This is a genomic window from Daejeonella sp. (genome assembly GCF_037719425.1).
Classification (GTDB): domain Bacteria; phylum Bacteroidota; class Bacteroidia; order Sphingobacteriales; family Sphingobacteriaceae; genus Daejeonella.
The window spans coordinates 1-50,866 of the sequence record NZ_JBBJNI010000007.1 but is presented as its reverse complement, the minus strand read 5'-3'; the positions used below and the strand labels follow the sequence as shown (position 1 = coordinate 50,866).

Below are 50,866 nucleotides of genomic sequence, written 5' to 3'. Positions count from 1 at the left end.
CGCCTGTTCTGGCTCCTGACGGCAAAAGCATTGCAGCAGTACGGATAGATCTTACTAATAGATCTGAGATTATTGAAATCGATCCGGAGTGCGGCAAAGAGTTAAGAGTTTTTCCTAACCCCAATAACTACACCCTGCAAACTCCTTCTTATAGTAATGACGGGACAAAGATAATTTGCGTTGCTGTCAATAAAGCAGGGGCAGCGCTCATAGAATTTAATAAAATAGACGGCTCCGGAAAACTGGTGCTTGATTTTCAGCGGCAGCAATTGTCCAGACCGGTATATGCCGGCGAACGAATTCTATTCCGGGCGCATTACAATGGCATTAATAACATTTACTCCCTTCGGCCGGGAAGAGGCGTAACCCAACTGACTTCCACTCCCTATGGTGCGTCTAATCCATCGTATGACGAAGCAAACAATTCAGTTTTATTCAATATTTTTCAGAATAAGGGTTATGATATAGCTTCCTTATCGCTGACTAATAATCCTGGATTGCCTGTGTCACAAATCAGGAATTCATTCATTGATTATGCAAAACCACTCGTTTTACAGGAATCTGATTCCACCATTCTGGATAACATCCCCCGAAAGGAGTATCCCGTTAAACCGTATAGTGAATTCCGTAACCTGTTTTACTTTCATAGCCTTGCTGCAATTGCTGAAGATAATGACTTCAATAGCGATCTGAACATCGGGCTAAAAATAAAGTCTAACAATCAACTGAATACTCTCGACTTCTACACCGGTTATCAATTTAATTCCGGCCTGAAGAAAAGCGAATACCTTGCAGGGTTCACTTACAAGCGCTTTTATCCCCTACTTGATGTAAGATATATCAATCGTGCGAGGCTCGCCTATGCATCACAGACACAGGGGGGCACCACTACCCGCATCCCTGTTAACTGGAGGGAGAACTTTCTGGAAATGGAAATTAGAATTCCTTTCGTCGCCAATCGTTTGAACAAAACATATACGATGGGGATTAGCGGACTTAGCAGTTACACTTCCAGGTATCAGATAAGCAACCGGCCGGCTCGCTTTGCGGATAAAATACAATTCCCATTACAATATAAGTTTTATTTCAACCACAATACGCAGCGCAGCCTGAGAGACCTGGCGCCGAAGTGGGGACAGAATGTGAGCTTGTCTTATCAGTCTTTACCTTTCGACAAAAATCTCAGCGGCGACATTTTGCGGCTTCAAACTTCATTCTTCGCTCCCGGGCTTCTGACTAACCATTCCTTACAAACAAGCTTTAATTACCAGAACACTAGCGGCATATATCGTTTTAATGTTGATATCCCAAGAGTAAGTGGCTATGCACATTTAAAATCGCGCCCTGTTAGAAACACACTCCTTTTTGACTATCGGCTGCCGTTATTATATCCCGATACAGAAATAGCGACACTTGCGTATGTTAAACGAGTTCGGGGCGGACTGTTCGCAGATTTTCAAAATATCGGCAAAGGAAATCAATTCAGTCCGACGACATACGGGCTGGAACTTAGTGCAGATATGAACCTGCTCCGGTTCTATTTACCAGACTTTGTATTCAGCGGAAAACTGATATTTGTGAATGAACCCGGGCCGAGGTCGCCTGTTTTTGAGTTTGGGTTTAACTATAACTTATGATTTGAACTGCTTTTTTTTAGGGAAAAATAGCATGCCGAGTGGTAGCGAGACGTGACGGCATTTAAAAACTGTAAAATATTCGAGCAAACCCCGCCGCAGCGCCTGCTGCTTTTAAAGTTATTACTTAGGCTTTGCCTATGCTGCCCGCACCAGCCCTGCCTACCGGCAGGCAGGCAATGTGGAATGATGGTTAACGAAGATTCAGAGGTTGGGCTTAAGAAACGAACATATGGGTGTTTGTGTAGAGAGGCTTGCCTGTGGCATGCTATATTCGGCAATAGTAGTTAAACATTTATCTCCCTTCCCCTTGAAGTAATTTTCCATTTTCCTGCCAATTTCCCCGCTTTCGACAACATTTGCATGGTTGTACATAGCAACAGTAGGGCAGATATGGACCGGTAAAGCATATAGGACATCTCCCATTTTGTATTGGTGGCCTGGCCCCGCGTCTATTACCATGTGTTCCTCGCTGTGGCTATAAGGCTTCAATTTTGGATCATTCAAAAAGACTACCCTATTTTGCAGTTCATTTTCCTAAGATACATTACGGTCTAATTGTGATCCCTGTTTCACGATTGACAAAATACTGATAAAAAATATAATATATAAATATACCTTTCGGTATATTTATATATATTTGAATATGAATCAGGCAGAATCAAAAGCTGAGCGCACCAGACAGTTTATTGTAGAGAAGACTGCACCTGTTTTTAATGCAAAAGGTTATGCAGGTACTTCGTTGAGCGATCTTACATACGTGACTGGATTAACCAAAGGCAGCATTTACGGCAACTTTGAAAATAAAGATGAAGTGGCGCTGGCAGCTTTTGATTTTAATTTTGCCAGAGTTAAAGAGTATATGAAAGGCAAAATAATGAGATCTGAACACGCCGTTGACCGATTGCTTACTTATCCCGAGGTGTATAGAGACTTCCTCACGATCCCATTTCTAAAACCCGGTTGCCCTATTTTAAATACCGCAACTGAAGCTGACGATACACACCCCTTATTAAGAGAAAAGGCAGTTGCTGCCCTCGCCTTTTGGAAGAAATCCCTGGAGAATCAACTGACAAGGGGAATTGAGCGCACAGAAATAAAAGCTGATGTTGACCCGGCACAAATTGCAGTAATTATCATGTCGCTGATCGAAGGCGCAATCATGCAGGCAAAAGTGACAGGGAAATCTATCGAATTAAATATAGCGATGGATTTCCTGGAAAAGGTCATTAAAGATATAAGAGCTTAAAATTTTTTAACACATAATATACCAATTGGTATATTATACTTACATGTCAATTATGTTAGAGCAAAAAAAAATATTAGAAAGTACGATGAAAGTTAGGTTTCATGATTGCGATCCATTTAACCATTTAAACAACTCACGTTATATCGATTATCTGGTTACCGCCCGCGGCGACCAGCTTATAGATAACTACGGTTTTGATATTTACAAGCTTGCATCTGAGTCAGGGATCGGTTGGGTAACAGGTCAGACTCAGATCTCCTACATGATGCCGGCCTTTTTAATGGAAGAAGTTAAAATACAGACGCAGCTGATCAGGTTTTCAAAACGCACATTGCTGCTGGAAGCTTTTATGTGGGATCTGGATAAAAAGTGTTTGAAGGCGGCCATGTGGACAAGTTTTGTTCATTATAATCTTAAAACCCAAAGGAGCTACCAGCACTCCGAGGATCTGATGGATTTTTTTGGTCAGATCGTTAACCCCCTAGCTGAGGAGGTAAACTTCGACGAACGGGTAAAAACCCTGAAACGTGGAATAAAAAACTAAGAACATGGAAAATTATTACCTCCCAGGTGCGATAAAGCAATTTGAATATTACAAATTATTAGGAGACAAAACCTTTGACCAGATTCCGGACGACAAACTGTTTTGGCAATGTAATACGGACGGAAACAGTGTTGCAACCATTGTAAAGCACTTGTGTGGAAATATGCTGAGCCGCTGGACAGATTTCTTAATCACTGATGGAGAAAAAAGCTGGCGTAACCGCGATGCTGAGTTCGAAAACGATCTGGCTAACAGAGATGAAATAATGCAGAAATGGAATCACGGATGGAATGTCTTCCTTACAACTTTAAGAAGCCTAACGGAGGATGACCTGCAGAAAATTATCTATATCCGGAATGAGGGGCATACAGTTTTGGAAGCCATCAACAGGCAATTAGCGCATTATCCCTATCATGTAGGCCAAATTGTTTTTATTGGAAAGATGTTTGCCGAAAACTGGGAGTCGCTTTCCATCCCAAAAGGTACTTCAAAACAGTTCAATGAGGCTAAATTTTCTGAACCTAAAGAAAATCCGCCTTTCAGAGATGAATTGCTGAATCGCTCAAATAAAGATGCCATTTGAGATAGAAGACAATTAATACCATTTACAGTGAAAGAAGATCTCAATTACATGCTGGCTCAAGCTATCAAATCGATAGAATACCGCTTTATCAAATCAACCATTTCCTCAAAAGAGGGTTTCGGAGAATTTAAGATTAGCCCGCAAACCCGTACTCCGGTCGAAATAATGAATCATATGTTCGATTTGGCCAGAAAAACGAAGACCATGGTTACGGAAGGCCACTTCAACGTTCCCGCCGTAGAAATAAGTGGTTTTAGCGAAGAAAGGGAGCGGCTGCTCAACGAAATCAAGGTACTGACACTCGTGATCAGTGAATCGGAAATTGATTTAGATATCGCTAAAAAACTCCTGCAGGGCCCTGTGATGGATATGGCTACACATACTGGACAAATCGCTATGCTAAACGGTATCCATGGAAATAAAATTCCGGGAGAAAGCTTTTATGATGTGGAAATGTAATATCTCGACAATGAAAGGACTGGAGACAATTTATATAATAGGTGCCGGTGCCATCGGGAAAGCCCTGGCAGTTTTTCTAACACATCAGGGGAAAGACGTGATCCTGCTTCGGGGAAGTACGGATTATATACCTGCCTATCTTGAAGATATAACAATTGAATTGAGCGGCAAACGCTCTATAAGAGAAACAATCCGCGTAAGTTCAATAAGCAATTTCGGGGTTCTAACGGGCCTGGTAGTACTGACAAGCAAATCTTTTGGAAACATCCGCCTAGCCGCGCTACTCAAAGAAAAAGTTCCTGTATCTCCGATAGTTATTTTGCAGAACGGGCTTGAACAGCCTTTTGTTGATCAGGGCTTCTTACAGATCTATCGATGTGTGCTTTTCGCGACAAGCCAGCCGGGCTCTAAAGATTCTTTCAGATTCAAACCTGTATCTGCCTCTCCTATCGGAATAATTAAAGGCGACGCAACGGCACTGAATGATATAGTTCAGAAATTGAATACTACCCGTTTTGAATTTAGAACAGAGTTCAATATTCAGCCTCTGATCTGGACAAAGGCAATTCTGAACAGCATTTTCAATTCGGTTTGCCCGCTTCTTGAAACAGATAATGGGATATTTCATCGGGAACCTGCGGCGCTTAATATCGCCAAACGAGTAATTGCCGAGTGTCTGCCTATAGCTGAGTGCAGGGGCATTTTCTTAAATGCTACCGCAGTACTAAATACTCTTTTACAGATAAGCAAGTCATCAGACGGACAGCTCATATCTACTTATCAGGATATCAGACATAAAAAGCGAACTGAAATAGAAACACTCAATTTTGCTATTACCAGAACTGCAAAAGAGTTTGACAAATACGATGGTATTAAAGAAACAAGGCTGCTGGGAGAGTTAGTTTATTTAAAGGCACAATTGGCGCTCAATGGAACCTCCAAACGCGTTGTTTAATAAAATCTTCTAGTAAAGTCTTTTGCAGCATTGCACCTGCGTTCCCGGGCTGGCAGGCTGGTAACCCCATTTTTAAAAGATCAGAACTATGTCCGGCAACTGGTACAACATCTTAAAAGCGACGATATTCCCGAATGAACTGACTTAAGGATTGTTGTGTTTCTGCATTGAGCTTGCGATGGTGTTAAGATCGGCTCATCCCGATATTCTTCGACAACTCTTCCACACCGAATTGTTCGTTGGTCAGGTTGTTCTCACTTCCTGCCTGAGCTTGTCCAGAAAAACAGTACTGCCTTTGGTAGAAGGGTTCATGCATCGTTGATGAACAGTGAAGATGGTAAAATTAATCGAAAAACTGTTGAAAGTGACAGAAAGACACTAAATGACCAACAAGTAAACCTGGGATAAAAAGACATTGATTATTGGCTTAATGGAATTAGAGGAGATCGTATTTGCCGGGATTTAAAAGGCTGATTTACTAAGGGGTTTAATATAAAAAAGCAGTCTGATTAGACGGCTCTTCTGTGAATTACTTTATTTGAATCTCCCGGGCGACCGTTTTCGCCTCTTCCCTCTTACTAATATCGACTTTCAGAACGCCATTTTCATAAGCGGCCTCAATACGGTCATAGTCAGCGGTCTCAGGCAGGTTGAATGACCTGACGAATGAATTATAGCTGAACTCACGCTTTGCATAACGTTTCTCGGTTTGTGCATTTTCTTTTGATACTTCTGAAGATATAGTCAGCACGTTATCTTCCACGTGAAGTTTAAAATTCTCCTTTTGAAGGCCTGGCGCGGCCATCTCAATGTGGAATGTCTCAGCACTTTCACCAAAATTCACCGGAGGCACATAGCTTATACGGTTGTTAAAAAAAGTGTCATTAAAAATTGAGTCGAACACTTCATTATAGCCTGGCAATAATGAGTTAGTTCCTTTCTGAGTATTGAATTTAACTTGGGTCTAATTGTCTATTTTATTTTTGTATTAATTATTTGAGTTTTGTATTACACCGCCGGCAAGGCTGCGCTCGTATTGGTTTTCCATGCATTACTGAAAGCAAATTCATCCTCGCGTCAAGAATCTCACCACACATTTAGCAGTTAGTTATGCTCGTTAGTATCAGGAAGGTGATGAATTAATATAGCTGATTACGGGTATATTTATTCATTTTAATTTTTTTATCTTAGAATGCTTAATGCTAACCATTTATGATGAAACCCACTACTCTCTTTGTCCTAAATTTCCTTTTTCCACTATTCCGCATTACATGCACAAACGAAGTACGGAACCGGGGATGGACTTCGATGATAACGCCTATCCAGGCATCCAGATACGGAACATATCAATTAATATTAAACCAAATAGACTAAAGATGAAAGAACAGTTATTACTAAACGCTCAATTAAAAAAAACCTAGAAGTGGTGCAACACTCCTAAGTGTAAACAGCCCTGATGCTTACTTCAACCCGGTAACATGGGCTTTGTGTCTCATTTTTAAACTGGAACAAATCAATTTTATGAAATTATTATTACCCAAACCTATAACATGGGGTCAAATCATGAAGATAACTTTTAGTCAGATATTTATATTGTTATTCCTGACCAGCATGTCTTTTTCAAATTCGTTAAAGGGGCAGCAGATTTTGGATAAGACGGCAACGGTAAATTTACAAAGCTATCCGGTTTCAGGTCTGGTTACGGACAAAAGCGGAGAATCTTTGCCCGGGGTTTCCGTAACAGAAAAGGGAACATCAAATGGAGCTATAACGGATGTAAACGGAAAATTTCGATTGTCAGTAAAAGATGAGAATGCCATCATCGTATTTTCCTACATAGGATACAAAATCAAGGAGGTTCCGGTTGATAGCCGTGGTGAGGTTAATGTGATATTGGAAGTAAACTCCGAGAACTTAGATGAAGTAGTTGTTATGGGTTATGGTACGCAAAGAAAGAGCAATTTAACCGGAGCAGTTACTACTATTAATGCGAAGGCGCTTGCAAACAGACCAATAACCAACGCGTCGCAAGCTTTACAAGGCGCATCAGGAGTGTATGTCAATCAAACTAGTGGCCGTCCCGGAGCTGATGGTGCAACGCTTCGTGTCAGAGGGATAGGTACGTTGAATGATAATAATCCGCTGATATTGGTAGATGGGGTGGAATATCCTCTTGGGTCAGTAAATCCTGCAGATATAGAAAGTATATCAGTACTTAAAGATGCAGCTTCATCCGCTATCTATGGTAGCAGAGCTGCAAATGGAGTAATTCTGGTCACCACAAAAAAAGGTATAAAAGGGAAGTCCCAGGTTGACTATAGTTATTATACAGGGGTTCAGAGTATCACATTCAAGCCTGATGTAGTTTCTAATGCTATAGATTACATGACAGGAAAAAACAGGGCGCTTGCAAATGAAGGGAAGCCTGCAGAATACACAACTGCCTTATTGGATGAATATCGTAATGGAACAGATCCATATATCTACTCAAATACAAATTGGTTTGACGTAATGTTTGAAAATGCACCTATACAGGAACATAGTCTACGTTTTTCTGGAGGGAGTGATAAAACCTTGTTTTCTATTTCCGGAGGCTATCTTGATCAGGATGGCATTTTAATTAATACCGGAGCTAAAAGATACACACTAACCTCAAATGTGAGTTCGGAGATTAATAAACGAATTAAAGTAGGTGCAACAATAGCTGGTAATATGTGGAACATAACCGAAAGTTCATACACATCCAACGATGCAAATGGCGAGGGGGGAATTATGGGATTACTATATCGGGGTCTGCCAATGCAGGTTCCTTATGCACAGGATGGAAGTTATGCAGATCAATGGTTCAGGGTTCCCGGACATAATGTTTTCCGCAATACCCTGGCTTTATCTTATGAAGGGTATAAAAGAGATGCAACATTTCGAGGGCTTGGTAATGTATTTGCAGAGATCACGCTTCCGTTTAATCTGACTTACAGAGTAACCGGCGGTGTTAATACAGGATTTAACCTCAGAAAATACGCTCGTCCTCAGATAATGCTGACAAATCCTAAGACCGGTGTAGTAACAGCCATGGGTAATATACCTTCAAGAGGTGTACAGGAAGAAAGTATCAGTGAGTTAAATCTAACCAATTTTCATACATTAAACTGGAGTAAGAAATTTGGAGCCCATCAGTTGAATTCATTGGGTGGCTTTAGTATCGAAACTTTTGATGATAAAAATTTTTCTGCCTCAGTACAGGGTTATCTTGATAATAGTTTAACAGAAATTGATGCAGGGAGTACCACCCCGGTAGTAGGTGGAAAATCATCGCGTGCAAGTTTGATGTCTTATTTCGGACGTGTGAATTATAGCTTCTCTGATAAATATTTAGCTGAAGCAAATTTCAGATATGATGGCTCTTCTAAATTCGCAGAGGGCAACCAATGGGGGTTTTTCCCTTCGTTTTCTGCAGGTTGGATCATAAGTGAGGAAGAATTTTTAAAAAATAATAAGTTTGTAACAAATCTGAAAATACGTGCATCATGGGGCCAGCTTGGCAATCAGAAAATTGCTTCATTTGCATTTGTCGATCCGATTGCTTTTTATCCATACAGTTTCGGAACAACCGTAGTGAGTGGAGCTGCTGCAAGTGGGCTTGGGAACCGGGATATTACCTGGGAGACAACCTCCATGGCTAATATTGGGTTAGATGCTGGATTCTTTAATAACAGACTTACAGCTGAATTTGAATATTTCGACAAAAAGACTTCAGATATATTATTACAAATTCCGGTACCCGGACAAGTCGGGAATCTACCGGGACCATTTAAGAATATAGGAGTAGTTTCAAATAAAGGAATTGAACTTACTCTGGGATATCGTGATAAATCCAGAGGAGTTTCATATAACGTAGCTGCAAATGTTACTTATGTAAAAAATAAAGTAGAAGGCCTGAATGTGGCGCCGATAAATGGTACCGGCAGAGAATTTGGAACCATTATTTTACAAGGGCTTCCAATCAGATCTTTTTATGGCTTACAGGCGGAAGGGTTGTTCCAGAGTGACTCAGAAGTTGCCAGCCATGCATTTCAAAGTGCGAGCACAAAAGCAGGAGACATTAAGTATAAGGATGTAGATGGCAATAAAAAAATTGATAACGCAGACCGTGTTGTAATTGGGAACGGTAATCCTGCATATAATTGCAGTCTTGTTTTAGGAGCAGGGTTTAAGGGCTTTGAACTCAGCGCTATAATGCAGGGCTCTTTAAATGTAGATACTTATAATCGGGGGAACCTGTCTCAGCCCTTTAGAAATGGTGCTGGAGTAACAAAAGAATGGTTAACAGATTCCTGGACACCCGAAAATCCCGGAGCAAGCTTACCAAGACTCACCACTTCAACAGGATTTCCACAAAACTTTTTAACCTCAAGTTATTGGGTTCAGGACGCATCATACCTCCGTTTAAAAAATGTTCAGTTAAGCTATACAATTCCTCAAAAATGGGTGCAACTTATGAATGTATTTGTAAACGCCCAAAATTACATGACCATATCTAAGTTCAAATTGGGTGATCCGGAACGAAATACTACCCGGACTGATTTAATAGAATATCCAAATAATAAAATGGTTACTGCAGGTTTAAATGTAGCCTTCTAATTAAAATTATCATGAAAAAATATTTTCTAATAAGTGGATTATTCGTTGCTTTATTAACAAGCTGCAAGGATGATGTACTTAATATCGATCCAAGAGATAAATACGTGGAAGACAGATTCTTCCAAAGTAAAGAACAAGCAGAAGCCGCAGTTAATGGAATTTATACAGCTTTACGACATACTGGTGTTTACGGTGGCGTAGCTCCTTTATACACGAGGGAAACATGGTCTCCAAACGCTTATGCTTACAATGGAGAGCAAAACCTCGTAATACAGGGGAACCACGATGCAAATACTGGGCTTTTTAATAATGCCTGGAATGGAGTATATCTTGGAATTGGGCGGGCAAACAATCTTTTGGCTCGTATTGATCCAATTCCAATGGATGATAACTTAAAAAAGCGTTTTAAAGCAGAAGCGAAATTTTTAAGAGCAGTATTCTACATGCCATTATGGAATTATTTTGGAGGCGCCCCATTAATATTAGCCACTCCGGATTATACCACACAGTCTAACCTGCCAAGAAATACACCATCTGAGTTATTAGTGCAAATATTAAAGGACCTTGATGAAGCTATTACCGACCTTCCTGTAAGTTACTCCGGAACTGATAAGGGCAGGGCAACAAAGGGCGCAGCACTAGCTTTTAAAGCGAGGGTTTTGTTGTATGCAGGAAGATATGCTGAAGCAGCCGTCGCCGCTAAAGCTGTTATTGATTCTAAGATATATTCATTATTTCCAGATTATCGTGGATTATTTTATCTGGAGAATGAGGGTAATGTTGAAGTTATCTTTGATATTCAATATAAATATCCAGAATCAGGGCACGATATGGATATATCCTTAGATCAATTTAATACAGTAGCACCAACACCTGATCTTGTAAACGATTATTACATGAAAGATGATGGATTACCAATATCAATTTCTACGCTTTACAAGCCAGCTCAACCTTACAGTGGCCGCGATCCAAGGCTAGCTGCCACAGTTATTCTTCCGGGAAGTACATATAAGGGAAAACCTGTAACTGCAACACAATATCCCCGGACGGGTTATGGGCAGAAAAAATATTCAATTTATAAGGATACAGAAGTTCCAGTTCAAACTTTAGCTGCTGGCCTGTCTGAGTTAAATTATATTCTGTTACGTTATGCTGATATTTTATTAATGTATGCTGAAGCTCAAAATGAGATCGTAGGGCCAGACCCATCTGTATACGATGCAATTAAACAAGTTCGTGGACGCACCAGCGTACAGATGCCAGTTCTGCCAGCAAATCTGAGTCAAGCGAAGATGAGAGAAGAAATCCGGCATGAAAGAAGGATAGAACTGGCAGGTGAAGGGTTATATTATGATGACATTCGTCGCTGGAAAACAGCGGGCCAGGTATTAAATGTAGATGCCGTCAATATAAAAGGGGAAAGAATTGATACCAGAAGGTTCGATGTTAATCGTGATTATTTATGGCCTGTTCCCTCAATAGCAATTCAGGAAAACCCAGCTTTAACACAAAATCCGAAATATGGTAAATAGTAATGAATTGGTTATTGCCATTATTAAAGAATCTTGTACCATTACTCTTACAGCCTACATCGTTGAATTAATTTATTATTGTTTTCCAGAAAATCCCGGGGGCGCTGACTAATCCCACTGCCAGTCCTATACTGAATAGGCAATGGGAAGGGCCGGGAATTACTTACCAGTCTGCTTTTTGTTGCCAGCTGCCTGTTACCAGATACCAGTCTGAACGGAAATAACGCGCCCCTCTCCGCCCAGCCACTCTCAATTCTCCACTCTCAACCATTGCTGTCCGGTAAACTTTCCATACAAGGCCAAGTATATTATTGAACACCCATCCAGGGTATTTTTTTCCGACTTTTGGTTTCGCACGCCCCCCTCATCCGGATAAAGGAGCTCGATTTGCCAGCGTCTTTTATAGATTTCAGCTACTTTGTAAGAATCCCAGATTCGGTTATTGGTGATAAAAGCAAACTCACGTTTCCTATCCTGATCGTCATACCGTACCATTCGGGCATCAACCTGCTGGATGACATTATTCTTAAAGCCCATTTTTATATACTGGTCTTTTCTTATTCCAAGAGCTTTTTGCTGTTCCGTAACATCCTGTTCACTTGTCACCTGATAATTGCTGTCGGCCCGCAGCCGTGTAACCCAATCTACCCCGCCTAAAGCCCATTCATGAAGCTTTTTGTAGCTGTTATACCCCCTGTCCATCACTACGATAGACCCTTTGGGAAGGTGCAGATGCTTTAGAAAACTGACATCCGCGCTGGCTGAAGAGGTAAAGCGAATCAAAAAAGGTACATCTTCATGGGCACGGACAGCCGTGTGAACTTTTATACCGCCTTTCTTTCTGCCGTTTAGTCCACGGATACCTGCTCCTTTTAATACCTCTTGAAAGAGACTGATTGTGGTCGAATCAATAATAACCAGGTCTCTGGACAGCTTATCTTGCCGGCTGTCCGGTAAAAATCCCCGGTATCAACCTCTCTAAGTGACGTGCAGTGCTGATAACAGGCATAAAGCATGGTGATCAGATGGTGATAGGTGTCAAATTTCTTACAATAGCGGTCGCTCTGGTGATTCAATGCCGACAGCGAAATAACAGATCGCGGAATTAATTTTATGAGCTGAGAAAAGATCGGCTGTCCGGTAAAAAAAGTACTTTTGTTCATGGTGCTTTAAGTGTGGTAACTCAAAGCTAACCAGATCATGGGAGGAATTCGTTCCTCCCTGTTTTTTTATAATATTTTTACCGGACACTAGTGACTCTCAATTCTCCACTAATTAAACCCTCCATTAATTAAACTCCATAAAACGCCCTGTTCTTCAACTCAAGCCCGGGGAGTTTCACCGGCGCTTCAAATATCCCGTATACCGAGGCTCCGCTTCCGCTCAGCGAAGCATAAATAGCGCCCGAGCCATATAACGATTCTTTTATAAGACCGATCTCAGGATATTGTCTGATAATGCCGGGCTCGAAATCGTTTGTAATAGAGTCCTTCCACGTAGTAATATCACTCTTTATTAAATCCTTCAAGCTTTTAACTGGCGGCGATGGAACTATATCTTTAAAGGCAGCGGACGTGGGCACGTGTATATCAGGCATCACAAGTACAATGAAAAACTTGCTCAGATCTAATTGAAGATTTTCAAATCTGTCTCCTTTTTCAAAAGCAAAAACCGGTTCATTTTGGATAAAGAAAGCACAATCAGCGCCCAGCTGCGACGCATACTCTTCCATCCGTTCACGGCTCAGGCCAAGTCCGAATTTGTCATTCATCAGGCTTATAAAAAATGAAGCATCTGAAGATCCTCCCCCTAATCCGGCACCAATGGGAATGTTTTTATGCAGATGGATCTTAACCTGAGGCAATTTCATATCGCGTGACAAAAGCCCGAATGCCTTTACGCAAATATTGTCCTCCGGCCTGCCGGGTACCGCTAATCCGCTTGAGCTAAAGGAAAGCTCACGCGCCTCCACAATTTCCAGCACATCTTTAATCATAACCGGATAAAATACCGTCTCCAGATCATGATAGCCATCATCTCTTCTTTTGACAATATTTAAACCTATGTTTATTTTAGCATTAGGAAACGCTATCATATTCTGCACATCCGCATTAGTTTTGAACAATAATAGGATGCCAAAAATACATTTATTTTATTTGCAACGGGAAGCATATGAGGGACCAAGCTTAGCCTGGCATGCTTCATTTTTTTTAACGCAGAGGGCGCAAAGTTCACGCAATGGGCGCAGAGCTTCAATAACGTATAATTAAGGATTTAGCAAAGATCCGTCATGTTACTTTGCGACCTTTGCGAAAATCTTTGCGACCTTGGCGGTTAAGGCGCTGAGGGTACGTAATAAGATATTATAACACTGACAACGCCAGAATATGAAACAATATCTCAATTTAATGCAGCACGTACTCGATCAGGGTACTCAAAAACACGACCGTACAGGCACTGGCACCATCAGCGTCTTCGGATACCAGATGCGATTTGACCTGCAGAAAGGGTTTCCGTTGGTTACGACTAAAAAGGTTCATTTGAGGTCCATTATACATGAGCTTATCTGGTTCCTGCAGGGCGAAACAAACATTAAATACCTTAAGGATAATGGTGTAAGTATTTGGGATGAGTGGGCTGATGAAAACGGCGAACTGGGTCCCGTCTACGGTTCACAATGGCGCTCATGGCCAAAACAGGATGGCGGGCATATTGATCAGATCAGCGGGATTATAAAGCAGATCAAATCAAATCCGGACTCAAGGAGAATAATTGTATCAGCCTGGAATGTGGCGGAAATAGAGAACATGGCTCTTCCGCCTTGCCATAGTTTTTTTCAGTTCTACGTGGCTGATGGAAAACTAAGCTGTCAGCTTTATCAACGGAGCGCAGATATCTTTCTCGGAGTGCCGTTCAATATTGCCTCTTATGCACTCCTTACGATGATGGTAGCCCAGGTTTGTGATCTGCAGCCAGGAGATTTTGTTCATACGCTTGGCGACGCACATTTATATAACAATCACCTGGAACAAACCAGGCTTCAGTTAAGCCGCGATCCCCGCCCTCTTCCTGTTATGAAGTTAAACCCGCAGGTAAAGGATATTTTCGGCTTTAAATTCGAAGACTTTACTCTGGAGAATTACGATCCTCATCCGCATATTAAAGGAGCTGTTGCTATATGACGATTAGCCTTATTGTTGCTACCGATGAAAAAAATGGTATTGGAAAGAATAACCAGCTGCCCTGGCATCTTCCTGCCGACCTGAAGCACTTTAAAACGCTGACGACTGGCCACCCCATCATTATGGGTAGAAAGACATTTGAGTCTATCGGAAAAGCCCTGCCCAATCGCAGGAATATAGTGATAAGCCGCCAGGCCAGCTATGTTGCTGAAGGTGCAGATGTGGTTTCTTCCCTGCAGGATGCATTTGACCTTTGCGATGATGAAATCGAGGCTTTTGTGATCGGCGGCGCGCAGATCTTTGAACAATCATTATCTCAGGCAGACGTCCTGTATCTCACTGTTATACATCACGAATTCGACGCAGATACTTTCTTCCCGCAAATAGATCCAACCAACTGGATTAAGGCTGAAAGCAGCACACATGAGCCCGACGAAAAGAATATTTATTCTTATACATTTATCAAATATATCAGGGCCTGAAATAATACGGAGATTTCTGCTTTAAAGAATTTTTAAAAACAAAAATTTAATTAGCTTTGCCGTCTTAACCAAAACAGGCTTAACTCAATATTAGTATACAATTAAAATAAAATGCAAGGTAAAGGACTAGTTAAATTCGCCGCAATAGCATTAACGCTTGCGTGTTTATATTCACTCTCATTTACGTGGATAGCGAATAAAGTTGAAAAGGATGCGCAAGAATTTGCTAAAGGCAATCCGGCAAGAGAAAAAGCATACCTCGATTCTGTGGCTTCAGTACCTGTTTTCAGCAGCCTGAGTTATATTACGTATCAATACGCAAAACAGCGTGAGATTCCTCTGGGATTGGATCTAAAGGGTGGGATGAACGTTACCATGGAAATCGCTTTAAGCGATATGGTACGTAATCTTGCAAACAAAAATCCAGATGCAAACTTCAACGCGGCAATAAAGAATGCGGAAGCTGCTGTTGCATCAGGAGACAATGATTTCATTGCTGTTTTTGGAAGGGAATATGAAAAACTTGTTCCAAATAGCAAACTGGCTCCTCTTTTCGCAACGAAGGAAAATTCAGGTATGATTAAGATCGATGCCAGCAATCAGGAAGTGATTAATTTCCTTAAGAAATCTGCTGACGGCGCAATTGACCTTTCTTTTAATATTCTTCGTACCCGAATCGATAAATTCGGGGTTACCTCGCCTACTATTCAAAAACAACAGGGTACAAACAGGATTCTTATCGAACTTCCGGGAGTTACTGATCCGGATCGGGTTCGTAAATTACTACAAGGATCTGCTAAATTGGAGTTCTGGGAGACTTATGATAACACCGAAGTCTTTGCACTTCTTCAGAATGTGAACGGCATCTTAGTATCAACAAGTAAAGCTACTGACACTACCAAAGCAACATCGGCAGCACCGGATACTGCAAAAAGTAAGCTTTCTGCTTTGGGCAAAAAAGGCACAACAGGTAAAATCGATAGTGCTGCTGCGCTAAACAAAATTCAGGCGGAACAGACTAAACTAAACCCACTGTTCTCTATATTAAATCCAGCTACTTTCCAGGGCGAGAACGGACAACCAAACCTTCGTCCGGGACCCGTTGTTGGATATGCTGCATTAAAAGATACTGCCAAAGTAAATGCGTATCTGTCTTCACCTCAGGTAAAATCCGTTATACCTTCAAACATGAAACTATACTGGGGAGTCAAGCCAATTTCCCCAGAGAGCAAAGTATTCGAGTTATATGCTTTAAAAACAAGCAATATTGCTGGCGGACCAGCATTAGAAGGTGATGTAATCTCAGACGCACGTTCTGATTATGATCAGCGTGGTAATGCTGAGGTTGTAATGGTGATGAACACTGAGGGTGCACGTTCATGGAGAACTTTAACCGCAAATGCCTCGGCTAATGCCAATAATAAGAAAAGCGTAGCTATCGTTCTCGACAACCTGGTGTATTCAGCTCCAACTGTACAGGGTGAGATTCCAAACGGAATATCTTCAATCAGCGGAAACTTTAAAATTGAAGACACTCAGGATCTTGCAAACGTTCTAAAAGCCGGCAGATTACCTGCACCCGCTAGAATAGTTAGTGATTATGTAGTTGGACCTTCATTAGGTGCCGCTTCTATTTCTGCGGGATTAATCTCCACAATAGCCGGTATTATATTCATTTTGCTGTTCATGGCGATGTATTACAGCACCGCCGGTTTGGTTGCTAATATTGCTTTATTAATCAATCTCTTCTTCCTGGTTGGAGTTCTTGCTTCACTAGGAGCAGTTTTAACGCTTCCGGGTGTTGCCGGTATCGTGCTTTCTTTAGGTATGTCTGTTGATGCGAACGTTCTTATTTATGAAAGGATCCGTGAAGAACTGGCGGAGGGCAAATCACTCCGACTGGCAATTGCCGAAGGCTTCAAAAAAGCGATGCCATCGATCCTGGACTCGAACATTACAACGTTCTTAACCGGTGTAATTCTTTACATCTTCGGTCAGGGTCCAATTGTAGGCTTTGCTACGACTTTGATGATTGGTATTGTAACTTCCCTGTTCGCTGCCATCTTCATCTCAAGATTAGTATTCGAATGGATGCTTGAAGGGAAGAAAAATATCAGCTTCTCAATAAAAGCTACACAAAATCTTTTCAAGGATTCTAAATTTGATTTTATCACTGGTCGCAGAAAGTTCTATATCCTTTCATCGGCCATTATCCTTGCTGGAATAATCTCAGCCTTCACACAAGGGTTCAGCCTTGGAGTTGACTTTCAGGGAGGAAGAGCCTATTTTGTGGCTTTCGAAAAACCAGTTGAAGTGGAAAGAGTTCGCTCAATATTAATTGATGAATTCAAAACTGCTGTTGAAGTAAAAACATTTGGTTCTTCAAATCAAGTGAAGATTACCACAGCATACTTGATTAATGATAACTCTGATGAAGCAAATGCCAGGGTAAATGAAAAACTCACATCAGGACTTAAAAAAATTAATCCTATTTATGAAATAAAGGATTCTCAAAAAGTAACTCCTACCATTGCTGATGATATTAAGACTTCTGCGATTTATGCGGTTGGATTCGCCATTCTTGTGATCTTCCTGTATATTATTATTCGATTTAAGCGGATGGCTTTTGGTTTTGCCGCTATCCTCGCACTTGTACACGACGTACTTGTATTACTTGCAATATTTACCATATTCAACGGATGGCTTCCATTCTCACTCGATATTGATCAGAATTTTGTAGCTGCGATATTAACAGTGATGGGTTACTCTATAAGTGATACGGTTGTGGTATTTGACCGTGTCCGTGAATATATAGGACAACACCATTCGAAAGATGAAAATCTTCCTACAGTAATTAATAACGCGCTTAACAGCACCCTGAGCCGTACAGTGATCACGGGTATTTGTACAATGGCTGTATTGCTGATCATCTTTATCTTCGGTGGCGAGATCCTGAGAGGTTTCTCTTTCGCCATGCTTATTGGCGTTATATTCGGAACATATTCTTCTCTATTCGTAGCTACACCGTTCGTAGTTGAGTTTATCCAGGAAAAGGGCGATGTGGTAAAGCTTAAGGCTAAAGGCTAAAAACTTTACGCTCAAAGCTTTTAGCTTTTAGCTTAAAAAAGTCCCGCAATTGCGGGACTTTTTTGTTTAAGTCAAATTATATTCAGATATTTGTTGTTATACTAACTATATGTATGTCAACAGAACTATTTAGTAAATATTCATATTTGCTTGACCGCACGGCAAGGAAGGTAAAACAATATGCCCAGCGCAAATTCAACGCAGAAAACTACGACATCACCGTCGATCAGTGGATAATTATCAAACGTCTCAATCAGAATAATGATCTTAATCAGACGCAGCTTGCTGAGATCACCGGCAAGGATACTCCTACCCTAACGCGGATCATCGATATACTCTGTAAAAAGGGGCTGACAGAACGGCGAATCCATCCTACCGATCGCCGATGTTTTACGGTCCATTTGACGGAACTGGGTACTCAAACAGTTCTGAAATGGACCCCCAAAATGGCTGAAATAAGAATGAAAGCATGGGAGAATCTTACGGAAGAAGATTACATCAATCTAAAAAGGATCCTCGACACCATTTATAACAATCTGGATGACTAAAGTTCTCTACCTCCCCTGAAACTTAATACTTATTACTTATTACTTAATACTTAATACTCATTACTTACAACTTAATACTCCAAGAATGATAACTACAGATATATGCATAATCGGAGCCGGCCCTGTTGGCCTGTTCTCTGTCTTTGAAGCTGGCCTATTAAAAATGAGATGCCACCTGATCGATACCTTGCCGCAAGTTGGCGGACAGCTATCAGAAATATACCCTCAGAAACCTATTTATGACATCCCGGGTTACCCCGATATTAAGGCTCAGGAGCTTGTGGAAAAGCTCATGGAGCAGATTGCGCCATTTGATCCGGGCTTCACCCTGGGAGAGCGTGTTGAGACCCTGGTTAAGCAGGATGACGGCTCATACCTTGTGGGCACAAATGATGGAACCATAGTACACGCTCAGGTCGTCGTGATTGCAGGCGGATTAGGCTGCTTTGAACCCCGTAAGCCCGAGATCGAGGGGTTGCTTGATTTTGAAGGCAAAGGAGTCGAGTACATGGTAAAGAACCCTGAACATTTCAGAGATAAAAAAGTAATCCTGGCTGGAGGGGGCGATTCAGCTTTAGACTGGACAATATTCCTGTCCGATATCGCAGAGCGGGTAACTTTGATACACCGCGGCGATACATTTCGTGGAGCTCCTGATTCAGCTGAAAAGGTTCATGAACTCGCAAGCAATGGAAAAATTGACCTCGTTCTACAATCAAATCTCCTGAGCGTATCCGGCAACGGCCATCTTAAAGAAGTTAGCTATGTAGGCCGTGATAAAGTTAACGTATCTCAGGAAACAGATTATTTTATCCCACTTTTTGGCCTGAGCCCTAAACTGGGCCCCATCGGAGGCTGGGGCCTGAACATTGACAAGTCGGCAATAGAGGTCAACACATTTGACTATTCAACAAATGTCGAACGGATCTATGCGATCGGCGATATCAATACATATCCGGGTAAATTAAAGCTCATCCTTTGCGGTTTCCACGAAGCGGCTTTAATGGTACAGAGCGCTTTCAAACACGTTTATCCTGATCAAAAGCTGAGCTTTAAGTACACAACCGTTTATGGTGTAAATGCGTTCTAAAAATGATTAACATTATAGTCGAAGACCGGGATGGAGAACAGCAGGCTGTAGAAATCCCGGAAGAAATAAGCCTCAGTTTGATGGAAGTACTAAAGGCATCCGAGTACAATGTTCTAGCTACCTGTGGAGGGATGGCTTTGTGTGCCACTTGCCATGTTCAGGTTCTGGAAGGCCTGGACCTTCTGCCCGCTCCCGCCGATGCGGAAATGGATATGCTCGACACCTTGCCTGACGCAGGGTTTGACAGCAGATTGGCGTGTCAGATAAGGATTAATGAGAACCTTAACGGGATGATCTTCCGTATCCGTGGAGATGAACAATAAACCCGGCAGGGTGTTAACTAATAAAAATTAGAATGGACACACATAAAGCGGATTCAACAAAGTTTCCTAAAATAGTTATTGTGGGTGGTGGTTTTGGCGGGATAGAACTTACGAAGCGCCTAAAAAACAAGGAAGTCGAAGTCCTGATGTTGGACAGGCACAACTACCATACGTTCCAGCCATTACTGTACCAGGTGGCTACAGGCGGACTTGAAGCTGACTCAATCGCGTTTCCTTTGCGGAAGATATTTAAGAACCAGAAAAACTTCACGTTCAGGGTCACAGATGTTGAAAGCGTGGATCCATCCAAAAATGTAGTTATTACTTCGATTGGTGAGATCAGTTATGATTACCTCGTTATAGCAACAGGTTCAGATACAAATTTCTTTGGCCAGAAGGAAATCGAGCATTTTTCCATGGCAATGAAAACCATACCTGAAGCTTTGAACCTGCGAAGTATGATCTTACAGAACCTCGAAGAGGCATTAGTCGTAACTGACCCTGATGCTAAAAGATCATTGCTGAATTTTGTCGTTGTCGGCGGCGGCCCAACAGGTGTTGAGCTTTCAGGGTCCCTCGCTGAGCTAAAGAAACACGTTCTTCCTAAGGATTACCCTGAACTTAGCATTGAGGACATCAATGTGTATCTTATTGAGGGGTCTGACGAGCTATTAGGTGTGATGTCAGATCAGGCATCGGTTAAATCCAGGCAGTTCCTGGAAGAAATGGGTGTAAAAGTGTCTACAAACCTCCGGGTTGAAGCCTATGACGGAAACGTGATCAAGCTATCTGACGGACAGCAAATTAACACCAAAAACGTTTTATGGTCGGCAGGCGTTAAAGGCGCCGTGTTAGACGGTCTTCCTGCAGATTCGATAGCTCGCGGCAACCGGATTATTGTCGATGAATTTAACCGTGTTACAGCACAACAGATGATTTTCGCTATTGGCGATGTCGCTGCCCAGATAAGGCCAGAAACCCCTAATGGTCTCCCGGGAGTTGCCCCTGTAGCTATCCAGCAAGGTAAGCACCTGGCAAAGAACATTATCAGGTTCATCAATAATGAACAGCCCGAACCCTTCAAGTATTTCGACAAAGGCTCAATGGCGACGGTAGGTCGGAATAAGGCAGTGGTCGACGTTGGGAAGATCCGGTTCCAGGGGATTTTTGCCTGGTTCGTATGGATGTTTGTTCACCTCATGTCCTTAGTTGGATTTCGAAATAAGGTAGTTACGTTTGTAAACTGGGTTTGGAGCTATTTCAGCTATGACAGGGGAACTCGTTTGATCATCAGACGGTTTAGCAGGCAATCTATGACGGAGGATCCACTGGCGAAATAATTGTTAACTTGAGACGCTTTATTCAGCTGAAAGCTGAAAGCTGAAAGCTGAAAGCTGAAAGCTGAAAGCTGAAAGCTGATTACTGATTACTGATAATACTGATTAGCTGATATCCCCAAATGCTCAAACTCATCGAATGCCCCCGGGATGCCATGCAGGGCCTCCATGATTATATTCCCGCCTCAATAAAGGCAGAATATATAAACCTGCTGTTAAAAGTGGGCTTTGACACAATCGATTTTGGCAGCTTTGTATCGCCGAAAGCTGTTCCTCAGATGAGAGATACTCCGGAAGTACTTAATTTGCTCGATCTTGATTCATCATCTTCGAAACTTCTGGCCATAGTAGCCAACTTCAGAGGCATCGAGGAAGCTGTTAAGCACGATCAGATAACGTATCTTGGATTCCCGTTTTCTATTTCAGAAACGTTCCAGCAGCGTAATACCAACTCGAGCATCGCGCAGTCTCTGGATACTGTCTCAGAGCTCTTAAATGCTTGCGACAAGTCACGGAAAGAAGCAGTTATTTATCTATCCATGGCTTTCGGTAATCCTTATGGAGACGAATGGAATAATGAGATTGCTGAGCACTGGACCAATGAATTGGTTAAGACCGGAGCTAATATCATTTCTCTTGCTGATACAACAGGAGTTTCAACACCGGCAACAATTAAATACCTGTTTCCGCATTTGCAATCGCAGTTTCCGGGCATTGAACTGGGAGTACATTTGCATAGCACGCCTGAACTAGCCAGGGAGAAACTAGAAGCTGCATGGGATAGTGGCTGCAGAAGGTTCGATTCTGCCCTTAGAGGCTACGGCGGTTGTCCTATGGCCGGAGATTCCCTAACAGGAAATATGGCGACTGAAGGTCTTATTTCATTTCTGGAAGAACGTGGGGAGCCTGTTAATCTGGATATGGCAAAATGGAGTGAAGCCGTCAGCTTTTCATCGAGGATATTTGGTCACTAGGTCCGGTATGAGATTTCACCGACCCCAAAGGCGGTCGCATGTTTATAGCAATGGAAAATTTCGACAAATCGACCCCGAAGGTGGTCGCATGTTTATAACAATAGAAATCCGCCAATCGACCCGTCTTTAATCAGGAGTTTTGCCATAATTCGAATTTCTTTTAGTTAAAGGAAATTCAGAGTTTTCCGTCCGGGTAAAAATCATCGTATCTTTTATCTTCTTCGCAATGTCCTGGTTTTTATCCGCTACGTTTGTAGTTTCAGCTAGATCCGCTGTAAGATCATATAATTCAAACGGTTTATTGTAAGCCAGAATTCCCTTCCACTTACCCATCCGGACAGCCTGTATCGGACCTTGTGTTTCGTTAATCTCCCAATACAGAAAATCATGCGCAGGTTGCTTCAGTTTGTTCCCAAGCAAGGTGGGCAAATAGGAAATTCCATCTATCTTTTTAGATGGCTTAATTCCGGCTATCTCACAAGCGGTAGGAAGAAAATCCCAAAAGGCTGATGGATGCTCTGTTGTTGTCCCTGGTTTAACTTTACCAGGCCAGCGCGCGGCGAAAGGCATCCTTATACCGCCTTCATAAAGAGTTAGTTTCTTACCTCTGAAAGGTCCATTACTATTAAAAAATCCGTTATCATAACCTGGTCCGTTATCGCTGGTAAAAATTACCAGTGTGTTGTTGTCAAGTCCCTGTTCTTTTAACGTTTTTAGTATTTCACCAACATATCTATCAAGCCGGGCAACCATACCAGCGTATGCAGTATTTCCTTCTGGATCATGATAGTAATGCCCCGGAGTCATTGGGCGGGTTGCCCAGCCCAGATTCTGATATGGTTTCTTTGAATCTTCCGGAACAGTTATCTCGTTATGGGGAACTGTATATGGGAGATAGAGAAAAAAGGGCTTCGTCTTATTCTCCTTAATGAATCCAATTGCCTTTGTCGTAAAATCATCATTAGAATATGTCCCTTTTTTCTCTGCCGTGACATTTTTATCAAGCACTATCTTTTCACCATTTTTCCAGATATATTCCGGATAAAAATGATGAGCTTCCATGTGGGTTTTATAGCCGTAGAAATAATCATAGCCCTGCACATTTGGAGCACCGGTACCAGCACCTTCTTCAAGACCCCATTTGCCAATGATCCCTGTTTTATATCCAGCCCTTTTAAGCTCTTCAGCCACGGTAACTTCTTCATCCAACAGATCTATTGGCTTGCCGCTGGCTGTCCATGCCGAAAGTTCTCTTATGTGTCCATGAGCTGTGTTGACGCCAGTCATTAGCGCCGCTCTGGAAGGTCCGCATACCGCTGTTCCGGAATAATGCTGATTGAATATAATCCCCTCTTTAGCCATCTTGTCGACGTTAGGTGTTTTTATCTTCATCTGCCCATTAAACCCAATATCGCCGTAGCCGAGGTCATCGGCCATAATGTAAATAATATTAGGCTTCCTTCCGCTTGCTTTTCCAGCAGTTTGAACTTGTCCGAAAGATACTGCCGAGAAAATGATTAACATCCCAAGACAAGAAATAGGAATCATCAATAGTTTTGACTTCATATTGTGTGGACTTGCTACCTGGCTATCGATTCTAAAACACTTTTCCACTAATATCCCGGATTCTGCAATATTTTAGGATTTAAAGTCACATCATCTTTAGGGATAGGGAAGTAATAGTAGACATCTTTAAAATAACGTGTTCTTACATTTCTAAGGGTATAGGTATAAGCGCTGCCCACTTTGGCGATCTGCATTCCGCGAAGGAATTTACCATCAAGAAGCGGACCCAGTTTCCATCGTCGTATATCCCATAACCGATGCTGCTCGAAAGCAAGTTCGATTGCACGCTCGTTCTGGATCAATGCTCTTGCTTCATCCTTAGTAGGTGATACAGGCATACCATAAAGTCCATTTGAACTGGCGGTCAAACCCGCTCTGTTTCTGATCAGTTTGAGAGTATTAATGGCATCAGGTGTATTCCCTGCTTCATTTGCTGCTTCAGCATAGTTTAAAAGAATCTCTGCGTAACGAATAATTGGTATACCTCTGTCAACATTATTTCCTCCGGTGATTGCAGCATTGTCATCGCACATTTTACGAATATAGTAACCTGTAATTGTTGCTGTATTGGCAGAAATAGCAACGATGCCATCAAGCGGTGCTCCTACATAAGTAAAAACAGGCCCTAATGCTTTGGTGGTATTGTCGAAGTAAAGACCTTCATTATAAATAACTGTCGCAGATAGCCTTGGATCTCTGTTTATATAAGGGTTTTGTGAATCATATCCCTGTGGATTAGAGGTAGACTTTATATCCGTAGTTATTGATCCACCATTTATTGTAGGAAATTTGTCAACCATCTCCTGTGTAGGATATATATAATAGTTAGCTCCGCCGCGGGATCTTGGCAAAACTCCCCGTTCAATTTGTTTTCCTGGTGGCATCAAGAAAGTCAATAGGAATTCCGAATTTTTCCGGGTGAGGAATACATTATAAAAACCAAAGCCTAATCCTGCCGAAGAACCGCTCCACTTTGTTGCATTGTTAACATTCAGAGAATAAAGCCCCATATCCATTACAACTTTTGCAGCCAGTCTTGCTTTTTCCCAGCGCGTTGGATCTGCGGTTGGATAGCTTAAAAGCTTCTGTAATTCCGGGTTTGAGGATGTTCCACCTCCGTTATAAAGCGGACTAGCAGCAAAAAGAAGAACTCTGGATTTTAAACCTAATGCAGCGCCTCTTGTAATTCTGCCATGATCCAGCCCCGAATAATCCAGGGCCAGGTCAGGAGCTATAGCATCCAACTCGCTTGAAATATAATTCACACACTCTTCAAAGGTGCTACGATTAAATGTACCCTCGTCGGAAGGTGAAAATACATTATTGCCTATAAGAGGGATGCCGCCGAAATGTTTTAACAAGTTAGCGTAATGATACGCACGTACAAACCTGGCCTCAGCTTTAACTCTTTTCTTTTTAGCGGCAGACAATGGCGACTTATCTACGTTTGCGAGAAAAATATTCGATGACCTAATAATCCTGTAAAACAAAACCCAGCTAGTTTGCCATTGACTGAAATAGTTATTTGCAAAGGTTCCGGATGTAAATGTCTTATCAAAATTACCAAGGGCAGGATATCTGCCTTCACCCTCATCAACTAATTTTGAGGATTCTACGACGTTATTAGGATTTTCCACTTGAAAATTATACGCCAAATCAACGTATAAACCCGCAAGAAAATCCATAGTATTGGCACTATCAGCGAAGGTTACTGCCGTATTCAAACTTGCTGTGGTCCTGTTATCAAGGAACCCTTCTTTTTTGCATGAAGCGACTCCAATAATCAACACAGCAAATAGCATTATATATATGTTCTTCATAGTATGATTACTTTATTGAAACATTAAGTCCAAAATTAAATATTGCCTGTGATGGATAAGCGATTGAAGATGATGCATCACCGGATTGGCGAAGTACTTCCGGATCCACTCCATAACGTTTATATGATGCCGACCAGGTATGAAGATTATAACCACTTGCGTATAGCCTAACGTTTTGCAGGCCAGCTGATTTCACCCATTTTTCCGGCAGTACATAACCCAGTTCTACAGAACGAATTCTCAGGTAATCTCCGCTAATTGCCCAAAAACTTGAATTACTTGCCGTAGTCATATACGTTCCATGGAAATTGCTGACCAAAGATGGGAATGTTGCTGTGGCAGCTGTCTCTGGCGTCCAGCGATTCAAATGGATTTCCTGCAAGTTACCTTTAAATGGTACCGAATAATTATAGCCGATCTGCACATCCGAATTCAGGGCTGATTGCAAATTCACATTTAAGGAAAGCTTTTTATATGTAAACCCTGTAGATAACCCGATAGTTGTATTCGGAAGATTTGTTGTGCCGAAATACCCACGATCGTCATCGGAGATCACTCCATCTCCGTTCAAGTCACGGTATTTCAGGAATCCCGGTAAGGTTGTACCCGGGCCCCAGGCAGCGGTGGTAGAACCAATGTACTTTGGCACTTTTGGATCCCTGGCTTCTGTTTCAGAATAATATCCATCCCAGATGAAACCCTGCTGCTCACCAATTGATTGACCGGTTTGAGTCTTCCATGGAAACAATGGAATAACTTCGTCAATTTCAAGAATTTTATTCACTGCATAAGAGTAATTTCCCTTGATATTGAATCCAACATTTTTACCGATTTTCCCCGCATAAGCAAGTTCAAATTCATGCCCCATATTGCTAACTATACCAAGGTTAAGTGGCGGAAGTTGAGAGTCAGGAATTCCGAAATAACTCGGTACTGTATTTCTCCGGGATAGAATGTCATAACGGCGATTGTTAAAGAAGTTAACAGAGCCCGAAACTTTGTTCGCAAGAATTCCAAATTCCAGTGCGTAATCTAACTTACGCTCCTTTTCCCAGGTCACCCGATCATTGGCCAGAGACCCCGGAATAATTGATGGCACACTTACATTACTTTCTCCAAATGAGCCCGCACCGCCCCGGCCATATACTTCTTCATAGGAATTTTTAAAATTACCTAAATCGTCACTTCCGGTAATTCCATAAGAGCCTCGAATTTTCAGCAGGCTAATCAAAGGAATATTCTTTTTAATAAAATTCTCTTCCGAAATCACCCATCCTGCACTACCCGCAGGAAAAAACCCATAACGGCGGTTCTCAGCAAAACGATCAGAGCCATTATAAGCTCCGGATGCTTGTAAGATATATTTGCTCTTATAATTGTAGTCTACACGTCCAATAATACCACGTGCATTAGTTGGGATATAATTAGATACTCGAGTAGGATCTATATTTATTTTTGATGAATCAAGCTTGGAGTATTGATTTAAAACAATTAAACCGCCAACGTTGTGATCCTTAAACGAACGCTTGTAATTAACTGTTGCCTGCAGTCCAGATTGACGACGTGGGCTACCTCCCGTATATTGCAGATTATAAGGTTCAATTCGATAAATATTTAAATTCCTTGGGGTATACGTTCCGGTTTTAGGATTGTAATAAAAAGATGGAAAATTACCTACATCCAACGATCTTCTTGAACTGGTAGAATTGGCTATGGACGCGGTTACCTGTGCTTGCAACCCGGGAGTAATAAACTCAAGTTTCTGAATGGCAGACAGATTAAGGTTAAGCAGGTTTTGACGATCACGATCATAACCACCAGTTTGAATACGGCCTACGATATTATTCGCGGGAGCTGGCTTTAATGGGTCTGTAAAACCAAAACTCCCGTTCGGATTGTATACCGGGTACACAAATGGTGTTAGGCCCTCATAGTTATATATCTCACCAAATGGGCTACTTCCCACCTGAGGCTGGTTAGTTACGGTATTATTTCCAGACACATCTAATTTGAAGGTAAGCGACTTACTCGCCTTTACATCCAGGTTTGAACGGAAATTATAACGGTTAAACCTGTAATTGTTATCTACATCATCCGATTTAAAATCACGCAGTAACCCTGCCTGATTCTGGTAACCAAGGGACACGAAGTATTTCACCGCATCAGTGCCACCGGAAAGATCAATGTTATTGGTAGACATTGGAGCGGTCTTTTTGAACAGGGTTTCATACCAGTTAATATCCGGATGACCTAAAGGATCATTACCATTACGAAACAATTCGATATCCGCATCTGTGAATTCAGGAACGAAAGTGCCACCGGCGATGAATGCATCATTTTTTAATGCCTCATTTCTTAGAACCGCCATATCAGCAGAGCTAAGTACGGTAGGAATATGAGTTGGTCTTTGAATGCCATATTCGGTCCTGAAATTGATCTTCGGAGTACCTGCCTGCCCCCTGCGTGTGGTAACCAAAATCACACCATTTGCTCCTTTTATGCCATATACTGCAGTTGATCCGGCATCTTTTAAAACACTCAGCGACTGAACTTCATTCGGATCGATGTTAGCAAAGTCTGCATAGTTAAATTCAATGTCATCCACAAGTATAAGTGGCCTGACATTTCCGTTATAGGTACTTACTCCACGAATAACAAAATCCGCACCATCAGCACCAGGACGGCCTCCCCTTTGCTGGGAATAAAAACCAGGCAGCTTTCCTGTAAGAGCATTCTGCAAACTGGCAGAAGGTGTTTGCCTGATCTCATCACGACCAACTGTGCTTACAGAACCTACCACATCGACCTTTCTCTGCGTTCCAAAACCAACAACTACTACTTCGTCCAGGTTAGTCTCATTTGTTGAAATCAACACATCTATATTTGACGTATTAGCTACAGAAACCTCTTTGGTTACATAGCCAATTCCCCTAAATATTAAAACATTACTTGTGCCACGGAGTGAAATGCGAAATTTTCCGGTACCATCTGTACTCACTCCATTCGCCGGTACACCTTTCTCGACAACCGTAATGCCAGGCAACGAGCCAACAGCATCGGCTACTGTTCCGGTTATCACACGGTTTTGTGCCTGAGCCCCAAGGAAGCTGCATAGCAATATAACCGCTGTTAAAATTTTGTAAATATTCTTCATGTGATTAATTTATCAGATTTGATTTTTTTACCACCCTGGATTCTGTGTTATCCCAGTATTAGCTTGTATTTCAGAAAACGGGATCGGATATAAATTCATTTTAGGCGCTATAAAAACGAGAGGCTCCACATTTACTGTTTGATAGGTAAACACTCCTGGTGAAACCCTTGTAATCTTCATACCACGAATAGTTTTATTAAAATCAGTTGCAGCTGTATTCCAGCGACGAACATCCCAAAAACGATGCTCTTCAAAGGCCATCTCAACGCGCCGTTCCAATTTAATTGCAGCGCGCATTTCGGCCTGGGTCATATTGGCGTTTAATCCATATAAGGATCCCGTTCCTGCGGAAATACCTGCACGCTTTCTAATATTGGTCAATTGAATATATGCTATGGTACGACTAGCAACCGAATTATCTGCCTCATTGATCGCTTCAGCATAATTAAGAAGCGTTTCAGCATAACGGAAAATAATAAAGTTATGGTCCGCTGCAGCATAATTAGTTGCAGTAGCAAGATTCGGAAGGAACTTACGAAGATAATAACCGGTTTTCGTTTGGATCATCGAAGTATTGGGTTTATCCCTGCCCCCCTCAAATGTTTCAACCGCCCGGCCCAGCCACTGAGATCCATTGTAAAAAATAGTGGCATCGAAACGTGGATCTCTGTTTGCATATGGATTGCTTGCACTATAGCCAGAAGCAGGGTCTGTTATAGGTCTCCCGGATAATGTTGGAAAAGCGTCTACCAAATCCTGTGAAGGACTTGTTAAACCCCTACTGGAATAAAGATCCGACACATAACCTGCAGGTGATTGAGCAATTTCAAGATTCTGATTTCGGCTTTGCTGAAAAGCGAAAATAACCTCCTTATCGCTCCTGGTTACAAAAGCATTCACGAAACTTACGTTTAATGCATAGTAATTTAAATCAATTACTGCTTTAGCGGCATTTGCAGCAGATAACCACTTTGTAACGTTATTTGACGGATTATTCAAAGGGCTTGCAGAATAGAGCAATACCCTCGCTTTTAGAGCTAATGCCGCACCCTGTGTGATCCTGCCAACCTGAACTGCAGACACCGGTTCTTTCAACAATAAACCACTGATTGCATCACACTCGCTTACTATATACTGAACTCCCTCATCATAAGTATTCCTTGGTAAACTTATTTTATCATCCAGCGTAAATATCTTATCCCCAAGCAGAGGTACACCACCATAACGCTTGATAAGTTCAAAATAACTCATCGCCCGAATAAACCTGGCTTCCGCTTTCCAATATTGTTTGGTCAGGGCAACTACCGGAACAACATCAACTTTTGACAGGAACTGGTTGGCTCTGAATATCGCAGTGTAATTACTGGCGAATGAGTCATCAACCAACTGAGTCGAGCTTTGCAATGCCTTTGATAAGAGATATATGTCGCTTGTTAGTTGTGAAGAGACTCCATCATCGGTTGCTGCGTCCAGATATGCACCATCAATTCGGTTGTATCCTCGTGGAAGAAACGTGTACAAGTTGGTAACAGCCTGATCGGCAAAGAAACCGTTAATGTCTTTTGAATCGTACACCAGGTCTTCTGTTCTGGCTTCAAGTGGTACATCTTCAAATTTTTTACAAGCAAGCTGAAATGTGCTGAGGATCAGGAGTGCAACACAGATTTTATATTTTTTTCTAGTAACCATCTTTGGTCTCCTTTTATAATTTAATTGATAAGCCCCCATTAATAATACGTTGCAACGGATAAAGTCCCATGTAATTCTCAGGATCTGAATCTTTGTACTTAGAAAAAGTCGACAGATTTTGGCCATTAACAAAAAGACGTAATCCCCTTATGACTGATGATGGAAGAATTTTCGGATTAACTGTATACCCAATTTCTAAGTTTTTAAGGCGGATATAACTCGCATCCTGAACGTAAAGACTAGATGTTAAATAATTATTCACTTCATTTTGTATAGTAACCCTTGGAAGTGTAGCTGTAGAAGCTGTTCCCGGAGTATAACGATTTAAATTATAAGTAAATGCCGGCCCCTGCCCGTTAAGGCTAAAGGGAAACTGATAATATCCTGTAGTTACGATATCTCTGTTCTCCACCCCCTGAAATAAGACGTTCATATCAAATCCGGCGATCTGAAGACCCAGGTTAGCTCCAAAGTAAAGAAGTGGTTTATCGTTTCCTATAACCATTTGATCCATTACATTGATAATCCCATCCCCATTCAGGTCTTTATACTTCACATCACCTTCAGAAGGAGTAAAGCTTTCCAGCCTTGGGGATGTAAGATTTCCGGAGTTGAAGAAACCATCTGCAACATATCCTCTGATCTGATTAACAGGATTACCGGTACGAGCCATGTAGGCAAAGGGCTGAGCTGGTTCGTCGTTGAAAAGGACACGACTGCTAACACTTGAAATGTTACCAGAAATAGAATAGCGAAGTTTACCGGCTGTGGCTGACCAACCAGTATTAACTTCAATACCTGAATACCGGCTTTTACCAATATTTTCCAAAGGATAAGCAGACCCTAGTATTACAGATGAGGAACCCCTTGTCTGGAGCATATCATACTGACTGCTGTTAAAATAATCTACGTTAACCCAACCACGCTGATTACTGAACGCGAGATCCATGCCCACATTGAATTTTTTCGCTTTTTCGGCAACCCGGTCAGGATTAGCCAAAGCCCCCTGTGCAATAGAGCTTGTGCCTGTAGCTGCTGTTCCAAAAATGTAAGCAGTACCCCCTGCATAGGTTTGTCGCCACAAGTAATATCCGGGATCAGCATTACCAACTTTGGCATAAGATGCACGAAGTTTGAATTCATTCAGGAACTTATTCCCTTGCATAAAACTTTCGTTATGAAGGTTCCAGCTAGCTCCTGCTCCTGGATAGAAATCAGCCTGGTTGCCTGGATTAAACCTATTGTTAGCACTGTAAGCCCCTGCAAGCTCCATGTTAAATCTTTTATCCAAACTATAGGATAAGCGAGTGGAAACGCCCTGGTAAATCTGATTCAGCAAATTGTTTGATTGACTATTATCATAGCTCGCTACAATGATGGCACTGAAGTCATTATTACCCCAGTTGCGATCAAGTCCTGTTGACAATTCTAAATAGGTTTGCTGAAAACGTCCCTGAACTGTTGTGGAGTTTGGCTGTTCCGAAATCGTACTCACTCTTAAAAAATTTGTAGAGTCCCCTGTTACCGGATAATTGTAGGCATTGTAATTTTTTGACCTATTGATCCGCTGCTCGTAAGATGGTGAATAAGAAAGCAGCGCTTTCACCCAGGAACCTTCGATCAAACTACCAAGTTTCTGTGTCAATCCAACATTTACCGCAGCTGCCTGCAGGTTGTTCTTTATATATCCGGTGCCAACCGCTTCTGCATACGGACTATTAGGATATTCTCTTGTTCCTCCAAAAGTACCACGAAAATTAGTGACAGCCGTAGCATTGCTTGGTGAAGCCTGAAGGAGTGTAAATATGGATCCATATCCTGCACCCGGCTGAATGAAATCCTGAATGTTCCCAACCAGGTTTAAATTAGCCCTCAAGTTTTTATCAATATCCAGTTCAATATTTGACCGGAATATATACCTGCTATAATCTACGTTTGTACCATAAGAATTATCATCATCTTCTCTAAATAAACCTGATTGATTCTGGTAATCCAATGAAAGAAAATATCTGACATTTGTATAATTTCCACTGGCGTTTAATGTATAGCGCATCTGAGGAGCATTATCTCTCAGCACAGTTTTTTGCCAGTCTACATTCGGGTACACAAACGGATCTGTTCCATTTCTGTAGCCATCCAGTTGAGTTTGAGAGAAAGCAGGAGATAAACCAGAGTTTGCTCTTGCTTCATTGTATAATGATGCATAATCGAATGACGATAATGCCTTTCTCATTCCGATAGCTTCCTGGATTCCGCCTTGAGCGGTAAATGACACGGATGACCCGGAGTTTGTGCTTTTCTTTCGTGTGGTAATCATAAGCACTCCGTCCATTGACCTGTTTCCAAGCATCACACTCGAAAGACCATCCTTTAATAAGGTTATTGATTCAATCTGTTCCGGATTAAGGGATAATTCATTGTAGACCGTATTGTAGCGGGGTACTCCGTCAATCACTATTAGCGGAGATCTGCCTCTCAGGCTGAGCGAAGTAGCATCATAACGTGGTGCACCATTCGATTGATAGGTGTACAAACCCGAAAAATGTCCGGCGAAAGCATTACTCAATAAAGAAACAGGTGAACTTTCAAGCCGCTTTCCATCTAAATATCCTATGGATTGAACTAATTTATCTCGTGTTTGCTCACCGTACAAAACATTGAGCTTGAGTGGCTGAAATATTTGCCCGAAATCACTCACAGGCTTCATCGTAGTATCTATCCGGGCGCTTTCCTGTGCCTTAGCATCCGGACTGCTACTTAACAAAATTGCTGATGAAAAAGCGCACAAAACAATGACCTTGTACCAGGGAAGTAAGAGTTTTCTCATAGAGATTTCTTTATAAACTAATTAAACGGTAACCTATAGTGGTATATTAATAAAAGAGAGACATTCACACGGTGATGATACCATGCTCTTGGTAGATTATTTACGTGAGTAGAAGTTGGACGGCCATCTCACCAATTTCCATTTATAACTTTGCTGGCGCCGCTTTTCAGGTTTTTCAGTGTTGCTTTTACAGCGTGAGATCCTGCGGCAGGGTCATCTATTTGATAGAGATAATATGAATCAGCAACATCTCCATTTCGTGCTTTCACCGTAATAAGTTTCGGCTCCACTGTTTGCCCGTCTATTTCTAATTTTTCTAATGCTACGACCGGCGCTCTCAAACTCTGTCGGACGCTATTCCACCAGGGCCGTACCCTTATCGCCACTCCCTTGTCGGGATGCCCTGCCTCAAATTTATCTGCGGGAGTTATTAGAGTTAATGCAGCCCATGGCCTCCTGACAGACTCGTCTTTATCCCACCATTGCCAGATCGATTGTTTAGCAGTAATAAATTCCCTTGCAGCCATAGTACCACCCAACATCCTTGTTTTGTAATTGCTCACTGAATCATGTCTGGTTCCGACAACCCAATTCTTCTTTAAAGCATCTATCATTGCATTATAACCTGGCTCTTTTGCAATAAATAAAGTACGATGATTAACAAGTTCATTTGACCACCACCACGATTCCGTACCGTGAGCATCCTGTAAGGTTACCAGGGGCAGACGATATCTGTATTCCGCTATATAAGGCAGCCAAAACATGAAATTTTGTCCAAAATGAACAGTGCTTATGGCCAGGTATCCGAAGTTGTTAACTGATTCGTCAAGGAGTAACCGGGCTAAAGGCTCATTGTTGCTGACTTGCAGCAGCATGCCACCATTTGCTTCTTTTAAATTCTTCAACGTAGTATTCTTAAACTCATCGAATGTTGAACTGTCGGCATAGTGAATTGGAGTTTTTGCCGGCGCGATATAATCTAAAACGTGATCGAAGGAACCCATACCGGGGATACTCAATAAATTATCATGCGGCTCATCGGACATAAAAAAAGTGACAGGAACGTTTTTGTTCTGAGCGATCTTCTGTGCTTCTTCTAGCCATCCGGCTACAGGATATTTCACCCCCCACAGATGTATTTTTAAGCTATCAGCAAGCATTACTGCCTCAAGGGGGCTCCCTTGTCCATGAGCCTGAAACTGAACAGTGTAAACCTGATGCCCGGAAAAATCAGGTTTCGGTTCAATTGCTTCTTTTCGTTTAACAGATTTGTCTAATGCATTAATTGCATTTAATACTTTCAGGGCATCAATTGCATAGAATGAGGCTACCGGAGTAGAATGTAAGCCGAGCCTTGCGCCGAATCCTCCGTCTGCATTTCGAAGGGACAGCAGATAATCAATAACACGTTTTTCATTTTTGGGCCGGGCACCAAGCATTTGCAAAGACTTTATACCCGCCCATGTATAAATCACATCATCGTTAACTCCGATTGTGGGATTTGGCTGATGTGTAAATCCGCCATTAGCCAACTGGCATGACTGAAGCCAATTTATGGTTTCGGAGGATAATCTTTCAGTTCCGGAAAGTTCCTTAAATGAATATAAGGCCCAATAAGTGTTTAATATATTCCCATCGCCGCCGTTAGCGGCTGGGGCATTATTGAAACTACCATTTGAGCGGCGATTCTTCTCCAGGTATTTAAGGAATTCTTCGCTCTTGTCCATGGAGATTCCCAATAGGCTACTGCATACAGGTGTCATCGCTTCCTGAAATAAGCCTCCATACCCGTGTCCTTCATAATTTGCCAGTATCCCAGCCTGGGATTTCCAGCTTTTAACATCGGCCTTAAAAGAAGAAACATCTCCATTTAGCCATAGAATTGCTTGTATCTGCTCATAGACGAGATTGCGCAGGTTGGAACCGCTCGGCCCGGCTTCGCCACGCGGTGCATTGCCCAAAAAATAATTACTCGTTGTGTTAGTTCCCTTTTGCGGATGGTGCGTTCTGATGAATTCGGCAAGCCTTCCTTTGTCCTTAGGCAGTTCACCGATATTATATAGTATTCCTGTTACCGCATAAGTTGGAGTAAGATGCGAATCGTACTGGTCTTCCCAGCCATATCCCCCATCAGGCTTTGAGAGTTTGGTTTCTATATAAGTCAACAGATCTTTTTTCCAACTGCTGACTTTAGCTGTGGGTTGAGCAGTCACCGTACCCGTCAGAAATAATGCGCCAACTACTAAGAATTCTATTTTCACGGAATATTTGCCTGAGATGTAAATGGATAATCCGAATTTTCAACGCGAGCATTTTTCATGATTCGGGTCATTTTTTTTATTATTTCAGGATTTGAAGCAGCCACATTTTTGCTTTCAGCCTGGTCGTTAGCCAGATCGTACAACTCCAATGGAGAATTGAAATTGGTTTTAGCATTCAACCTGACACCTTTCCATTTACCCATTCTCACCGCTTGTCTACCACCGTTCTCATGAAATTCCCAATATAAATAATCATGCTTTGGCTGGCTGCCCTGGCCTTTCAAAACCGGGAGGATAGAATTACCATCTATCTTTTGCGGTTTCTTTTGACTCGTTATATCAGCGAATGTTGGCATGAAATCCCAAAACGCTCCAATATGATCAGAAACACTTCCTGCTTTAATAACCGACGGCCATGACATGATCATAGGCGCACGAATCCCACCTTCGTACAGGTCGCGCTTCACCCCACGGAATCCCCCACCGCTGTTAAAAAACTGAGGATCATTCCCACCCTCGACATGAGGTCCATTATCACTGGTAAAGATGATGAGGGTGTTTTTCTCAATATCTAAGTCTTTAAGCTTAGAAACCAACTGTCCAACATAATCATCAAGCCGCGTAACCATTGCTGCATATGCGGCACGAGGATACGGCTGACCTTTGTATAAAGATGGCCCCGTTTTAACCGCTTTCACTTGTTTGGGAGACTCTTTAAAGGCATTTCGATACTCGAGAAAAAGCTTGTCATTTTCCGGAAGTTCAAGACCGGCGTGAGGAAGAGTATAAGACATGAAGGCAAAAAAAGGCTTGGTTTTATTGGCTGCAATGAATCCCAGTGCTCGGGCTTGTATTAAATCCGGTCCGTATACTTCAGACTTGGTCAATGAATTAGGAAGTTCAATACGAGTACTGTTATCCCAAAGGTGGTCAGGATAATAATCATGTGCCAACCGCTGGCAGTTATAACCAAAAAATTGGTCGAACCCCTGTTTATTCGGATCTCCTTCTGTCCCCACAAAACCCAAACCCCACTTTCCAAAATCACCGGTTACATAACCTGCATCTTTAAACAACTCAGCAATGGTATAAGCAGATCCTTTTAATGGGAATTGTCCCTCTGGTTTTGCTTCTTTATTGCCGCGTATTGGAGTATGGCCGGTATGCTGACCGGTCATCAGAGAGGACCGCGAAGGAGCGCATACCGATGTACCGGCATAGAACTGGGTAAATTTGATACCGTTCTTCGCTAAAGCATCAATATTGGGTGTTTTGATAAGCTTTTGACCATACACTCCGATGTCGCCATAACCCAGGTCATCGGCCATAATGAAAATCACATTCGGCTTATTTCTGGTTTGAGCATAACTCTCATTGAACTGGAAGATTAGTAAGATTAAAAGTAACAAACTGCATTTTATTGACATTATCATAATAAAAGTTAAATCGTATACTGTTTGATTGCGGATCATTGAAACCTTTGCTCTAGACATCACATATCAAGATCGCCTTTTGCAATGAAGCAAGCTTATCCGGATTTAGAGGAATAAACTCTTGAGCAACGTGGCCTTTAAAACCAGTGGCAACAATTGCTTTCATGATAGCAGGGTAATATAATTCCTGGGTTTCGTCAATTTCGTGTCTTCCTGGCACACCCGCCGTATGATAATGCCCGTAATACTGGGAGTTCGCTTTAATTGTTCGAATCACATCGCCCTCATCGATCTGCATATGATAGATGTCGTAAAGGAGCTTAAAATTTTCACTGCCTAACCTTTTGCAAAGCTCTACTCCCCATATAGATTTATCACACATGTAATCTTTATGGTTAACCTTACTGTTCAAAAGTTCCATCACAAGTATTACCTTATTTTTCTCAGCTATGGGAAGTATTTGTTTCAGGCCTTCTGTACAATTAACCAGTCCTGTTTCATCATCCATGCCGCGCCTGTTTCCACTAAAACAGATCAAATTTTTATATCCGGCTTTTGCTACCCGTTCGATCATCTCCGAATAGTTTTTGATAAGAACGGCGTGATTGGCCTTGTTATTCCACCCGTCCACGAGGTTAATTTCAGCTCCGTTACACATAGACGAGGTTAAACCATATTTTTTCAGTATGGGCCAGTCTTTGGGTCCGACAAGGTCTATCCCCTTTAAACCCATCCTCTTTGCTTCCTCACAAAGCTTATCAAGTGGAATATCAGGAAAACACCATCTGCACACAGAGTGGTTTATATTTCCTTTTAAGGCTGACCTACTATTTTCTTTCATCGGGGTGAATGAACTTAACATTCCCGAAGTGCTTACGGCCGCGGATCCTGCAATAATACCCTTAATAGCTTCTCTTCTGCTTTTCATCTTTAATTTTATAAATATTTTTTATCGAATGTTCTTACTCAATGTTTACCCATAATAATTTACCGCGGCAAAATCATTATTCCGGAAAGAGCTGGGGCACCAGCCAGAAACTTTCTCCTGCTAAGTCCTGATATTTTTCTGCCTTTTGATTCCATTTTTCAGGCTTTAATTGCTCTCTTGCAATAATCAAGGCATTTGCCCACTTCCATTATAGTGTCGGCACCTTTATATTCATACTCAATATTCGCCGGAATAGGCCACTTATTATCACGAATAAGCTGTAATACCTGGGCAATTGGAGTATCGCCCTGTCCGAAAGGCATATTTTCCCCCTGGTTCTTTTTGCGATCCTTTACGTGTATACTGTGGATCTTTGCATGGTGCTGCTTTATATACGCCACCGCATCAAAATTGGCGGCTGTAAAATGGCCGATATCAAGGTTGATCCATAAATAATCGGATAGACCATCCATGGCGCGGGCAAAGCTATCAGGAGACGAAAACTCATTAGGCTTATCTATGTGCGCATGATTGTGCATCGCCACTCTCATCTTATATTTCTTCGCATACTCATCCACACGCTTCATAACACTAACGGTTGCAGAACTTGTGACAGTGTCTACTCCGAGTGTTTGAGCAATTCTAAAAACAAGATCTAGTTCCTCATCAGAAATGCCATCTTTTATTCCACCGTTATATGCCTGAATACTAATCCCGGCCCGATCAAATTGTGACTTAATTGATCTAATTTCATCCATTGAAAGCTTTTCGCGCCATTGCGCCAATTGTTCTTGCTTTTTCTTAGCGTCTGCTCCTGTCTGACCTGCTGCCCACTGATTATTGCGCGGCTCAACATGGCCCGCCCACAGTTCGCAGCTTTTTACGCCAAGCTGTTGCATGGCTTTGATCGCTTCGACCAAAGACCGATCACGGAAACTATAGGTTTGTACACCCAGCACGATTCCCAGCTCCTTGGCATCACTGGCTGCCTGGCTACCCTTTAGCGCCGCGGGCACGACCGAAGTGGTACTGCAGGAGGTAAAAACAGATGGTATAAAAGAACCGGCAAGTCCTGTTAAGATGAGTGAATTCCACTCTCGGCGATTAAATTTTTGAGGCATGATGACTGAATTTTGTTAAGAGTTCTCTAATTTATTACAACTTATTAAATGTGATTTTGGCGAATGAATTCTTAAGAATCCGGATGTTGTAATTCCGGTTATCGGTTTTGACAATCTTTATATTGCGTAACGACATTCCAGTTGAAGCACCATCCATTGTATCGAAACCCTTTGCAGAATATCTAGTCGCATTAAAACCGTCAACCACCAGGTTTATATTCAACTCTGCTTGTTCCTGTCCTTTATTAATCAGGTAAACCCACATCATTTTACCATCAGAACTTCTTACTGCCAGGTTTACTAAATTCTTCTCTGTGCTCTCACTGAGTACCTTCTGTTGGCCTAAAACATCTTTATACAATGCAAACATATCATATGTTTTATTAGGTCGGTACTGCTCCTTTTGATTCAGCAAAGAACGAAAAGCATTAGTTGGCCACGAAAGCGGCCAGAATGTTGACATAAATAAGTCACCTTGAATATACTGTGTGAATTGCTCAGATACCATCAAAGCCGACTCCGACTGAGTTGGAGATACGTTACCATCCCCCACAGGGCCGATATTCCATTCCAGGATCACCAATTTAATATTCGGGAAACCGGCGTCAGCAAATACCTTCTCAAAAATTTGCCGTTGTTCGTTGTAAGGCTTGATACCTCTATGCTTCATCAGGCCTTCTTTTTTCCAGTTCTCGAACGTAGCATTTTTAAATTTCCAATACATATGCACGTCAATCAAATCGATATTCTTACCTGCCCTGGCCAGTAAGACTTTAGTATAATTATCGGCGTTAGGATGAGTATTAGCTACGATCTGTATGTTGGGATCAACCTTCTTCATAGCAGGCACATAGGTGTTTATGGCTTCCGCATATTGCTCCGGCGTAAACGTATAATTAGCATCTGGTTGATAGGGTTCGTTATCCAGATAGTAGTATTTTACTTTCACACCTTTTGACAAACAGTGTTTCATGAGGCGTACTGCTTCATCAACCCCATCCTGCAGACGATTATGTTTCATTCCGGAACCCATGTTTATTCCCAGCAGCGGTTCTATATTCTGGGTTTTAACAACCCCCAGATACTCGTCGATATCCATAAAAGTAGATGGATCTGTGTTTTTAGCGGGATCAAATTCCGCTGACCATGTATCGCTCCAACCCTGGCCTGTAGGTTTTTCCCAATGGTATCTCGTTACCACTGTCCCGCCCGGATAACGGAGCTGGGCAGTACCCAAAGCCTTTATCATGGCAGGAACCTTTCCATTGCCACTTTGCCAGCCAGCATCGCTTTCATAGCAGTACACAATATTGAAGCCCATAATTTTGGGGCTGACCACTCCTTTTTCTTCTGCCGCATTTATTAATACTTTCGCATCTTCCTGCGCAGACACCTCATTATTGATCAGTGATAATTGTACCAAAATGTATATTAATCCCAGAGTTTTAAATGATATTTTGCGCATAAAATGTTATTTGGGCGGGTCTCCATCTTTTACGCATCGGAAACCCAAATTATTTGAAGCACTGTTTATTTCTCCTTTACCCCTGCTTCCGGGACGGTAACGGATACAGTATTGGTCACTGCAAAGGAAAGAACCGCCTCTTTGCACACGTTTAACTGCATTTGGTTCATCCGGATCATAACTATCTGCAGGTCCCTTCGGGTTTTTGGCCGGGCTCTTACCATAATAGTCGGGTCGGTAAAAGTCATTACACCACTCCCAAACATTCCCATCCATATCATACAATCCGTATCCATTTGCCGGAAATGTTTTAACCGGCGCAACATCAATAAAACCGTCTTCACCAGTATTTGCATCAGGGAAATTACCCTGGTAAATATTTGCCTTCCACTTCCCGCCTGGCTTAAGCTCAGAGCCCCAGTAGTACTGCTGTTTTGCCTTGCCGCCTTGAGCTGCATATTCCCATTCTGCTTCAGTCGGAAGCCGCTTTCCTATCCAATCAGCAAATGCTAAAGCATCTGTATAACTGATATGCACCACCGGATCATTTGGTTTTTCAGTGATTGAGCTTTGCTGACCGAAAGGGTTTCGCCAGCTTGCGCCCGGAACATACAACCACCATTGCATAGGATTATCGAGTGAAACAGGCTGCGGGGTTGGAGTAAAAACGCCTGATCCCGGAACAAGATTTTCAGGCGGTATTCCGGGAAAGTCTGCTGGATTAATAGGCTGTTCGGCGACAGTTTTATAGCCGGTAGCCTGTACGAATTTCTCATATTCAGCATTCGTTACCTCATGTTCATCCATCCAGAAGCCGTCTAAAGCAATGCTATGTAGCGGAGTCGCGTCTTTATATGCGGGGTCTTCGGATCCCATTTCAAACGTGCCTCCCGGTATCCAAACCATTTTCTGCGGAACGGTGTCTACAGCTGCCCCGTGGGTTTTTGAATCTTCCCCGGGTTGAGATTTCAGGTTACACGCGGTGATAAAACAAACCAGAATGTAACTGATCACTACTATCCAATTTTTCATCAGTTTATATGTGATATCCAATTGATTACAGGTTCATTTTCTTTAGTTCCTTAACGGCATAATCGCAAGCCCGCGCTGTTAAAGCCATGTAGGTTAACGATGGATTCTGACATGCTGATGAGGTCATACACGACCCGTCAGTTACAAATACGTTGGGAACATCGTGCATTTGGTTCCATTTATTTAAAACAGAGGTCTTCGGATCATTTCCCATGCGGGCGGTTCCCATTTCATGAATTGCCATCCCCGGAAAACATCCATTATCATATGTTTTTACGTCCTTAATACCTGCACTTTCCAGCATTTCAGCGGCATCGTTTTGCATATCGATCCTCATCTTTGCTTCATTTTCCTTGAACTCGCAGTCTATAGCAAGAACCGATTGCCCCCACTTATCTTTTTTAGAGTGGTCCAGACTTACTTTATTATCGAAATAAGGAAGCGTTTCGCCAAACCCACCCAAGCCCATTCTCCACGGGCCTGGCTTTGTAAGTTCTTCCTTGAAATCTGCTCCAAATGCCAATTCTGCGACTTCTCGCTGCCACCCGGTTCTACTGGCCCCCCCCTGATAACCGAATCCCCGCAAGTAGTCTCTCTTATCGCTGCCTACATTTCTGAATCGCGGTACATAAATACCATTGGCCCTTCTGCCATAATAATATTTATCGTCGAACCCTTCTGCCCTCCCCTGGGCACCAGTCTTGAAATGATGATCCATCAGATTATGACCAAGCTGACCACTCGAGTTGCCCAGTCCGTCCGGGAAAGTGTCTGATTTTGAATTCAGCAACACGAACGTTGTTCCAAGGGTTGAACCGTTCACAAAAACAATTTTGGAATAGAATTCCAGATTTTCATTCGTTTCAGCATCTATTACCCTTACACCCTTAGCTCTCTTTTTATCTTTATCGTAAATTATTGAATTGACGATAGAGAATGGCCGCAATGTCAGGTTTCCTGTCGCTACAGCCGCAGGCATTGTAGAAGACTGCGTACTAAAATAGGCTCCAAAAGGACAACCTCTATTACACATGTTCCGGTATTGACAAGTTCCCCTGCCGTTATGTGGCTGAGTCAGATTTGCAACTCTACCCATTGTTAAAACCCGTGAGCCTTTATATTGCTCAGCCATGCGTTTCTTCACATGTTGTTCCACGCAGTTCATTTCCATGGGAGGTAAAAAATGGCCATCGGGAAGCTGGGCAAGCCCTTCATTTTGGCCACTTATCCCTGCAAATTTTTCTACATAGTCATACCATGGAGATATATCCTTGTAACGGATCGGCCAGTCAATAGCAATTCCATCTTTCTTATTCTCTTCGAAGTTCAGGTCACCAATCCTGTAGCTTTGTCTTCCCCACATTAACGACTTTCCCCCCACGTGATAACCTCTGTACCAATCAAATCTCTTTTTCTCAGTATACGGGCACTCCAGGTCATTAACCCAAAGTTTCTCATTAAACTCTGAGTACGGATAATCCCGAATTTGTACTGGATGTGATTTTATCTGATCCTGAGTTAGCCTCCCACGGTGAGCAAACTCCCACGGCGACTTAAGCGCGGTATCATAGTCTTTTACATGTTCAATATTTCTACCTCGTTCGAGCAGCAATACTTTTAAACCCTTTTCAGTAAGTTCTTTTGCAGCCCAACCCCCGCTAATTCCTGAGCCAATAACTATAGCATCATATGTGTTCTGCTCAACAGCTTTATTATTTATGTACATTTTGATCAGTTTAAATTTATAGAGCCCATGCTTTTTGTCCCGGTTTCAAATCTACGCAACCGACAAACTTTCCAGGTATGGGTAGATATGCCAGAGCCTCGGTCGAACCAGTTTGTGATGTAAAGTAACCGAGGATTGTAAGTTCACGAATCACCTGAAAGAAATGTGTTTTTGGTTTTTCTGAGCCTGGCGTGGTATTCATTCCGGATTTCTTCTCTGCTGCATCAATCTTTTGACGATTTCGTTCATCCTTTCGCAACTGTATTGTCTTATCTGCAATCTCCTTAATGACACTATTCTTATTCGATAGGTTGAGGTTTACGAATGAATTTTTAAATCTTTCCGTGGAGATTTTATTTACTGTTGCCAGGCCTTCAACAAAAATTTTCTGAGCATCAGCCGGATAACAGTCTTTGATCATCAGGGTGATAAACGGCCCAACCCCAGCTGCCTTCGCTCCTGGCGTACCTGTTTTCGGAATAATTACATCGGCTATCTCAGCTACCAGCGCTTCCTGATCCTTAGAAAATGAAATGTTTCCGGGCTTAATCAGCGTCTGCCCATTGGCATCGAATAACACACCGAAAGTGGACGCAGAAATAACTCCGCCAAATAACAGGGTGACATTCTTTATTGCTTCTCTTCTTTTCATAAATAAACTATTTATACATTTCTACCATGTGTTCTTATACAAATGATCGTTCTTCTTTTCGTCGATAGCCTTAAGAGGAATATATAAACCATTTGTTTTATCCAGCCAGGTCCACAACTTTTCATTCAAACTTTTAGCAACCCCCTGCAATTCCGGCTTTCTGATAAGGTTGTTAACTTCATAGGGATCCTTTTGAATATCATATAATTGATCGATGTCCCATAGGCCCTGACTGCGGATAAACTTGTACTGATCAGTCCGCACTGCATACTGCGTTGGCGTTTGGGGAAACGCATTTTCCCAATAATATTCGTAATAAACTTCCTTGCGCCAATTAGGGTCCGGCAGGCCGTTAAAAAGGCGCAGAAAAGATATGCCCTGCATTTGCGCTGGCTTTTTAACGCCTGCCATTTCAAGAATTGTTGGTGCTATATCCACATTAAGTACCATTTCCTTGATCTTTGTACCAGGTTTGATTAGTGCCGGTGCACGCGCGATCAATGGAACCCGCATGGATTCTTCGTATGCATGCCTTTTATCAATCAATCCGTGCTCTCCAAAGGAAAAACCATTATCGCCCATGTAAACTACCAGGGTTTCTTTATCCAGCCCATTTGCTTTAAGGTAGTCCAAAACACGGCCTACGCTATTATCAAGACCGTTTAAGGTTTCCAAATAATCGATATAAAACTGATCGAAATCTGTCTGCCCATGATACATAAAGTCTACTCCGTGCCAGCTATACCTTTGAGCTTTTACCCATGCAGGAATATCTTTATAGTTGAAAGTAATTCCGGTCGAATCTGCCTGCTGGCCTTTATTGAATTTCTTGCTTTTAGCATTGGCAGTTGAGAACATTGAAACCGGATATTGGATTTTAATATTTTTGTATGCTCCAATATCTCTCCTAGCAGGCTTGAAATCAGAATGAACTGCTTTATGCGATAGGTAAACAAAAAATGGTTTTGTCTTATCGCGCTTTTCAAGCCAATCCAAGGTAAGATCAGTGAGCACATCTGTAACGTAAGAACTATCTTTATATGCGACTAGCTTTCCGTCAATATTCATTGTAGGATTATAATACACTCCCTGTCCGGAAAAGCTTACCCAGCGATTGAACCCTGGACGCGGTTCACCGCCGCCGCCACCCATATGCCATTTCCCGAAGAATGATGTTTGATATCCAGCCTTTTGGAGATATTGAGGAAAATAAGTTAAAGATTTAGGAGCTGGAGATTGATTATCAACCACAGTATGTGTGTGCGCGTATTGACCCGTTAAGATGGACGCACGGCTTGGCGAGCAAAGTGCTGTGGTAACAAATGCATTTTGAAAATGAGCACCCTCATTAGCAACTCTATCAAGATTCGGCGTCTTTAACCCGGGCACTTTACCTGTAAAGCCCATAAAATCATACCGGTGATCGTCAGACAGGATAAAGATGATATTTCTGGGTTTCGTACCCGGAATTTTTTCAATCTGTAAACTGGCGGCGCTCTGCGCGATGGAAAATCCTGAATGGAGCATCAAGATTATCACAAAAAATATCTTATTACAAATGTGGTTTTTTCCTTTTGACTGCATATTTTGATTAGTTGTTATAAGTAAATTCAATCTGATCACTGCTTTTGTAACCAATTCGCTCTGCCACAGCAATGATTTTCTGCCCTTTGTTCATTCTGACCGGCCCTGAATAAAGTTCCCATTCACCCGGACGAACGTTTGATGTTTCATTCAACATCTTGTAAGAGACAGATGCACCGGGAGTTTGAGATGTAAGGGTTATTAATCCCGCGACGGATTTTAATCTTGGTTTCTGCGTAACTGGCTGAATCATGTTAGGCCAGATCGACGCAACCCAATCCTTCTCTGTAATAAATCCTTTATCCTTCGTATGAACCATCCATTTCTCGAGAGCGCCACGAAGCTCTTTTAATTTTGACGCGTAAAAAGGGTCGGTGGCCAGATTTTTAAGTTCAAATGGGTCATTTTGAGTATCAAAAAGCTCTTCTTTGTCCTTAGTTTTTCTAAACCACAATTGTTGCACTCCTTCAAGCTTCCCTTCTTTTTCGAACCGCAGCAATTCGTTCATTAAGTCCATCTGCTTCCTGTACGCTATGTTTTGAATGTACGGCTTTTCCGGCTGAAAATTCTTGATGTATTTGAATCGTTCATCCCGCACCGCTCGTACCATGTCGTATTCGGAATCCATTCTGTCGCGGGCAGCATAAATATATTTACGCGGTGAAACTGCTTTTGAAGCACCGGCAAAAGCTTGGCCCTGCAGGTATGAAGGAATTTTAATATTAGCTAATGATAAAGTTGTTGGAGCAAAATCAACAAAACTTACCAGGTCTGCATTGACTGTTCCTGCAAACTTTTTATTCGGGTAGCGAATGATCATGGGAACATGTAAACCTGTATCATAAATCTCCCTCTTCCCTCTTGGTATAGGCCCGCCATTATCAGTATACCACACTATAATCGTACTATCCAATAACCCGTTTTCCTCAAGTTCTTTAAGTTTCTCCCCGACCTCCTCATCCATTTCCATAATATTAGAATACATCCGGGCAAGATCTCTTCGGATAATGGGTGATTCCGGATAGTAAGGCGGCAGTTTAACTTTTGCCGGGTCCACCAACAAAGGGTCATTTTTCCTTGCCCAAATTTGTGATTCGTGGGTCACTTCGAAGTTCACAACGGAGAAAAATGGCTTACCTGGAGGGCGGTTCCTCCAATGGGCTTTTAAGCTACTTTCATTCCAGCCTGAGAGGGGGGCTACAAACTGATAATCTTGTTTGTTATTATTTGTACAATAATATCCCGCGCGCCGCATCAATTCACTTAGCATTTTTACCTCAGGCGGCAGAACAACCGAATATTTAGGCAGTCCAATATTGGGGTAAGGATTTAGCGTACGCATATTATTTGTGCCAATACTTGTTGGATACATACCAGTAATGAGGCAAGACCGGCTGGGTGCACAAACGCCGGAAACAGAAAATACATTAGTAAAGCGAACCCCTTCACGGACAAGACGGTCAAGATTCGGTGTTTTTGCGGTCGAATCACCATAGCTGGGTAAATAAGGGCTGATATCTTCTGCTACAAGCCATAATATATTATATCTCGGTGCAGGTTTCGTCTGTGCTTGCACGCCGGCTCCAAACGTAATAGCAAAGCCTGTGATCCAAATGGACACCAATACGACTTTATTATTTTTAAATATCTTTCTCATATAACTGGCGGCGAATTACTCCGACTTACCCTTTGGCAGCCAGATCACTTTTTCGGGGGTCTGTCCTTTGTCCCCTGTCTTAACGATCCACTCATCAAGAATCTTGCGCATCGCCGATATTCTGGAGCTGTACTTAGGATTTAAAGCCAGATTATTTATTTCATTGGGATCCTTCTTAATATCGTAAAATTCCTCCGCGGGTTTCACTGGTGCTACAAAAAGCGCCTGAGCTGGTGTTAGCTTACCTTCCGAATTTAATTGCTTGAGTAAGTTCCAAACCGGGTATTGTGTCTCCTTATAATTATTTACCTGCATGTAAGGCCTTTCAGGCATGTAATTTTTTATGTACTTGAATTTATCCGTTCTAACGGCGCGCATCATATCAACCGTTTCGTCCATACGGTCGCGCGCCGCAATGATATACTTCCTCTTAACAACGTTTTTGCCCAAAAGAGGCCTGCCTTCGATGTGTTTAGGCAAATTAACTCCTGCTATTTGCAGAACCGTAGCTGAAACGTCTATAAGGCTTACCAGGTTCTTATTAACGCTGCCTGCCTTAAGATTTTCCGGCCATTTCATCAACAAAGGAACTTTTATGCCGCCGTCGTAAATAAACTGTTTATCTCTTACCATACACCTTCCGTGGTCACTGCTGAAAATTACCACCGTGTTCTCAGCTATTCCTTCATCATCAATTCGCTTAAGAATGTTGCCAACATAAGAATCCATCAGCTGAATAGATTCTAAATACGTAGCCCAGTCTTCGCGAGCTATGGGATGATTCGGGTAATATGGTGGCAACACCACCTTATCGGGATTTATCTGGGGCTTATGCTTTTGAACCAAACCTTTCCACACCGGCCCCCGATGTGTTACACTAACCATCAGCTGCGCGAAAAATGGTTGCCCTTTTTTACGATCTTTCCAGTCACTTCCATCAAAAATTGATTTGTCCAAGTTAAAATTATAGTCTGTTTTACCGTACCCACGCAAGCCGTCCTCCTTCACTTCCCCAAGGACATTATAATACCCTTCTTTTTTCAGATACTCAGTGATAGGTTTAACGGGTTTCGGCAGATCATATCCATCATCCCGGTGACTTCTGTGGTTCTGTGCATCAATACTGGTTTGATACATCGCTGTTATCAAGGCCGACCTGCTGGTAGAACAAACGGGGCCTGTTGTGAATGCGTTTGTATACTTTACTCCTTGTGACGCTAGTTTATCCAGGTTAGGGGTCTGCACAAGCTTGTCGCCGTAACATCCCATTTCCGGACTCATATCCTCTGTGATTATCCAAATGATATTTGGCTTCTTACCCTGCGCCAAAGCTATCATGGAAGAGAAAAATATTAAAAGGAAAACTGCCGGAAAATATTTGAATAAATGCTGCATTTAAAATGATTTAATTATTTAGATAGACACATTAAATTCCCTCAGGTACTATGTCGAAATGAAAATAATTGTAACAATAATATAATACCCCCCGCTTCTCAGTTGATATAACGTTCGGCCCTGTCCTGAGTGTCAATCAACCGTATATCAATTATACACCTTAAGACGTTTATTAACGATTATTTAACAGATATATTTAAACCAACATTGAAAATTGCCTGTACAGGATAAGATATCGCAGACTGCGAATCACCTGACTGGCGCACAACCTCCGGATCAACTCCGTAGCGATTATAGGATGCCGACCAGGTATGAAGGTTATAACCGCTGGCATATACTCTGGCGTTTTGAAGCCCTGCTTTATTCACCCATCTTGAAGGTAAAACATACCCTAGTTCCACAGACCGGATCCGCAGATAATCGCCGCTGATAGCCCAAAAGCTTGAATTGCTGGCTGTGGTCATATATGTTCCGTGAAAATTACTGACCAGGGACGGAAATGATGCAGTTGATGCCGTTTCCTGTGTCCAGCGGTTCAGATGGATTTTTTGCAAATTTCCTTTAAAAGGCACGGAATAATTGTAATTGATCTGTACATCCGAATTCAGCGCGGATTGCAGCATCACATTCAACGATAACTTTTTATAAGTGAATCCTGTAGAAAGTCCGATAGTTGTATTGGGAAGGTTTGAAGTACCAAAAAAGCCCCGGTCATCGTCTGAGATTACTCTATCCCCATTTAAGTCACGGTATTTAAGAAACCCGGGCAAAGTTGTTCCTGGACCCCATGCTGCAGTAGTTGAGCCTATGTGTTTGGGAACTGTAGGATCTTTTGCTTCAGCCTCCGAATAATAACCATCCCAAATAAATCCCTGCTGCTCACCAATTGACCGGCCGGTTTCCCGCTTCCAGGGAAATAAAGGGGTTACTTCGTCTTTTTCCAGGATAGTATTCTTCGCATAAGAATAATTTCCCTTGATATTAAAGCCAATATTCTTTCCGATATTACCGGCATAGGCCAGTTCAAATTCATGCCCTATGTTGGTTACGATCCCAAGGTTAAGTGGCGGAAGCTGTGCGTCAGGTATACCAAAATGGCTGGGAACCGTATTTCTGCGGGACAAGATATCGTAACGGCGGTTATTGAAAAAATTGATTGAACCTGAGATCTTGTTCGCCAGGATCCCGAACTCCATCGCATAATCGAGTTTTCGCTCCTTCTCCCAGGTTACCTGGTCGTTAGCTAACGAGCCGGGAACAATGGAGGTAACTGCTACGTTGCTTTCTCCGAAATATCCAATTCCCCCTCGGCCGTAGATTTCTTCGTACGAATTCTTGAAATTTCCCAGGTCATCACTTCCGGTGATTCCATAGGATCCGCGGAACTTAAGCAAGCTAATGAATGGAGCGTTCTTCTTCATGAATTTTTCTTCGGAAACTACCCATCCTGCACTCCCCGCAGGGAAAAATCCAGACCGGCGGTTTGCAGCAAAACGATCAGATCCGTTATACGCGCCGGAAGCTTGTAATATATATTTACTCTTATAATTATAATCTATACGTCCAACAATTCCTCGTGCATTCGTGGGAATATAATTTGATACACGAGTCGGATCAACATTCAGCCTGGTCGAATCAAGCTTTGAATATTGGTTCACTACCACCAACCCGCCAACATTATGATCCTTAAACGAGCGCTGATAATTCAACGTTGCTTGCAGGCCGGATTGGCGCCTGGGGTGGCCACCTGAATACGTTAAGTTGTATGGCTCAATTCTATAAACATTTACGTTTCTCGGAGTATAACTGCCTGTTGCTGGATTGTAATAAAAAGAAGGGAAGTTTCCTACGTCTAGTGATCTTCTGGAACTCGTGGCGTTAGCTGACTCGTCCTTAATTAGGTTGACAGTTTTTATAAAGATAAATACATTTATTG

Annotated in this window: 35 protein-coding genes and 2 pseudogenes; 16 read left to right on the top strand and 21 right to left on the bottom strand. The window is 42.1% G+C overall.

Annotated features, from left to right (window positions below):
* Positions 1-1,637: pseudogene (locus WKF69_RS01980) on the top strand (hypothetical protein); the annotation flags it as partial.
* A gap of 201 nt (positions 1,638-1,838) precedes the next feature.
* On the opposite strand, the gene WKF69_RS01975 reads toward WKF69_RS01980, so the two are convergent.
* The gene (locus WKF69_RS01975; protein WP_340379113.1) at positions 1,839-2,096 is read right to left on the bottom strand and encodes a hypothetical protein; all 258 of its coding nucleotides are present in this window, start codon (positions 2,094-2,096) and stop codon (positions 1,839-1,841) included.
* Between the two features lie 184 nt (positions 2,097-2,280).
* On the opposite strand from WKF69_RS01975, the gene WKF69_RS01970 reads away from it, so the two are divergent.
* From WKF69_RS01970 to WKF69_RS01950, 5 genes are read left to right on the top strand one after another with little or no spacing between them, the layout of a single operon-like run.
* On the top strand, positions 2,281-2,883 hold the full coding sequence (locus WKF69_RS01970; protein ID WP_340379111.1) for a TetR/AcrR family transcriptional regulator: 603 nt from the start codon (positions 2,281-2,283) through the stop codon (positions 2,881-2,883).
* A 52-nt stretch (positions 2,884-2,935) separates the two neighbouring features.
* Complete coding sequence (locus tag WKF69_RS01965) at positions 2,936-3,427, top strand: acyl-CoA thioesterase (protein ID WP_340379110.1); 492 nt, start codon at positions 2,936-2,938, stop codon at positions 3,425-3,427.
* Positions 3,428-3,431: 4 nt separating this feature from the next.
* On the top strand, positions 3,432-4,010 hold the full coding sequence (locus WKF69_RS01960) for a DUF1572 family protein (RefSeq protein WP_340379109.1): 579 nt from the start codon (positions 3,432-3,434) through the stop codon (positions 4,008-4,010).
* A 27-nt stretch (positions 4,011-4,037) separates the two neighbouring features.
* A complete protein-coding gene (locus WKF69_RS01955) occupies positions 4,038-4,469 on the top strand; it encodes a hypothetical protein (protein WP_340379108.1) in 432 nt (143 codons plus the stop codon).
* Positions 4,423-5,424 (top strand): ketopantoate reductase C-terminal domain-containing protein, encoded by a 1,002-nt coding sequence (locus WKF69_RS01950; RefSeq protein WP_340379107.1) that lies wholly within the window; start codon positions 4,423-4,425, stop codon positions 5,422-5,424. The genes WKF69_RS01955 and WKF69_RS01950 overlap by 47 nt, the downstream gene beginning before the upstream one ends.
* A 529-nt stretch (positions 5,425-5,953) precedes the next feature.
* Here WKF69_RS01950 and WKF69_RS01945 read toward each other — a convergent pair.
* A complete protein-coding gene (locus WKF69_RS01945) occupies positions 5,954-6,328 on the bottom strand; it encodes an Hsp20/alpha crystallin family protein (protein ID WP_340379106.1) in 375 nt (124 codons plus the stop codon).
* Positions 6,329-6,945: 617 nt separating this feature from the next.
* Here WKF69_RS01945 and WKF69_RS01940 point away from each other — a divergent pair.
* Both WKF69_RS01940 and WKF69_RS01935 read left to right on the top strand, forming a co-directional pair.
* Complete coding sequence (locus WKF69_RS01940; RefSeq protein WP_340379105.1) at positions 6,946-10,065, top strand: TonB-dependent receptor; 3,120 nt, start codon at positions 6,946-6,948, stop codon at positions 10,063-10,065.
* 11 nt (positions 10,066-10,076) lie between these two features.
* The gene (locus WKF69_RS01935) at positions 10,077-11,597 is read left to right on the top strand and encodes a RagB/SusD family nutrient uptake outer membrane protein (protein ID WP_340379103.1); all 1,521 of its coding nucleotides are present in this window, start codon (positions 10,077-10,079) and stop codon (positions 11,595-11,597) included.
* A gap of 249 nt (positions 11,598-11,846) precedes the next feature.
* Here the strand turns inward: WKF69_RS01935 and WKF69_RS01930 are convergent.
* Together WKF69_RS01930 and ispE are read right to left on the bottom strand one after the other, a co-directional pair.
* Positions 11,847-12,533: pseudogene (locus WKF69_RS01930) on the bottom strand (IS4 family transposase); the annotation flags it as partial.
* A 355-nt stretch (positions 12,534-12,888) separates the two neighbouring features.
* Positions 12,889-13,692, bottom strand: a complete 804-nt coding sequence (gene ispE / locus WKF69_RS01925) for a 4-(cytidine 5'-diphospho)-2-C-methyl-D-erythritol kinase (protein ID WP_340379123.1) — start codon at positions 13,690-13,692, stop codon at positions 12,889-12,891.
* 292 nt (positions 13,693-13,984) lie between these two features.
* On the opposite strand from ispE, the gene WKF69_RS01920 reads away from it, so the two are divergent.
* The 8 genes from WKF69_RS01920 (at position 13,985) to WKF69_RS01885 (ending at position 22,620) form a co-directional block, all read left to right on the top strand.
* Positions 13,985-14,779, top strand: a complete 795-nt coding sequence (locus WKF69_RS01920; protein ID WP_340379100.1) for a thymidylate synthase — start codon at positions 13,985-13,987, stop codon at positions 14,777-14,779.
* Positions 14,776-15,261 carry a dihydrofolate reductase gene (locus WKF69_RS01915; protein WP_340379098.1) on the top strand — a complete coding sequence of 162 codons (486 nt, stop codon included), beginning with the start codon at positions 14,776-14,778 and terminating at the stop codon, positions 15,259-15,261. Before WKF69_RS01920 ends, WKF69_RS01915 begins: the two co-directional genes overlap by 4 nt.
* A gap of 111 nt (positions 15,262-15,372) precedes the next feature.
* Positions 15,373-18,348, top strand: a complete 2,976-nt coding sequence (gene secDF / locus WKF69_RS01910) for a protein translocase subunit SecDF (protein WP_340379096.1) — start codon at positions 15,373-15,375, stop codon at positions 18,346-18,348.
* 113 nt (positions 18,349-18,461) lie between these two features.
* Positions 18,462-18,896: a MarR family transcriptional regulator gene (locus WKF69_RS01905; protein ID WP_340379094.1), complete on the top strand. Its 435-nt coding sequence runs from the start codon at positions 18,462-18,464 to the stop codon at positions 18,894-18,896.
* Between the two features lie 85 nt (positions 18,897-18,981).
* Positions 18,982-19,986: an NAD(P)/FAD-dependent oxidoreductase gene (locus WKF69_RS01900; RefSeq protein ID WP_340379092.1), complete on the top strand. Its 1,005-nt coding sequence runs from the start codon at positions 18,982-18,984 to the stop codon at positions 19,984-19,986.
* Between the two features lie 2 nt (positions 19,987-19,988).
* Positions 19,989-20,309, top strand: coding sequence for a 2Fe-2S iron-sulfur cluster-binding protein (locus tag WKF69_RS01895; RefSeq protein ID WP_340379090.1), 321 nt, complete (start codon positions 19,989-19,991; stop codon positions 20,307-20,309).
* Positions 20,310-20,341: 32 nt separating this feature from the next.
* A complete protein-coding gene (locus WKF69_RS01890; protein ID WP_340379088.1) occupies positions 20,342-21,649 on the top strand; it encodes an NAD(P)/FAD-dependent oxidoreductase in 1,308 nt (435 codons plus the stop codon).
* A gap of 119 nt (positions 21,650-21,768) precedes the next feature.
* A complete protein-coding gene (locus WKF69_RS01885) occupies positions 21,769-22,620 on the top strand; it encodes a hydroxymethylglutaryl-CoA lyase (RefSeq protein WP_340379086.1) in 852 nt (283 codons plus the stop codon).
* A 126-nt stretch (positions 22,621-22,746) separates the two neighbouring features.
* On the opposite strand, the gene WKF69_RS01880 is transcribed toward WKF69_RS01885, so the two are convergent.
* From WKF69_RS01880 to WKF69_RS01800, 17 genes are all read right to left on the bottom strand, one after another.
* Positions 22,747-24,186: an arylsulfatase gene (locus tag WKF69_RS01880; RefSeq protein ID WP_340379084.1), complete on the bottom strand. Its 1,440-nt coding sequence runs from the start codon at positions 24,184-24,186 to the stop codon at positions 22,747-22,749.
* A 47-nt stretch (positions 24,187-24,233) separates the two neighbouring features.
* Complete coding sequence (locus tag WKF69_RS01875) at positions 24,234-26,006, bottom strand: RagB/SusD family nutrient uptake outer membrane protein (protein WP_340379081.1); 1,773 nt, start codon at positions 26,004-26,006, stop codon at positions 24,234-24,236.
* 7 nt (positions 26,007-26,013) lie between these two features.
* Complete coding sequence (locus WKF69_RS01870) at positions 26,014-29,160, bottom strand: TonB-dependent receptor (protein ID WP_340379079.1); 3,147 nt, start codon at positions 29,158-29,160, stop codon at positions 26,014-26,016.
* Positions 29,161-29,187: 27 nt separating this feature from the next.
* Positions 29,188-30,849 (bottom strand): RagB/SusD family nutrient uptake outer membrane protein, encoded by a 1,662-nt coding sequence (locus WKF69_RS01865; RefSeq protein WP_340379077.1) that lies wholly within the window; start codon positions 30,847-30,849, stop codon positions 29,188-29,190.
* A gap of 13 nt (positions 30,850-30,862) precedes the next feature.
* Complete coding sequence (locus WKF69_RS01860) at positions 30,863-33,676, bottom strand: SusC/RagA family TonB-linked outer membrane protein (RefSeq protein WP_340379075.1); 2,814 nt, start codon at positions 33,674-33,676, stop codon at positions 30,863-30,865.
* 128 nt (positions 33,677-33,804) lie between these two features.
* Entirely contained in the window at positions 33,805-35,937 is a 2,133-nt protein-coding gene (locus WKF69_RS01855) for a prenyltransferase/squalene oxidase repeat-containing protein (protein ID WP_340379073.1), read from the bottom strand.
* The gene (locus WKF69_RS01850; protein WP_340379070.1) at positions 35,934-37,346 is read right to left on the bottom strand and encodes an arylsulfatase; all 1,413 of its coding nucleotides are present in this window, start codon (positions 37,344-37,346) and stop codon (positions 35,934-35,936) included. The genes WKF69_RS01855 and WKF69_RS01850 overlap by 4 nt, the downstream gene beginning before the upstream one ends.
* A gap of 76 nt (positions 37,347-37,422) precedes the next feature.
* Positions 37,423-38,298 carry a TIM barrel protein gene (locus tag WKF69_RS01845; RefSeq protein WP_340379068.1) on the bottom strand — a complete coding sequence of 292 codons (876 nt, stop codon included), beginning with the start codon at positions 38,296-38,298 and terminating at the stop codon, positions 37,423-37,425.
* Positions 38,299-38,456: 158 nt separating this feature from the next.
* Positions 38,457-39,419 (bottom strand): TIM barrel protein, encoded by a 963-nt coding sequence (locus tag WKF69_RS01840; RefSeq protein WP_340379067.1) that lies wholly within the window; start codon positions 39,417-39,419, stop codon positions 38,457-38,459.
* A gap of 34 nt (positions 39,420-39,453) precedes the next feature.
* Positions 39,454-40,884 carry a hypothetical protein gene (locus tag WKF69_RS01835; protein ID WP_340379065.1) on the bottom strand — a complete coding sequence of 477 codons (1,431 nt, stop codon included), beginning with the start codon at positions 40,882-40,884 and terminating at the stop codon, positions 39,454-39,456.
* A gap of 6 nt (positions 40,885-40,890) precedes the next feature.
* Complete coding sequence (locus tag WKF69_RS01830; protein ID WP_340379063.1) at positions 40,891-41,916, bottom strand: formylglycine-generating enzyme family protein; 1,026 nt, start codon at positions 41,914-41,916, stop codon at positions 40,891-40,893.
* A 25-nt stretch (positions 41,917-41,941) separates the two neighbouring features.
* Positions 41,942-43,642, bottom strand: coding sequence for a GMC family oxidoreductase (locus WKF69_RS01825; RefSeq protein WP_340379061.1), 1,701 nt, complete (start codon positions 43,640-43,642; stop codon positions 41,942-41,944).
* 16 nt (positions 43,643-43,658) lie between these two features.
* Positions 43,659-44,294, bottom strand: a complete 636-nt coding sequence (locus tag WKF69_RS01820) for a gluconate 2-dehydrogenase subunit 3 family protein (RefSeq protein WP_340379060.1) — start codon at positions 44,292-44,294, stop codon at positions 43,659-43,661.
* Positions 44,295-44,315: 21 nt separating this feature from the next.
* Positions 44,316-45,821, bottom strand: coding sequence for a sulfatase (locus WKF69_RS01815; protein WP_340379058.1), 1,506 nt, complete (start codon positions 45,819-45,821; stop codon positions 44,316-44,318).
* A 64-nt stretch (positions 45,822-45,885) separates the two neighbouring features.
* A complete protein-coding gene (locus WKF69_RS01810) occupies positions 45,886-47,535 on the bottom strand; it encodes a sulfatase (RefSeq protein ID WP_340379056.1) in 1,650 nt (549 codons plus the stop codon).
* A gap of 15 nt (positions 47,536-47,550) precedes the next feature.
* The gene (locus WKF69_RS01805) at positions 47,551-48,930 is read right to left on the bottom strand and encodes a sulfatase (RefSeq protein ID WP_340379054.1); all 1,380 of its coding nucleotides are present in this window, start codon (positions 48,928-48,930) and stop codon (positions 47,551-47,553) included.
* 179 nt (positions 48,931-49,109) lie between these two features.
* A partial coding sequence (locus WKF69_RS01800; protein WP_340379052.1) for a SusC/RagA family TonB-linked outer membrane protein occupies positions 49,110-50,866 on the bottom strand: 1,757 nt, incomplete at its 5' end.

Coding starts and splice junctions, on each gene's coding strand:
- WKF69_RS01940 (WP_340379105.1), top strand. CDS start 6,946: ATGAAATTATTATTACCCAAACCTATAACATGGGGTCAAATCATGAAG.
- WKF69_RS01815 (WP_340379058.1), bottom strand. CDS start 45,821: ATGCTCCATTCAGGATTTTCCATCGCGCAGAGCGCCGCCAGTTTACAG.
- WKF69_RS01820 (WP_340379060.1), bottom strand. CDS start 44,294: ATGAAAAGAAGAGAAGCAATAAAGAATGTCACCCTGTTATTTGGCGGA.
- WKF69_RS01920 (WP_340379100.1), top strand. CDS start 13,985: ATGAAACAATATCTCAATTTAATGCAGCACGTACTCGATCAGGGTACT.
- WKF69_RS01895 (WP_340379090.1), top strand. CDS start 19,989: ATGATTAACATTATAGTCGAAGACCGGGATGGAGAACAGCAGGCTGTA.
- WKF69_RS01915 (WP_340379098.1), top strand. CDS start 14,776: ATGACGATTAGCCTTATTGTTGCTACCGATGAAAAAAATGGTATTGGA.
- WKF69_RS01935 (WP_340379103.1), top strand. CDS start 10,077: ATGAAAAAATATTTTCTAATAAGTGGATTATTCGTTGCTTTATTAACA.
- WKF69_RS01905 (WP_340379094.1), top strand. CDS start 18,462: ATGTCAACAGAACTATTTAGTAAATATTCATATTTGCTTGACCGCACG.
- secDF (WP_340379096.1), top strand. CDS start 15,373: ATGCAAGGTAAAGGACTAGTTAAATTCGCCGCAATAGCATTAACGCTT.
- ispE (WP_340379123.1), bottom strand. CDS start 13,692: ATGATAGCGTTTCCTAATGCTAAAATAAACATAGGTTTAAATATTGTC.
- WKF69_RS01975 (WP_340379113.1), bottom strand. CDS start 2,096: ATGGTAATAGACGCGGGGCCAGGCCACCAATACAAAATGGGAGATGTC.
- WKF69_RS01880 (WP_340379084.1), bottom strand. CDS start 24,186: ATGAAGTCAAAACTATTGATGATTCCTATTTCTTGTCTTGGGATGTTA.
- WKF69_RS01830 (WP_340379063.1), bottom strand. CDS start 41,916: ATGAAAAATTGGATAGTAGTGATCAGTTACATTCTGGTTTGTTTTATC.
- WKF69_RS01970 (WP_340379111.1), top strand. CDS start 2,281: ATGAATCAGGCAGAATCAAAAGCTGAGCGCACCAGACAGTTTATTGTA.
- WKF69_RS01875 (WP_340379081.1), bottom strand. CDS start 26,006: ATGAAGAACATATATATAATGCTATTTGCTGTGTTGATTATTGGAGTC.
- WKF69_RS01885 (WP_340379086.1), top strand. CDS start 21,769: ATGCTCAAACTCATCGAATGCCCCCGGGATGCCATGCAGGGCCTCCAT.
- WKF69_RS01965 (WP_340379110.1), top strand. CDS start 2,936: ATGTTAGAGCAAAAAAAAATATTAGAAAGTACGATGAAAGTTAGGTTT.
- WKF69_RS01890 (WP_340379088.1), top strand. CDS start 20,342: ATGGACACACATAAAGCGGATTCAACAAAGTTTCCTAAAATAGTTATT.
- WKF69_RS01960 (WP_340379109.1), top strand. CDS start 3,432: ATGGAAAATTATTACCTCCCAGGTGCGATAAAGCAATTTGAATATTAC.
- WKF69_RS01840 (WP_340379067.1), bottom strand. CDS start 39,419: ATGCCTCAAAAATTTAATCGCCGAGAGTGGAATTCACTCATCTTAACA.
- WKF69_RS01950 (WP_340379107.1), top strand. CDS start 4,423: ATGGAAATAAAATTCCGGGAGAAAGCTTTTATGATGTGGAAATGTAAT.
- WKF69_RS01835 (WP_340379065.1), bottom strand. CDS start 40,884: ATGCGCAAAATATCATTTAAAACTCTGGGATTAATATACATTTTGGTA.
- WKF69_RS01870 (WP_340379079.1), bottom strand. CDS start 29,160: ATGAAGAATATTTACAAAATTTTAACAGCGGTTATATTGCTATGCAGC.
- WKF69_RS01900 (WP_340379092.1), top strand. CDS start 18,982: ATGATAACTACAGATATATGCATAATCGGAGCCGGCCCTGTTGGCCTG.
- WKF69_RS01860 (WP_340379075.1), bottom strand. CDS start 33,676: ATGAGAAAACTCTTACTTCCCTGGTACAAGGTCATTGTTTTGTGCGCT.
- WKF69_RS01805 (WP_340379054.1), bottom strand. CDS start 48,930: ATGCAGCATTTATTCAAATATTTTCCGGCAGTTTTCCTTTTAATATTT.
- WKF69_RS01825 (WP_340379061.1), bottom strand. CDS start 43,642: ATGTACATAAATAATAAAGCTGTTGAGCAGAACACATATGATGCTATA.
- WKF69_RS01810 (WP_340379056.1), bottom strand. CDS start 47,535: ATGAGAAAGATATTTAAAAATAATAAAGTCGTATTGGTGTCCATTTGG.
- WKF69_RS01865 (WP_340379077.1), bottom strand. CDS start 30,849: ATGGTTACTAGAAAAAAATATAAAATCTGTGTTGCACTCCTGATCCTC.
- WKF69_RS01845 (WP_340379068.1), bottom strand. CDS start 38,298: ATGAAAAGCAGAAGAGAAGCTATTAAGGGTATTATTGCAGGATCCGCG.